A 57,671-nucleotide genomic window follows, 5' to 3' on the forward strand; every position below is an offset into this window, starting at 1 on the left:
GCGGCGGCCCCGCGCGTGCCGCGATCCGATGAAAGGCGCATGCCCGCGCTACGCAGCACTTCGAGCGCCGCGCTCGCACCGCCCGCCGCACGCGGGGTGGTGGGTTCGGCTCTGGATGCACGAGCCGCTGCGGGCGCCGCTTCCTCGATGGCTTGCCGGGCCGCTTCGGGCAGGGGCTTGTTGGCGACCGGTGCCGTTTCGGGCAGAGGGGTGTTTGTAACTGGCGCGGCTTCAGGCACAGGTTGGTTCGCGACTGGCGTCGATTCGGGCACGGGCTTGTTCGCGACTTGCACCGCTTCGGAATCAGGCTTGCTGGCGACCGGTACCGCTTCGAGTACGGGCTTGTTCGCGGCCGCCGCCTCGTGCGCAGGCTTGTTCGCAACTGGCACCGGTTCGAGCGAAGGCGTGTTAGCGACTTGCACCGCTTCGGGCGCAGGCTTGCTCGCGACTTGCACCGCTTCGGGCACGGGCTTGTTCGCGACCGGCGCCGCTTCAGGCGCAGGCTTGTTCGCGACTTGCACCGCTTCGGGCACGGGCTTGTTGGCGACCTGCACCGCTTCAGGCGCAGGCTTGTTCGCGACCAGCATCGCTTCAGGCACGGGCTTGTTCGCGACCGACGCCGCTTCACGTGCTTCGACAGCTGCCAGTTGGTCCGTAGGTGTATCGGCCGACGCGGCCGCCTCCGGCCGCTCACGCTCTCTGACAGGCGCAAGCGCCGCGGGCGCCACAGCCTTCGTCTCGACGGACCCCGTAGCCTTCAAAACCGGCGCCGGGCTGACCGCGCGCTCGGCCATCGCGCCGGCCAGCGCCGCGCCGCGAACCGGCCTGGCGGGCGCGGGCGCGCTCACCGCGACACCGCCGCCGCCGGGGCCTCCGGCGGGCTCGAACGCGAGCATGCGCAGCAGCGTCATCGTGAAGCCGGCGTATTCGTCCGGCGCGAGACCGAGTTCGCCGCGGCCTACGGTCGCAATCTGATAGAAGAGCTGCACCTGTTCGGCGGACAGCATCTCGGCGAAGCGGCGGATGTCGGCGGCTTCCGGCCATTCGTCCAGCACCGAGGACGGCGCGAACTGCGCCCACGCAACGCGATGCAGCAGGCTCGCGAGATCCTGCAGCGCGGTGGAGAAAGACAAGCTGCGCAGCGCCATTTCGTCGGCGATGTCGAGCACGAGCGCGCCATCACCAGCGGCGAGCGCGTCGAGCAGACGGATCAAATAGCTCTGATCCAGTGCGCCAAGCATGCCGCGCACGGCTTCCTCGGTGACCTGGTTGGCCGAATAGGCGATGGCCTGATCGGTCAGCGAGAGCGCATCGCGCATGCTGCCGTCCGCCGCGCGTGACAACAGCCGCAGTGCCTGCTGCTCGAAGGCGATGCCCTCTTCCTTGAGGATGTTCTCCAGATGTCCGACGATATGCCCGGCCGGCATCTGCTTCAGGTTGAACTGAAGACAGCGCGACAGCACGGTGACCGGAATCTTCTGCGGATCGGTGGTGGCGAGAATGAACTTGACGTGCGAAGGCGGCTCCTCCAGCGTCTTCAACATGGCGTTGAAGGCGTGATTGGTGAGCATGTGCACTTCGTCGATCATGTAGACCTTGAAGCGGGCATCGACGGGAGCGTACACGGCGCGTTCCAGCAGCGCCGCCATTTCATCGACGCCGCGATTGCTCGCTGCATCCATTTCCACATAGTCGACGAAGCGCCCTTCGTCGATTTCCCGGCACGCACGGCACACGCCGCACGGCTTCGAGGTCACACCGGTTTCGCAGTTGAGCGCCTTCGCGAAGATACGCGAGAGCGTCGTCTTGCCGACGCCGCGCGTGCCCGTGAAGAGATAGGCGTGATGCAGGCGGCCGCCGTCGAGCGCGTGCGTGAGCGCACGAACGACGTGCTCCTGGCCGACGAGCGACTCGAACGATTTCGGCCGCCATTTGCGTGCGAGAACTTGATAGGTCATGCGCGAAATTGTATCAGCAACGACCTGGCGCAACGCCCGTTCCGACAGGCCGCACACGGGCGCGAGCATGCTGTTTGCGGACGCGACGAAGCCGCTTCAGCAAGACCGAAAAAACGTGAGGGGGAGTACAACGAGAAACGAGAAGAAGATAAAGCGGAAGGTGACGAGCCTGACCCTCGGCACTGGTGGAAAGCGGCTGTGGCTGCTTCGTTCCCGACCTGACCAGGTTGACCACGCCACCATGCGAGGAGGCCCGTCACGACGAATTGTATCATGCAACGGCGAGCGCCCGGAAGGCTTGACGCGAAACGCGTGCATCGACTCAATGTTTCAATATGCCTCTTGTACTCGCCGATTTCACCCTCAGATCATCGCTATCGGCACCCGGCAACGGATAGCAAAGTAGGCTAAGATGATGAGTGAATCATCCACAGGCGGCACGCAATGGTGCATCGCGGCCCTCTGATGGAACATTTGCCGCCGTTCGCCCGCTGTTTCGGCGCACGGCGAGCCGGTTAAGTCGCGCTCAGCGGCGACGTGGTCTCCTTAAGTTTTGATCTATCGTGGCGAGCATTCAAACGCGGGCCTCGAATCAATAGAGGTATTCAGACAATGAGCGAATCAATCAAGCACATCAGCGACGCTTCTTTCGAACAGGATGTCGTCAAGTCCGATAAACCTGTCCTGCTCGATTTCTGGGCCGAGTGGTGCGGTCCGTGCAAGATGATTGCCCCGATCCTCGACGAAGTCGCAAAGGATTACGGCGATCGCCTGCAGATCGCGAAGATCAATGTGGACGAACATCAATCGACGCCCGTCAAGTTCGGCGTGCGCGGCATTCCCACGCTGATCCTGTTCAAGAACGGCGCAGTCGCCGCGCAGAAGGTCGGCGCATTGTCGAAGTCGCAACTCACCGCGTTCCTCGACAGCAACCTGTAACAGCGTCACCGGCGGGCGCGGCCCAACGTCAGCGCCCTCCATGCCACCTGCGCCTTTACCCGCGCGCATTCGTGGTGCAGCCGATGTTGTCGCACGACAACATCGGCCGACAAGCCCCGCCCAACGCCCACCCGAGGCTCAAGCGGCGTGTGCTATGCTAGAATCACAAGAGTTCAAGAAGTATTAAGTCTCGAGCGGTTCCGCTCACCTCTTCTCCCAAATCTTTTCGTCGCACCTCTTCTCCCTGGCGGGAAATCCGTATGCATTTATCCGAGCTCAAGTCTCAGCACGTATCGGCACTGATCGAGATGGCCAATGGCCTCGAGATCGAAAATGCGAACCGCCTGCGCAAGCAGGAATTGATGTTCGCAATTCTTAAAAAGCGCGCCAAGGGCGGCGACACGATTTTCGGCGACGGCACGCTCGAAGTGCTGCCCGACGGCTTCGGCTTCCTGCGTTCGCCCGAGACTTCGTATCTTGCGAGCACGGACGATATCTATATCAGCCCGTCGCAAATCCGCCGTTTCAATCTGCACACCGGCGACACCATCGAAGGGGAAGTGCGCACGCCGAAGGACGGCGAGCGGTATTTCGCGCTGGTGAAGGTCGACAAAGTCAACGGGCAGCCGCCCGAGGCCTCGAAACATAAGATCATGTTCGAGAACCTCACGCCGCTGCACCCGAACAAGCCGCTACCGCTCGAACGCGAAATGCGCGGCGAGGAAAACGTCACGGGCCGGATCATCGACATGATCTCGCCGATCGGCAAGGGCCAGCGCGGCCTGCTGGTCGCATCGCCGAAGTCGGGCAAGACCGTGATGCTCCAGCACATCGCGCACGCCATCAAGCAGAACCATCCGGACATCGTGCTGTTCGTGCTGCTCATCGACGAACGTCCTGAAGAAGTCACGGAAATGCAGCGCTCGGTGAAGGGCGAAGTGATCGCCTCCACCTTCGACGAACCCGCCGCGCGTCACGTGCAGGTCGCCGAAATGGTCATCGAGAAGGCCAAGCGCCTGGTCGAGATGAAGCACGACGTCGTGATCCTGCTCGACTCCATCACGCGTCTCGCGCGCGCCTACAACACCGTCGTGCCGGCTTCGGGCAAAGTGCTGACGGGCGGTGTCGACGCCAACGCGCTGCAACGTCCGAAGCGCTTCTTCGGCGCGGCGCGCAACATCGAGGAAGGCGGTTCGCTGACCATCATCGGCACGGCGCTGATCGAAACCGGCAGCCGCATGGACGACGTCATCTACGAAGAGTTCAAGGGCACCGGCAACATGGAAGTGCACCTCGAGCGCCGCCTCGCGGAAAAGCGCGTCTATCCGTCGATCAACCTGAACAAGTCCGGCACGCGTCGCGAAGAATTGCTCATCAAGCCGGACCTGCTGCAAAAGGTCTGGGTGCTGCGCAAGTTCATTCACGACATGGACGAAGTCGAAGCCATGGAATTCCTGCTCGACAAGATCCGCCAGACGAAGAACAACGCCGAATTCTTCGACATGATGCGTCGCGGCGGCAGCTGATCCAGCTGCTTCTGCCCACATCCAAAACCGCCTGCCCGCCAGGCGGTTTTTTTACGCCCCGCGCCGGCCGGCCTCCGTACAATCCGGTCTGTCGAAGCCAACCGCTCATCCGATGGCCAACCTCTTTTCCCGCTGGTTCGGCGCGCAACGCCGGGCGCGCACGCTGCGCAAATATGCGATCGACGACACCCTGTGGCAACGCACGCTCGACGCCTATCCGTGCTTCGGCCATCTGGATAATGCGGATCTCGGCCGCCTGCGTGAAACCGCGAGCCTGTTCATTGCGCAGAAGGAATTCTCCACCGCGCACGATCTCGACCTCACCGACGCGATGGTCGTCTCCATCGCCGCGCAGGCCTGCCTGCCGGTGTTGAATCTCGACCTCGACCTGTATCGCGGCTGGGTGGGCGTGATCGTCTATCCGGGCGAGTTCGTCATCCGCAAGACGGTGGAGGACGAGGACGGCGTGGTGCACGAGGTCGAGCACGATGCAAGCGGCGAGGCCTGGGAAGGCGGTCCGGTCGTGCTGTCGTGGGAAGACGCGCAGATGGCCGATGGCGCGGACGCCTACAACGTGGTGATCCACGAGTTCGCGCACAAGCTCGACATGGTGACGGGTGAAGCCGACGGCCATCCGCCGCTGTTCCGCCGCTGGCATGCGCCGCTCGACACCACCGCCTTCGCCGACATCTTCGACAATGCCTACGACCAGTTCTGCGCGCGCGTGGACGCGGTGCCCGAGCGGCGCTGGAGCCGTTTCGAGCGCGACTCGCTGATCGACCCGTACGCGGCGGACCATCCCTCCGAATTCTTCGCGGTATGCAGCGAGGCGCTGTTCGTCACGCCGCGGCCCTTCGAGGCTGAGTATCCGGAGCTGTACCGGCTGCTGGCGCGCTATTACCGGCAGGATCCGGCGGGCACGGGCGCGCTGGACTCCGCCGGCGCCTGACGAAAAACCTCGCAAAGAAGTGTCAACCGACTGATTTTCTGGCATAATCGCCGTTTTTCGACCCTAGGCAAGTGACTCGCGCCGGACGTTTCAGAGAAGCGTCACAGAGAAGCGTCAGACAAGCGCAGCGGGTTGGCTACCGCCAGATACCAGGAAAGACCATGAAAGAAGGCATTCACCCGAATTACCGCGAAGTCCTGTTCATCGACATGTCGAACGACTTCAAGTTTGTGACCCGCTCGACCATCCAGACGCGCGAAACCGCCGAATTCGAAGGCAAGAGCTACCCGCTCGCGAAGATCGAAGTGTCGTCGGAATCGCATCCGTTCTACACCGGCCAGCAGAAGATCATGGACACGGCCGGCCGCGTCGAGAAGTTCAACAACAAGTTCGCGCGCTTCTCCACCAAGAAGTAAGTCGGGCTTCACGGACTCAGCAAAAAGGGCAGCTCTCGCTGCCCTTTTTTTTGTCGCCGGATGCTTTGTGTTCCGGCTCGCATCGGCCCCGCGCGCGGCATCGTCCTTGCTCGCACCGTGACAATTGCATCACCCCGTTACGGCAAATTCCATCGACGCGCCGGTAATGCCGCCGCGCGACTACAATGCCGGTTGCTCAAGCCCCGCCGCGTCCGCTTTGCCCGCCGCGCCTGCGGCCGAAGCCCGCGCCGCCACCGGGACCGTTTTCCATACAGCCTATCGCATGCGATCCGTCGTTCGTCTGACTGCCTCCGCCACCAGCGCCCTGCCGCGCTGGCTGTTGCTTGCCATCTGCATCGTCTATGCGTCGTTCGGCCTGTTCGGGCGCGATCCGTGGAAGAACGAGGACGCGGCAGGCTTCGGCGTGATGTGGACGATGGCCAACGGCGACGCCCGCGACTGGCTGCTGCCGAATCTCGTCGGCAAGGCGCCCACCGCCGATGGCCCGCTGATGTACTGGCTCGGCGCATCCGCCATCCGTCTGCTGAGCCCGTGGGTCGATGCAAGCAACGCCTCGCGCGTGGTCACCGGCCTGCTTTTCTGTCTCGCCTGCGCCTTCGTGTGGTATTCGGCCTATCTGCTCGGCCGCCGCGACGAAGCCCAGCCGTTCAAATACGCATTCGGCGGCGAACCCGAGCCGCGCGATTACGGCCGCACGCTCGCCGACGGCGCCCTTCTGATCCTGCTCGCCTGCTTCGGTCTCGCCGAGCGCGGCCACGAGACCACCGCGCAACTCGCGCAGTTCGCCGGCACCGCGATGCTGCTCTACGGCCTCGTGCGCAGCCTTGACAAGCCCATCCACGGCGGCCTCGTGTGGGGCGCGGCGCTGGGCGTCGTGGCGCTGTCGAGTTCGCCGGTGCTGGTGTTCGCGCTGCTGCTCTGCACGCTCGCGATGACGATTATCGTCAAGCAAGTGCGCGCCCGCCCGCTGATCGTCTACGGCCTGCCGGTTGCGGTGCTGCTGATCGCCGCCTGGGTGCTCCCGGCCCTGCATTTCTATCCCGACGACGGCGAATGGTGGCTGCGCCAGTGGTGGCGCAACAGCTTCTCCTTCTTCTCCGGCACGCCTGGCTCGATCTTCGGCTACGCCGTCAAGAACCTGCCGCTCTTCACCTGGCCGGCCTGGCCGCTCGCGCTGTGGGCCTTCGTCAGCTGGGGCGGCATGCGCCGCTCGCCGCACGTGGGCGTGCCGCTGTCGATCATCGGGCCATTGCTTGTGCTGGTCGTGTTGCAGGCGCATGAAACCAATCGCCTCTTCATGCTGCTGCTGCCGCCGCTCTCAGTGCTCGCCACCTTCGCGCTGCCTACGCTCAAGCGCGGCGCGATCAATGCCATCGACTGGTTCGCGATGTTGAGCTTCACCATCATCGGCACGCTGGTGTGGCTCGTGTGGACCGCCGGCATTTTCGGCTTCCCGGCGTCGATGGCGCGCAATCTCGCGCGTCTCGTGCCCGGCTTCCATCCCGAGTTCAAGCTCCTTTCATTCGCCTGCGCCGTGGCGGTGACCGTCTGCTGGTTTCTGCTGGCCCGCTGGCGTCTCGCGCGGCATCCGAAGGTGCTGTGGCGCAGCGTCGTGCTGTCCAGTGCAGGCACCACGCTGATGTGGGTGCTGCTCATGACGCTGTGGTTGCCTGTGGTCAACTACAGCCGCACGTATCGCGATGTCGCGGAGCAGATCGCGGACCACTTGCCGCCGGATTACACCTGCATTTCGCCGGTGCGGCTCGGCGACGCGCAGATTGCGACCTTCGCCTATTTCGGCGGCATGCACTTCGCGTTTGACGAGGATTGCGACGTGATCCTGCGCCAGGACCGGGCGGATTACGGCGAACCGTCGTCGCTTTCGGCATTCGAGTGGAAGCTGGTGTGGGAGGGCCGGCGCGTCGCGGACCGGGACGAGCGCTTCCGCCTGTACGTGCGCATCGAGCGTCCGACGCCGCCGCCCGCGAAGCCGCTGCGTCCGAGAAGCCTGCGCCGGAAGCAATAACGCGATGCCGCCGATGCCCCCGGCCAGCACGACCGGCATGCTGAGCGACGTGCGCAAGATCGCCGCGCTGGCCTGGCCGGTGCTGATCGGCCAGCTTGCGATCATTGCGTTCGGCGTGATCGACACCGCGATGGTCGGCCGCTTCTCCGCCACCGATCTCGCCGCGCTCGGCCTCGGCGGTTCGATCTATATCTCGGTGTATATCGGCCTGACGGGCATCCTGGTGGCGTTGCAGCCGATCGCCGGCCAGCTCTTCGGCGCGGGCCGCGAGAGCGAGATCGGCGAGGAGACGCGTCAGGCGCTGTGGCTTGCCGTCGCGCTCGCGGTCATCGGCTTCGTGTTGCTCTATCATCCCGAACCGCTGCTGTCGCTTGCGAAGACGCCGCCCGCGCTGCACGACCGCACGGTCGACTATCTGCGCATTCTGTCGTTCGGCCTGCCCGCGAGCCTCGCGTTCCGCGTCTACAGCTCGCTCACCAACGCCGTCGGCAAGCCGCGCCTCGTGATGTTCCTGCAAGTCGGCGGGCTGCTGCTCAAGTTTCCGCTCAATAACTGGTTCATCTTCGGCGGCGCCGGTGTGCCGGCGCTCGGCGGTCCCGGCTGTGCGCTCGCGAGCACGCTCATCAACTGGGCGCTGGCGATCGTCGGCATGACGGTGCTGGTGCGCTTCGAGTTCTTCCGCCCGTTCGGCATCTTTTCGCAGTTCTGCTGGCCGGTCTGGCGGCGTCAGCTCGCGCTGCTGCGCCTGGGCATTCCGATGGGTTTCTCCTATCTCATCGAGGTGACCTCGTACACCTTCATGGCGCTGTTCATCTCGCGCTTCGGCACGACCACCCTCGCCGGCCATCAGATCGCGGGCAATCTCGGCGCGGTGCTGTACATGACGCCGCTGTCGATCGGCATTGCGTCCTCGACGCTCGTGTCGCAGGCGCTCGGCGCCGGCCGCTACGACGACGCGCGATCGATCTCGCGCCACGGCATCGGCGTGGCGTGCGTGCTGGCGCTGGTCTATGGCGTGATTCTCGTCGCGGCGCGCCCGCTGATCATCGCCGCCTATACGCCGGATACGCACGTCATCGCGGCCGCCATGCCGCTCGTGCTGATCATCTTCTTCTATCACCTGTGCGACGCGCTCCAGGTCACGACCGCGTTCGTCCTGCGCGCCTACAAGGTGACGCTGGTGCCCACTCTGATCTATGCGGTCGCGCTGTGGGGCATCGGGCTCGGCGGCGGTTATCTGCTGGGCTTCGATATCGGCGGCGGCGTGCCGGAAGGGTTGCAGGGCGCGCGCGGCTTCTGGATCGCCAACTCGGTGAGCCTGGGCGTCGCGGGCATCGGACTGTTTCTCTACTGGCGGCGCGTCAGCCTGCGGCGCGTGGCGCGCGTCGATGCGGACTGACGCAGCCAGGTCGTCGAAAACGAACCCGCAAACGATGGGTAGAAAGAATGACGTAAGCGTCCAGTAGAATCTCGCGTCGAGAGCATCTCGGAGCGAGTGGATGAGCCGCATAACAACGTCACAAAAAAAGTGGATTCTGGCTGCAACCGGGTTGATCGCCGCGCTCGGTTTCGGTGCGTCGATGCATCGGGCCGATGCCGCGCGCATCGCGAGCGTGTCGCCGCAGGGCAAGGTCGCGCAGGTGCGCCAGGTCGTCGCGAAGTTCGACGAGCCGATGATCGCCTTCGGCAACGCAGCAGCCGCAGCACCCGGCAAGCTGGTGTGCAGCGGCGCGGCCACGGCGGGCTCGGGCCGCTGGATCGACGCCCGGACCTGGGCTTTCGACTTCGAGAACGACCTGCCGCCCGGCGTGCGCTGCTCGCTCGATCTCGCGGATAACCTCAAGTCCGTCGCGGGCAACGCGCTGTCCGGTCCGCGCCACTTCGCCTTCCAGACTGGCGGTCCGTTCGTCACCCGCGTTCTGCCGGGATATGGCGATATCGAAGAAAACCAGGCTTTCGTGCTGCGCCTGAACGGCCCGGCCACGCCGGCTTCGGTGCGCGAACACGTGTGGTGTGAATCCAGTGCGCTCGGCAACCGCATTCCGGTGCGCCTGCTCGACGACGCCACCCGCGCCGCCCTCCTAAAGCATTTTCGGCTGGAAAAGGAAGCCGGCAACGTGCTGACGCTCGCCTGCCAGCAAACCCTGCCCTCGGCGGCCAAGATGCAGCTGGTCTACGGCGCGGGCGTCACCGGTCCGAGCGGCATGGCCAACGAGGTCGAGAAACGCTTCGACTTCACCGTGCGCGAGCCCTTCACCGCGAGCTTCTCGTGCGAGCGCGAAAACGCAAAGGCGCCCTGCACGCCGCTGCGTCCGCTGCGCCTGAACTTCAGCGCGCCGATCACGCGTGCGGACGCGCAGAAGTTCGTGCTGCGCGGGCCGAAGGAAAGCGCTGCGCCTCATTTCGACGACAGTGACAAGGATGCGGAAGTGAGTGCCGTCGAGTTCGCGGCGCCGCTGCCGGAGCACGCCGATCTCACCATCGACGCCCCCGCGAATCTCAAGGACGTCAGCGGCCGAACGCTCGCCAATGCCGACCTGTTCCCGCTCAAGACCGCCACCGCGCCGATGCCGCCGCTCGCCAAGTTCTCGTCGGGCGCGTTCGGCATCATCGAGCGCTTCGCGGAGCCCGGCATGCCCGCGATGCTGCCGGTCACGCTGCGGCACGTCGAGGCGGACCTGCACGTGCAGGGCTTGAATTCCGGCACCGCGCAGATCACGAAGCTCAAGCTCGACGCCGACGGCGACATCCGCCAATGGATGCGCGCCGTCGATCAGTTCGACGGCATCTCCATGTCGCGTTCGATGATCCAGGAGCGCATGCCGGAGATGCTTCGCAACGGCATCCGCCCGGTCGTGATTCCGAACAGCGACGGCACGGTGTCGAAGGATCCGCAGATCGACGTCCGTTCGCTGTCGATGCTCGCCGGACGCGCGGGCGTCGAGACGCTGACGCTGCCCGCCGCCGATCCCAAGGCGCTGCGGCCCTTCGAAGTGGTCGGCATTCCGCTCGCCAAGCCGGGTTTCTATGTCGTCGAACTGCATTCGCCGGCGCTGGGCGCGTCGCTGCTCGGCAAGCCGCAGCCGATGTACGTGCGTACCTCGGTGCTCGTCACCAATCTCGGCGTGCATTTCAAGCAGGGCCGCGAGAACAGTGTCGTGTGGGTCACGTCGCTGGATCACGGCAAGCCCGTCGCCAACGCCGACGTGCGCGTGACCGACTGCAACGGCGACGAGATCGCCACCGCAAAAACCGACGCGCAAGGTATCGCGACAATCGGCAAGACGCTGGCCGCCGTGCGCGAATGCAACGAGCACAGTCTCGCGTGGAGCGGTTTCTTTGTTTCGGCGCGGGTGAACGATCCGGTCACCGGGCCGGACATGGCGTTCGTGCTGTCCGACTGGAATCGCGGCATCGAGTCGTGGCGCTTCAACGTGCCGACCGACATGAGCACGACGCGCAGCGTGCGCGCGCATACCGTGTTCGACCGGACCCTGCTGCGCGCCGGCGAGACGGTGTCGATGAAGCATCTGTTGCGCGTCGAAACGCTGAACGGTTTCGGGTTTGCGCCCGCCAATCCGGGCCGCGTGACGATCCGGCACACCGGCAGCGGCCAGACCTGGCACATGCCGCTCACCTGGGCGGCCGACCACAGCGCCGACTCCACCTTCACGGTGCCGGTCGCGGCCAAGCTTGGCGAATACACGGTGACGCTGGACAACGGCGCCGCCGCTTCCCTCGCGAAAGACGATGATGACGCCGACGACAGCGGCGTCACCCAGTCGTATGAATCGGGCAGCTTCCGGGTGGAGGAATTCCGTCTGCCGGTCTTCAAAGGCTCGATCACCGCCGGCGACAGCGCGTCGCCCGGTCTCGTCGCCGCGCAGGACGCGCCGGTCGCGGTGCGGCTCGAATACGTGCAGGGCGGACCGGCATCGAACCTGCCGGTGCAGGTGTCGGCGCTGGTGCGCGACGTCGCACCGCCGTTCGCCGCGCAATACGACGCGTACAGCTTCGCGCCGTGGCGCAAGCCGTCGGGCGACGGCGCCAGCGCGCCCGCCGAGGACGAAGACAGCGAGCAGCAAGCCGACGCCACGACAAAACTCATCGCCGACAAGCTGCGCGTGACGCTCGATCGCGACGGCGCCGGCAAGCTCACGATCAAACCGCTGCCCGCGGTGGAAGCGCCGAAGCGCCTCGCGCTCGAAGCGAGCTTCGCCGATCCGAACGGCGAGATCCAGACCATCAGCGGCGGCACGACGCTGTGGCCCGCCGCGGTGGCGGTCGGCGTGAAGGCGGGCCATTGGGTATCGGTGGGCGGCAAGCTGCCAGTGCAGGCGCTGGCGCTCGATCTGCAAGGCAAGCCGCGCGCGGGCGTCGCCGTGGAAATCAAGGCGGTGGCGCGCATCATGTCGAGCTCGCGCAAGCGCATGGTCGGCGGCTTCTATGCGTACGACAACCACACCGAAACCAAGGACCTCGGCGCGCTGTGCAGCGGCAAGAGCGACGATCACGGCATCGTCTCGTGCGACGTCGCGATCAAGGAGGCCGGCAATGTCGATCTGATCGCGATCGCCAAAGACAGCGACGGCCGCGCGGCCAACGCCAGCACCTCCGTGTGGGTCACGCGCGAGGACGAGCTGTGGTTCGGCGGCGAGAACACGGACCGCATCGACGTCCTGCCCGAGAAAACCACCTACGAGCCCGGTGAAACAGCGCGCTTCCAGGTGCGCATGCCGTTCCGCTCGGCCACGGCGCTCGTCGCGGTGGAGCGCGAGGGCATCGTCGAGACGCGGGTGGTCGAACTCAATGGCCGCGATCCCACCGTCGAACTGAAGGTCGAGGATTCGTGGGGGCCGAACGTTTACGTATCGGTGCTCGCGATTCGCGGACGCATCCGCGACGTGCCGTGGTACTCCTTCTTCACTTGGGGATGGAAAGCGCCGCTCGACTGGGCCCGCGCCTTCTGGTACGAAGGCCGCCAGTATCAGGCGCCGACGCCGCTCGTCGATCTGTCGAAGCCCGCGTTCCGCTATGGGCTCGCGTCGATCAAGGTCGGCACGGCGTCACACCGGCTCGCGGTCAGCGTGACACCGGACGCGAAGTCCTACACGGTGCGCGGCAAGGCGCACGTGCAGGTCAAGGTGACGCTGCCCGACGGCAAGCCCGCGCCCGCCGGCACGCAGATCGCCGTCGCGGCGGTCGACGAGGCGCTGCTGGAACTGATGCCCAATCAAAGCTGGGACGTGCTCGACGCGATGCTCCAGCAACGCGCATACGGCGTCGAAACGGCAACGGCGCAGATGGAGATCATCGGGCGGCGTCACTTCGGACGCAAGGCGGTGCCGGCGGGCGGCGGCGGCGGTCATGCCGCCACGCGCGAGCTGTTCGACACGCTGTTGCTGTGGAATCCGCGCGTCACGCTCGATGCGCAAGGCGAAGCCAAAGTCGATGTGCCGCTGAACGATGCGCTGACGCGCTTTCGCATCGTCGCGGTCGCGGCGGTCGGCGCGGGGCGCTTCGGCACCGGCAGTGCGTCGATCCAGAGCACGCAGGACCTGCAACTGATCTCGGGATTGCCGCCGCTGATTCGCGTCGGCGACGCGTTCCGCGCGCAGTTCACGCTGCGCAACACGACGCCGCGCGCGATGCGAGTCGTCGTCACGCCGCACGCCGGGACGCTGGCGCTCGACGCGCGCACCGTGGAACTCGGCGCGAACGCGTCGCAGGACGTGGCGTGGGACGTCACGATGCCCGACGTGCCGGGCGTCGCGTCATCCGCGAGTCTCGCGTGGGAGGTCAGCGCGGCGGAACAGGCCGGCCCGAAGGCAAGCGACGCCGTGAAGATCACGCAACGCGTCGTTCCGGCGATTCCCGTCACCGTGCAGCAGGCAACCCTCGCGCAAGTGGACGGCTCGCTCACGCTGCCGGTCGCGCCACCCGCCGATGCCAGCCTCTCGGGCGACGGCGCGGTGCGCGGCGGCATCGCGGTGTCCTTGCAGCCGAAGCTCGCCGACGGCCTGCCGGGCGTGCGCCGCTGGTTCGAGCGCTATCCGTACAACTGCCTGGAGCAGCAGACCTCGCGCGCGCTCGGTCTGCTGGACGCGACGCAATGGCAGGCGGTGCTCGCGAAGATGCCGACCTACCTGGATCGCGACGGCCTCGCGAACTACTTTCCTCCCGCCGACGACGAACGTCCGACCGGCAGTCCCGCGCTCACCGCGTACCTGCTGGCCGTGTCGGACGAAGCGGCGCGGCTGGACAGCCGCTTCGCGCTGCCCGCCGACCTGCGCGGACAGATGGCGGCGGGCCTGGCGAATTTCGTCGAAGGCAAGATCACGCGCAAGTTCTGGGCGCCGCGCAACGATCTCGACTTCGAGAAACTCGCGGCCATCGAAGCGCTGTCGCGCTACGGACTCGCGCAGCCGCGCATGCTCGGTTCCATCACGATTGCGCCGGATCAATGGCCGACCTCCGCCGTGCTCGATTACTACGCGATTTTGTCGCGCGTCGACGGCATCCCCGAACGTGAAGCGAAGCGCGCGCAAGCCGAACAGATCATTCGCGCGCGTCTCACGTATCAGGGCACCCGCGTCGGCTTTTCGACCGAGCGCGACGACGATCTCTGGTGGCTCATGACCGGCACCGAAACCAATGCCGCGCACACGGCGCTACTCTTCGCCGACGCGCCGGGCTGGAAGGAGGAGATGCCGCGCATCGTCGCGGGGCTGCTCGCGCTGCAGAAGAACGGCGCATGGCAGACCACTACGTCGAACCTGTGGGGCACGCTGGCCGTGAGCCGCTTCTCGCAGTTGTTCGAGAGCACGCCGGTCACCGGACACACGTCGATCAAGCTGGGCGCGGCTACGCAGGACATCGCGTGGAATGGTGCGCCGCCGGCCGCGTCGTCGGTTAAGCTCGCCAAGCGGCGCAGCGTGCTGCTGCAGTGGACCACCGGCTCGCTCGCGCTGACGCAGGACGGCACCGGCAATCCCTGGGCGACCATCGAAAGCCTGGCGGCGGTCGCGCTGAAAGCCCCCTTCGCGGCGGGCTACCGCATCTCGAAGACGCTGACGCCCGTGGATCCTTCCGTGAAAGGCAAGCTCTCGCGCGGGGACATCGTGCGAGTGCATCTCGACATCGACGCGCAAAGCGACATGACCTGGGTCGTCGTCAACGATCCGATCCCCGCCGGCGCGACGATTCTCGGCTCCGGCCTCGGCCGCGATTCGGCGGCGGCGACTTCGGGCGAAAAAACAGCGGGCGGCGGTGCGTGGCCGACGTTCGTCGAGCGCGGCTTCGAGGGCTATCGCGCGTATTACGACTATCTGCCGAAAGGCAAGATCCAGGTCGAATACACGATGCGGCTGAACAATCCCGGCACCTTCGGCCTGCCGCCGACGCGCGTCGAAGCGCTCTACGCGCCGTCGGCGTTCGGCGCGCTGCCGAATGCGCCTATGGTGGTCGAGCCGCTCAGCGCGAAGTGACGACATGAGACGCGCCGCGCTCCTCTGTGTCTTCGCGCTACTGAGCGCGGCGGCCCATGCGTCGCCGCGCTTCGATGAAGTACGCGCGGCATGGCGCAGTTCCGACTGGGTCCTGCTCGCCCGCGACGGCACGCCGCTACAACGCACGCGCATCGACACGCGCGCGCGGCGCGGCGACTGGGTCGCGCTCGCGGATGTGTCGCCGGCCTTGCGCGAGGCGATCGTCGTATCGGAGGACAAGCGCTTTTACGAACACGCCGGCGTCGACTGGCACGGCGCGGCGGCGGCCGCCTGGGGCAATCTCTGGAATACGCGCACGCGTGGCGCATCGACGGTGACGATGCAGCTCACCGGTCTCATCGACGACAACGGCAAGCCGGCCGGTCGGCGCTCGATCGGTGAGAAGGCCGAGCAGACCATCGGCGCGCTGTGGCTCGAACGCAGCTGGCGCAAGGACCAGATTCTCGAGGCCTATCTCAACCTCGTGCCGTTTCGGGGCGAGCTTGTCGGCTTGTCGGCTTTGTCGCAGACGCTGTTCGGCAAGGCGCCCTCGGGACTCGACGAGCGCGAGGCCGCCCTCGCCGCCGCGCTGATCCGCGCGCCCAATGCGTCCTACACGAAGGTCGCGGCGCGCACCTGCGTGATCCTGCGCGACATGCAGGCGCTGCACGGCGCAGGCAAGACCGCTTCCGCCGATCCGTGCGTCAATCTGCCGGCCTATGTGCAATTGGCGCTGAGCCGCACGGCATCCGCGCCCGCGTTCGCCCAGGGCGACGATGCCCTGGCGCCGCATCTCGCGCGGCGCATTGCGGGCGAAACGCATCCGGCGGCGGGCACGCGCGTGCGCTCGACGCTCGATGCGCGCCTGCAGCGCTTTACCCGCGACACGCTTCAGCGCACGCTCGCCGAACTGAATGCGCGCGCCCATCCGCGCAACGTGCACGACGCGGCGGCGGTCGTGATCGACAACCAGTCGGGCGACGTGCTGGCGTGGGTCGGTTCGGCGGGCGCGCTCTCGAACGCACCCGAGGTCGATGCGGCGCTCGCCGCGCGTCAGGCCGGTTCGACGCTGAAGCCGTTTCTCTACGCGCAGGCGATCGACGAAAAGCGCGTCACCGCCGCGACGCTGCTCGACGATGCCCCGCTCGATCTCGCCACCGGCGGCGGCCTGTATATCCCGCAGAACTACGATCACGATTTCAAGGGCTGGGTGAGCGTGCGCACGGCGCTCGGATCGTCGCTGAACGTGCCGGCCGTGCGCACGCTCGTGATGGTGACGCCGCATCGCTTCGCGAAGACGCTGGTCGCGCTCGGTCTGCCGCTCACGCAGGCCGGCGACTACTACGGCTTCAGTCTCGCGCTCGGCAGCGCGGACGTGACGCTGGCGTCGCTCGCCAACGCGTATCGCACGCTGGCGAACGGCGGCGTCGCGCGGCCCTTCTTCGATCTCGCCGACCACGCGCCCGCGCCTGCCGGCACGCGCGTGTTCAGCGCGGAGGCGAGCTACATCGTCACCGACATCCTCTTCGACAACAACGCGCGCACCCGCACCTTCGGCTTCGACAGCGTGCTCGCGACACGAAGCTTCAGCGCGGTGAAGACCGGCACGAGCAAGGACATGCGCGACAACTGGACGGTGGGCTTCACGTCGCGCTACACCGTGGGCGTGTGGGTCGGCAATGCCGACGGCCAGCCGATGTGGGACGTGTCGGGCGTGACCGGCGCGGCGCCAATATGGAACGGGATCGTCAACTATCTGAACCGGCGTTCCGCGAGCGATGCGCCGCCGACGCCGGCCGGCGTGGTGCGGACCACGGTCAGCTATCAGAACGACGTCGAGCCCAGGCGCGACGAATGGTTCGTGCGCGGGACGCAGATGAGCAGCATCGGACTCTCGGCCGGCGCGCTACAGGGCGTGGAAGTCACGGGCGGCCGTCTCGATGCGCAGGCGGCCCGCATCGGCGCGCCGACCAACGGCACCATTTTCGCGCTCGATCCGGACATTCCCCCTGCGCGCCAGCGCGTCTGGTTCGAACGAAGCGCAAGCGGCGCGCGGCTCGCGTGGCGTCTCGACGGCAAGCCGTATGGCCAGGCCGCCCGCGCGCCCTGGCTGCCGTGGCCCGGGCGGCACGTGCTGGAACTCGTGGATGCGCATGGACAGGCGGTCGACACGGTCGCCTTCGAAGTGCGCGGCGCGTTTGCACGGACACAGGAGCCGCCGCGTCATCCGTCGGGCGTTCCGCCGCGTTAAGAAAAATGCGGGAGTGCGGCAGGGCGATGCGCCGTGCGAACCGTCATCGTTCGGGACGGATTTTTGCCGCCGGGGTTTTTGCCCTATTCTTAACGGCATCGTCTTCTACGGCCCGGACCTATCGATTCGTCATCTGTTTCTCTCAAGCCTGGAGTGCCGTCATGCTGAAAAAGCTGCTGATGTTGTGCTTTGCGTTCATGCTGTCCATCGGGGCGGCCTTCGCCGCGGTCGACGTCAATACCGCCGATCAGGCCGCGCTGGAATCGGTGAAGGGACTCGGGCCGGTGAAATCGAAGGCGATCGTCGACGAACGCGCGAAGAACGGCCCCTTCAAGGACGCCGACGATCTCGCGACGCGCGTCAAGGGGCTCGGCACCAAGTCGGTTGCCAATCTGGAGCAGAATGGCCTGACGATCGGCGGCTCGTCACTCCCGCCGTCCGGCAAGACCGCCAAACCGATGACAAACCAGGGCGGCAGCGCGGCTCCCAACTCCACGGTGAAATCCTCGACGGCGGCTACTGCAGCGACCTCGCCCGCCGCCACGACCGCGCAGACGCCGGCCGCCGCGCCGGCATCGGGCACGAAGGCCACGAAGAAGTCGAAGAAGGACAGCGCAGCCATGGCAGCGGCGGCTTCGGGCCCGGCCATGGCGGCAAGCGAAGCAAAACCCGCCAAAGCCAAACGCAGCAAGAAAGACAAGGCCGCAAGCGCCGCGGCTGCAAGTCAGTAAGGTGGTGCCGGGAACCTTGGCGGAGGCATACTGCCTTTGTTGATGAAACCCGGATGATCGTCGTCACGCGGCCCGGCAGCATGAGGGCCGCTGCCCGCGCCGCCGCGGACCCGTCGTTCCGGGCCACGTCGGCACGGTCGAATCCCTCCCTCAACCCTTTCAGTGAGACCGCCATGAGCCTACTCGATATCCTCGCCTCCTCCCTCGGCAATTCATCGCAACCGAACGGTCAGCCCGGCCAGCCGGGACAGACGGGACAAGCCACGCTGATCGCGGCGGCGCTCGAATTCGTCAACAGCCAGCCGGGCGGCATCATGGGCCTGATCCAGCGCTTCCAGCAGCACGGCGCGGGCGATATCGTCCAGTCATGGATCGGCACCGGCGAGAATCAGCCGATCAGCCCCGACACGCTCACCAACGTGCTCGGCCACGACAATGTCGGCGCGCTGGCGCAGAAGGCCGGCGTCTCCGGCGACCAGCTTTCGGGCATGCTGGCGGCCGTGCTGCCCCATGTCGTCGATCGCGCGACGCCGAACGGCGAAGTACCGCCGGAAGGCAAGCTCGACCTGACCGGCGTGCTCGGCTCGCTTGGCGGACTGGCGGGCTTGTTCGGCAAGAGCGAAGAGCCGAAGCAAGGCTGATAGCGCGCCTCTTTCGCGCCTTCAGCGCGCGGACAGTCTGCGCGTCATGTCCGCGATGATCGTATGGCGGATCACGCGCAGACAAGTCAGCTCGCCGCCGAGCGTTGCGGTCAGCCCTTGGCCGTTCGGCCAGCAGGGCCGCGTTCTCCCACTCGACGCGCCCGTATAGCTCAGCGGCGCGCTTGCTATCGACCGCACGGATTTGAAGCGCAAATAAAAAAGGCAACGAATCGCTTCGTTGCCTTTCTTCGATTTGCAGGAACCGTCCCACAAGACGGTTCTGCATGGCGTCAATGAACCACGCGGTCGAACACGAACTTGCCTTCGCGCACGTCCACCGGAATCACATCCTTCGGCCCGAAACGCCCGGAGAGAATCAGCTTGGCGACCGGATTCTCGATCTCCTGCTGGATGGCGCGCTTCAACGGCCGCGCGCCGAACAGCGGGTCGTAGCCCACCTTGCCGATCTGCTCGAGCGCCACATCGGACACTTCCAGCTGCATGTCCAGCTTCGCGAGACGCTCCTGCAAGCGCTGCAACTGAATCTTCGCGATCGATTCGATGTTGCTGCGATCAAGCGCATGGAACACGACGACATCATCGATCCGGTTCAGGAATTCCGGCCGGAAGTGCAGCTTCACTTCTTCCCAGACAGCGTCCTTCACCCTTTCCTGCGGCTCGCCGACCATGCCCTGGATAACCTGTGAACCGAGGTTCGAGGTCATCACGATCACCGTGTTCTTGAAGTCGACGGTGCGGCCCTGGCCATCGGTCATGCGGCCGTCGTCGAGCACCTGGAGCAGCACGTTGAAGACATCCGGATGCGCCTTCTCGATTTCATCGAGCAGGATCACGCTGTACGGCTTGCGACGCACGGCTTCGGTCAGATAACCGCCTTCCTCGTAGCCGACGTATCCAGGCGGCGCGCCAATCAGCCGCGCGACGCTGTGCTTCTCCATGAACTCGCTCATGTCGATGCGGATCAGATGGTCCTCCGAATCGAACAGGAACGCCGCGAGCGCCTTGCACAGTTCGGTCTTGCCGACGCCCGTCGGCCCGAGGAACAGGAACGACCCATACGGCCGGTTCGGATCCGAGAGCCCCGCGCGCGACCGGCGAATGGCGTCCGCCACCGCGCCGATGGCCTCGTCCTGGCCGATCACGCGTTCATGCAGCTTGGCCTCGATCTGCAACAGCTTCTCGCGCTCGCCCTGCATCATGCGCGCGACCGGAATGCCGGTGGAACGCGACACGACTTCCGCGATTTCCTCCGCGCCCACCTGCGTGCGCAACAGACGCGGACGGGTCGGATTGTTCTGCTCCTGCGACTCGGCCTGCGTCACCTGCTTGAGCCGTGCCTCGAGTTCCGGCAGCTTGCCGTACTGCAACTCGGCGACCTTCTCCAGCTTGCCTTCGCGCTGCAGACGGGTGATGTCGGCACGCACCTTCTCGATCTCTTCCTTCAGTTGCGCGCTGCCCTGCACCGCGGCCTTTTCCGCCGTCCAGATTTCCTCGAGATCGGAATACTCGCGGTTGAGCCGCTCGATCTCTTCCTCGATCAGTTGCAGACGCTTCTGCGAGGCTTCGTCCTTCTCCTTCTTTACCGCTTCGCGCTCGATCTTCAGCTGGATGAGACGGCGGTCGAGCTTGTCCATCTCTTCGGGCTTCGAATCAATTTCCATCTTGATGCGGGACGCGGCCTCGTCGATCAGGTCGATGGCCTTGTCTGGCAGGAAGCGGTCCGTGATATAGCGGTGCGACAGTTCCGCCGCCGCGACGATGGCCGGGTCGGTGATTTCCACGCCGTGATGCAGTTCGTACTTCTCTTGCAAGCCACGCAGGATGGCGATGGTCGCCTCGACCGACGGTTCGTCGACGAGCACCTTCTGGAAACGACGCTCCAGCGCCGCGTCCTTCTCGATGTACTTGCGGTATTCGTCCAGCGTGGTGGCGCCGATGCAATGCAGCTCGCCGCGCGACAAGGCCGGCTTCAGCATGTTGCCCGCGTCCATCGCGCCTTCGGCCTTGCCGGCGCCGACCATGGTGTGGATTTCGTCGATGAAGACGATGGTCTGCCCTTCGTCCTTCGCGATGTCGTTGAGCACGGACTTGAGGCGCTCCTCGAACTCGCCGCGATACTTCGCGCCGGCGAGCAGCGCCGCCATGTCGAGCGACAGCACGCGCTTGCCCTTGAGCGTCTCCGGCACTTCGCCGTTGACGATGCGCTGCGCCAGCCCTTCCACGATGGCCGTCTTGCCGACACCCGGCTCGCCGATCAGCACCGGATTGTTCTTGGTGCGGCGCTGGAGGATCTGGATGGAGCGGCGGATTTCGTCGTCGCGGCCGATGACCGGATCCAGCTTGCCTGCACGCGCCCGTTCGGTGAGGTCGACCGTGTACTTCTTGAGCGCCTCGCGCTGGCTCTCGGCGTCCTGGCTGTCGACCTGCGCGCCGCCGCGCACCGCGTTGATCGCGGCCTCCAGCGCCCGGCGCGTCAGGCCGTGCTGTTTCGCGATGCGGCCCGCTTCGCCACGGTCGTCCGCGACGGCGATCAGGAACATCTCGCTCGCGATATACGTGTCGTTGAGTTTCTGCGCTTCCTTGTCGGCGGTGTTGAGCAGGCCGGCCAGGTCGCGGCTGACTTGTACGTTGCCGTCGGTGCCCTGCACCTGCGGAAGACGGCTGATGGCGTCATTGAGCGCGGTTTGCAGCGCCTGCACCTGCACGCCCGCGTGCGACAGCAGCGAACGCGCGGAACCGTCCTGCTGCGCGAGCAAGGCCGACAGCAGGTGGACCGGCTCGATGTACTGGTTGTCGTGCCCGACCGCCAGGCTTTGCGCGTCCGAGAGCGCTTCCTGGAATTTGGTGGTGAGTTTGTCGATTCTCATTGGGTTGAAGCTCCGATTCTGAATACTTCCAAAATGAGGCGCTTCGGGCCGGTTTCAAGCACGAAATCGCTCGCTGGCGGCGTTTTTTTGTTTTTTTACGATCGACGGCAGGCCCGGGTCGCAATGAGAGAAGACCGCGGCGTTCAGGTTTCGTTCAGCGAAGAATCGCGGATCGGGATGAACTGCCCCGCCGGCAACGGCGCCAGATTCGGAATGTTCAGCAGCCGCGCGAGTTCGTTGGCCGGGCTGGCGAGTTCGCCGATCGTGTGTTTGTCCAGTTCGGCGAGGAAGGCATCGCGCGCGGCGGCGAGCACGCCCCGCAGACGGCATTGCGACTCGATCACGCAGCCCTTCTGGCCTTCATCCGCTGCGCCGAAGCAGCCGACGATCGCGAAGTCACTTTCGGTCTTGCGCACGATCTCGCCCACCGTCAGCGCGCCCGAATGCTCGGCCAGCCGCAGCCCGCCGTTGCGGCCCCGTACCGTTTCCACCCAGCCGAGTTCGCCCAGTTGCTGGACGATCTTCATCAGGTGGTTTTTCGAGACACCGTAGGCGTCGGAGATTTCCTGGATCGTCGAGAGACCTGCGGGACGAACGGACAGATACAGCAGGACTCGCAATGCATAATCGGTGTAATCGGTCAGTCGCATGGTCGCGAAGGGTGGCGCCTGGGGCGCATCGGTTATTCAGGGCCGCGCCTGGCCGGAAGTCCGCACGAGGACAAGGGACGATGCCTTGCCGCATGGTTTCGGGGCTTAACATCGGCGCGCGGCGCCCAGACACACGTGGCGAGCCTGACGAGAGTGACCGTAAAAGCACGCCAAACCGACGATCCGGCATGCAATTCGGACACTTCGGGCCGCACGAAGCCGTCTGAGAACGAAAGTGCCATTCTGCTTCATCTTGAAATAGTTCGTCAGAAAATTCTATTTTGCGATCCAATGACCGCACCGTCGCACGATGGAACCGCTGCCCACACCACCCATGACCGACTCCCCGACTCCCGCCCAGGCCGCCCCGCGTGAACGCGAGCCCAGCGCAGACAACGTGCGCGCGCTCGTGGAGGCGTTTTATCGCCGCGTCGACGACGATCCGCTGCTCGGCCCGATCTTCTCGCACGCGCTCGAAGGCCGCTGGGACGAGCATCTCGACAAGATGACGAGTTTCTGGTCGAGCCTCGTGCTGGGCACGAAGGACTATCGCGGGAATGTGCAGGAGGCGCACCGGCCGCTCGACGGGATCGAGCCGCGTCACTTTGCGCGCTGGCTGTCGCTATTTCTGAATACGGTCGAGGCGCGCTACGAACCCGGCGCCGCCGTGCAGTTCATGGAACCGGCGCTGCGCATTGCGCAGAGTCTGCAGTTGAGCAAGTTCGGCTGGGACTATCAGGTTCCGGCCGAGCAGCAGGATCTGCTCGCGGCACTCAAGCGGCGACGCAGCGGCGACCAGCCCGAACCGCGCTTCCCCGAGCGCCCCGGCGCCGAGGCGTTTCCGGCCCGCTTCGGCGGCAAGCCCGTGGACCCGTCCTGACGCCGCGCTCCGCTCAAGTCTGCCAACGGGTGAGCGCGCGGTCGTCGGACTCGCGCGCATCGACCCAGCGCTCGCCCGCCTCGGTCTTTTCTTTCTTCCAGAACGGCGCCTGGGTCTTCAGATAATCCATCACGAACGCGCACGATTCGAACGCGTCCGCCCGATGCATCGCGGTGGTCGCGACCAACACGATCTGATCGAGCGGCTTCAGCTTCCCCACGCGATGCACGATCAGCACGTCCGAACCCCGCCAGCGCTCACGCGCCTGAGCTGCGATGGCTTCCAGCGCTTTCTCCGTCATGCCGGGATAGTGTTCGAGCTCCATGGTTTCGACCGCACTGCCTTCGTTCAGGTCGCGCACCGTGCCGACGAAGCAGGCGACCGCGCCCACCTTGGGATTGTCGGCACGCAGGGCGGCGACTTCGGCGCTGATGTCGAAATCGGCTTCCTGCACGCGGATTCGCGCGGTTGTCGGCGCGGTTGTCGTCATGTCAGCCGCCCGTGACCGGAGGAAAGAACGCGACCTCGCAGCCTTCGGTAATGCGCTGCGACGGATCGGTCATCACGTGATTGCATGCCATGCGCAAGGCGCGGCCCTCGGCCAGCGTGTCCGCCCACGCGCCGCCGCGCAGGCGCAGCCAGGTGCGCACGTCGCCGACATTGACCACCGACTCCGGCACCGTCACGGTCTCGTTCGCGACGCCCAGCGCCTCGCGCACACTCGCAAAAAATCTCAGTTCGACTTTCATGTCCAGCCTGATCCTTACCGCATGAGTTCTGAAAACGGGATGAAGCGTACGCTCTCGCCGGCGCGGATGGCGTGGTCCGGCGGGTTGTCGATGAGGCCGTCGCCCCAGACCGTCGAGGTCAGCACAGCCGAGCTCTGATTGGGAAACAGATCGAGCCCGCCGGCCTCGTTCACGCGCGCGCGCAGAAATTCGTTGCGGCGGTCGCCCTTCTTCTGGCTGAAGTCGGCGCGCATCGAATAGACGCGCGGCGCGACTTCGGTCACGCCCGCGAGCCGCAGCAGAAACGGACGCACGAACAGCAGGAAGGTGCAGAAACTCGACACCGGATTGCCCGGCAAACCGATGAAGAACGCTTCGCCGCCGCGCGCTGCCGCCGCGCCTTCGCGCCGCACCGCACCGAAGGCGAGCGGCTTGCCCGGCTTCATGGCGATCTGCCACATCGAGATATGTCCTTCGGCCTCGACCGCGGGCTTCACATGATCCTCCTCGCCGACCGACACGCCGCCGCACGTCAGGATGAGATCGTGAGCGGCGGCCGCATGCCGCAGCGTCTCGCGCGTCGCATCGAGCCGGTCCGCGACGATGCCGAAATCGGTCACCTCGCAGCCCAGCCGGCCGAGCAGCGCGCGCAGCGTGAAGCGATTCGAGTTGTAGATCGCGCCGGGTTCGAGCGGCTCGCCGGGCATGCGCAGTTCGTCGCCGGTGAAGAAGATCGCGACGCGCACCGGCCGCACCACGTCCAGTTGCGCGCAGCCCACCGACGCGGCCAGACCGAGCGCCTGCGGCGTCAGGCGCGTGCCTGCCCGCAGGATGACCGAACCGCGCTCGATATCGGCGCCCTGCCGCGTGATCCATTCACCGGCCGTCGGCGCCTGCGTGAAGGTGGCCCCGGTTGATGTCGCCTGCACCATCTCCTGCATCACGATGGCGTCCGCGCCAGGCGGCACCGTCGCGCCGGTGAAGATGCGCGCCGCCGTGCCCACCGCGAGCGGCTCGGCGGCCTGGCCCGCCGGAATGCGCTGCGACACGTCGAGCGTCACGGGCGCGCCATCGGCCGCCTGGGCGAGATCCGCGGCGCGGACCGCGTAGCCGTCCATCGAACTGGTGTGCATCGGCGGGACGTCGAGCGGCGAGATCACATCGGCCGCGAGCACGCGATGGGCCGCGTCGAGCGTATCGATGCGTTCATGGCCGTCCACCTGGCGCGCTGCGTCGAGCAATCGGCCGAGTGCGTCGGCGGTGGCGAGCATTGGAGGTCGGGACGAAGCGGCAGGCAGGGATGACATGGAGATCGCTCCGGGCGCGCGACGCCCGCGTGATGGTCGGGCGGCCTGCGCCCGCATGAATGAATGGAAACCTGATCGGGGACACTGATTCTGGTCAACTATTGTAACGACAAGCCTGACCACCGGGCAGCCGTGAGCGCTTCTGTCCCATGCCTGCCGGGCCGATACCGCATGCGCAAGCCGCCGCGACCGACGCCTTGAACGCCCCGGTGCGGTGATACACTCGCACCACACTTTCCACCGCCATTTCCATGAAATTCTGCTCCGTCTGCGGCCACGAAGTCGGCCTCGCCATTCCGCCCGGCGACAACCGCGAGCGTTACGTCTGCGAGCACTGCGGCACGATTCACTATCAGAATCCGCGCAACGTCGTGGGCACGGTGCCGGTGTGGGACGACAAGGTGCTGCTGTGCCGCCGTGCGATCGAACCGCGTTACGGCTACTGGACGCTGCCGGCCGGCTTCATGGAGATGGAAGAGACGACGAGTGAAGGCGCGTCGCGCGAAACGCTGGAGGAAGCGGGTGCGCGCGTCGAGATCCAGAGCCTGTTCTCGCTGCTCAACGTGCCGCACGTACATCAGGTGCATCTGTTCTATCTCGCGCGCCTGCTCGACCTGGACCTGGACCCCGGCGAGGAAAGCCTGGAAGTGAAACTGTTCGCGGAGAGCGAGATTCCCTGGGACGAGATCGCCTTTCCGACCGTCGGCCAGACGCTGCGTTTCTTCTTCGCTGACCGCGCCGCGGGCAATTTCACGCTGCATACCGGCGACATCTTCCGCACGCTGCGCGACGGCTGATTCCCGTTTCGTCGTCGTAGCAACCTCGCTTCCTCCCGCCGCTTCCTTTCGAGAACATGGTTCCCTGGCTCGTTGACGACGATCCCTTTCCGCCGGTCGAACGTGCGCTCGGCGCGTCGAGCGGCGCGCCGGGGCTGCTTGCCGCGAGCGCGGACCTGCTGCCGTCGCGGCTCGTCGACGCCTATGGACGCGGCATCTTCCCGTGGTATTCGGATGGCCAGCCGGTGCTGTGGTGGAGTCCCGATCCGCGCATGGTGCTGTATCCCGCGGAGTTCAAGGTGTCGGACTCGCTGCGCAAGACGCTCAAGCGCGTGCTGCGCGATCCGCTCTGGGAAGTGCGCGTGGACCACGATTTCGCCGCGGTGATGCGCGCCTGCGCCGACACCCCTCGCGACGGCCAGCGCGGCACCTGGATCACCGCCGATATCGTGGACGCCTACACGACATTGCACCGCGCGGGCAATGCGCACAGCATCGAAACCTGGCATGACGGCGTGCGCGTGGGCGGGCTTTACGGGGTGTCGTTCGGGCGCATGTTCTTCGGCGAATCGATGTTTGCGCACCGTACCGATGCATCGAAAATCGCGCTTGCGGCACTCGTCGGACACTTGCGCCGCCACCAGATTGTGATGATAGACTGCCAGCAGAACACGTCTCATCTGGCGTCGCTGGGGGGCCGTGAGATTGCCCGCCGTGCGTTCGTCACGCATCTGAGGCGCGCGGCGGCGGAACCGGCCATCGGCTGGCGCTTCGACAAATCCGTCTTGCTCGACGTGCTGGCACGCTGAATGCCTCCAGTGTGATGATCCGGTCATGCGCCGGGTTTCTCGTTGAGAATTCATCGAAACGCAATCCCGAAACGCCGTCACCGCTCGCGCACTCGCTGCGCGCAACGGCTGACCAAAGACGAGACGACGCCTGCGAGAGCCGCTAACGTGACACATCCGAACGAGCTGCCGCTGTCACCGCTTTCCGCGCTGCAATTTTATGCAACAGCGCCTTACCCGTGCAGTTACCTGGACGGGCGCGTCGCACGTTCGCAAGTCGCCACGCCCAGCCATCTCATCAACTCGGATGTCTACACCGAACTCGTCAAGGCCGGCTTCCGGCGCTCCGGCGTGTTCACCTATCGCCCCTATTGCGATGGCTGCCGCGCCTGCGTGCCGGTGCGCGTGCCGGTCGCGCGCTTCGTGCCGAACCGCGCGCAAAAACGCGTGTGGAAGCTGCACGGCAACCTGATCGCGAGCGTCGCGCCGCTGCATTACGACGAGGAACATTACGCGCTCTACATGCGCTATCAATCGGCGCGGCATGCGGGCGGCGGCATGGACCGCGACAGCCGCGACCAGTACGAGCAGTTCCTGCTGCAAAGCCGGATCAACTCACGCCTCGTTGAATTTCGCGAGCCCGCGCATCCGGGTCACCCCGACGAACCCGGCGAGCTGCGCATGATCAGCATGATCGACATCCTGGGCGACGGGCTCTCCTCCGTGTACACGTTCTTCGAGCCGGACCAGCCGAAGACCAGCTACGGCACCTTCAACATCCTGTGGCAGATCGAGCAGGCGCGCAGCCTCGACCTGCCGCACGTCTATCTCGGCTACTGGATCCGCGAAAGCGAGAAGATGGCCTACAAGGCCAATTTCCGTCCGCTCGAAGGCTTGATCGACGGCGCCTGGAGCCTGCTTGACCCGCTCAACACGCAGTCTGCCGGCACCTTGCCGATGCCCGGACGCATCCACGTTCCGGGACAGCCGCGGTAGCCATGGCGGCAACCGGTCCAGACAGGCGTGGCGAAGTCGCTGAGACAAACCATTGAAGAAAAAGTCGCTGAGCCACGCCGCAGAAACAGGCGGCTGAAATGAACGCCGGAATAAGCCGCTAAAATAGCGGCCTCAAACAATAATTCGCCCTCGCCGGCGTTCCTTTCGTGTTCAGTTCCCTTTATCCGCTCGCGCGTTCGCATCTTTTCAAGATGGACGCGGAAGACGCACATCACCTGACGCTGCGCATGCTGGGCGCGGCCGGCCGCACCGGCCTCGCCAGCGTACTCGCCACCCGTGGCGCCGATTCGCCCCGCACCGTCATGGGCATCACGTTCCGCAATCCGGTCGGCCTCGCGGCCGGCCTCGACAAGGACGGCGCCTGCATCGACGGCCTCGCCGCGCTGGGCTTCGGCTTTATCGAAGTGGGCACCGTGACGCCGCGCGCGCAGCCCGGCAATCCGCGTCCACGCATCTTCCGCCTGCCGGAAGCCGGCGCGCTCATCAACCGGATGGGCTTCAACAACGGCGGCGTCGACCAGTTCGTCGCCAACGTGCAGGCCGCGCGCTATCGCGGCGTGCTGGGCCTCAACATCGGCAAGAACGCCGATACGCCCATCGAGCGCGCCGCCGACGACTATCTCTATTGCCTCGAACGCGTGTATCCGTTCGCGAGCTACGTGACCATCAACATTTCCTCGCCGAACACGAAGAACCTGCGCCAGCTGCAAGCCGCGGGCGAACTCGATGCCCTGCTCGGCGCGCTCAAGGACAAGCAGCAGCGCCTGTCCGACATGCACGGCAAGCTCGTGCCGCTCGCGCTGAAGATCGCGCCCGATCTCGACGACGAGCAGATCCAGTCGATCGCGGGCACGTTGCTGGCTCACAAGATCGACGGCGTGATCGCCACCAACACCACGCTGTCGCGCACCGCCGTCACCGGCATGCCCAATGGCGAAGAAGCCGGCGGCCTGTCCGGGCGGCCGGTGTTCGATGCGTCCAACGAAGTGATCCGCAAGCTGCGCGCGGAAGTCGGCACGGACGTGCCGATCATCGGCGTCGGCGGGATTTTCTCGGGCGCCGATGCGCGCGCGAAACTCGCGGCCGGCGCGTCGCTCGTGCAGGTCTATACCGGGCTCATCTATCGCGGCCCGGCGCTCGTCAAGGAATGCGTCGAAGCCCTCGCCTGAGGAATATAGAAATGAACAAACGATCTGACACGGCGATTGCATTTTCACTATGATCGCCGCACTTGTCGTTGCATGAAGGGAGGGGCTCGACGCCCTCGCCCCGGCCACCAGAGGAGAACAACACAATGAAACTGTCCACGCTCAAGAAACTCGTTGCCGCCAGCCTGATCGGTGCGGCGTTCACCGCCGTCACCAGCGCCGCGCACGCGGACGACCTGCTCGATCAGGTCAAGCAGCGCGGCACGCTGCGCATCGGCCTGGAAGGCACCTTCCCGCCGTTCAACTCGAAAGCGACCAACGGCGAACTGGTCGGCTTCGACGTCGATATCGCGAAGGCGGTCGCCGCCAAACTTGGCGTCAAGCCGGAATTCGTCACGACCGAATGGAGCGGCATCATCGCCGGGCTGCAGGCGGGCAAGTTCGACGTGATCGTGAACCAGGTCGGCATCACCGATGCGCGCAAGCAGACGCTCGATTTCTCGCCGGCCTACACGTATTCCAACGCGCAGCTGATCCAGCGCAACGACGACAAGCGCGAGTTCAAGTCGCTCGATGAACTGAAGGGCAAGAAGGTCGGCGTCGGTCTCGGCACGAACTACATGGACATGGCGAAGTCGGTGCCGGGCATTGACGTGAAGACGTATCCGGGCGCGCCCGAGTATCTGCGCGACCTCGCCGCCGGCCGTCTGGACGCCGCGCTGAACGACCGCCTGATGCTCGCCTACCTGCTGAAGAACTCGCAGTTGCCGCTGCGCACCGGCGCGAATGTCGGTCCGGGCAATCCGTCGGGCATTCCGTTCAAGAAGGGCAACCCGAAGTTCGCCAAGGCGATCGACGACGCCATGACCCAGCTCGAAGCCGACGGCACCTTCACGAAGATCTCGGACAAGTGGTTCGGCATCGACGTGACGAAGCCGGCGAAGTAAGCCGCGCGAGCCGCGTTTCCAGAAGCTTCGTAAGGGCGGCATCGGCGACGGTGCCGCCCTTGCCTTTTGCCGCGACGGTTTAAGATGAGCGCTTCGTGCGCGCCGCCAAGCCTGGTTGCGCTCGAATGCCTGGCCAGTCGCCCCTGAGTTGCACCGAATCCCTCAACGCATTCCCGTTCATGTCCACGACTTCCCTGCTCGTCCAATCGGCGCCCGCGCTGGCGCAAGGCGCGGTACTGACGATCAAGTTCGCGCTCTATTCGATGTTCTTCGGCCTCATCGCGGCCATCGTGCTGGCGTTGATGGGCATCAGCACGAACCGCACGCTGGTCGCGCTCGGGCGATGCTACGTGAGCGTCATGCGCGGCACGCCGCTGCTCGTGCAGATCTTCGTGATCTACTACGGCCTGCCGAGCCTCGGCATCTCGCTCGAACCGACGCCCGCGGGCGTGATCGCGCTGTCGGCGAACGTCGCCGCTTATTTGTCGGAAAGCATGCGCGGCGCGATTCTCGGCATCAACAGCGGCCAGTGGCTGGCTGCCTACAGCCTCGGCTTGTCGCGCACGCAGACGCTGCGGTATGTGATCGGGCCGCAGGCGCTGCGCATCGCGGTGCCGAGCCTGTCGAACAGTCTCATCAGCCTCATCAAGGACACGTCGCTGGTCTCGGTCATCACGGTGACCGAACTCCTGCGCAGCGCCCAGGAAGTGATCGCGGCGACCTATCAGCCGCTGCCGCTTTACCTCGCGGCGGCCTTCGTCTACTGGGTGCTGTGCAGCGTGCTCGAATTCGTGCAGCGACGCTTCGAGCGGCGTCTCGCGCTGCCCGGGCGCCATTGAACGCGCACGCCGCCAGACCTAGTCGGTTTCGAAAGGAAAGCGCAGGTTCAGGTCGCGTCGCGCGGCGTCGATGATGGCAATCATGCGCATCGACGTCGCGTGCGACATGATTGGGCTTTCGATTTTGCCCACACGCAGCAGCTCGCAGAAATGGGCGGTTTCGTAATTGAGACCGCCGCCGCTGAAGGGTTCGTCCAGTTCGACCTTGCGGCCATCCGTATAGGCGATGGTCGCGCGCACCGGATTCCACCAGTTCTCGTGGATCGTCACGGTGCCGCGCGTGCCGGCGATCAGCGCATCGCCGCGACCTTGCAGATCCAGGCCGCAGAACAGCTGCGCGATACCACGCTCGTGGCGTACGTTCAGGCTCGCGAAAACATCGACACCCGTGTCCCCCAGCCGGCCGATGGTCTGCACATCGAGCGCCTCGCCGAGCCAGTCGACAGCGAGAAACGCCTCATAGACGCCGATATCGAGCAGCGCACCACCGCCTGCCTCCAGCGAGAACGACGGATGATCCAACGGCACGTTCGCGATCGAGCAACCCGCGCGCACCAGTCCGATCTCGCCGATGCCGTCGGCCTGCAAGTGCGCACGCAGGCGCTGGTAGAGCGGATAGAACGGCGGCTTCATCGCTTCCATGAACAGCACTTTCGCCGCGCGCGCCGCGTCGATCATCTGCTGCAGCACACGTGCATTCACGGCGGCGGGCTTCTCGCACAGCACCGGCTTGCCGGCTGCGAAAGCGCGCAACGCGTAGTGCGGATGGCTGTCCTGCAGCGTCGCGATGTAGAGCGCGTCGATGTTGTCGAGCAGCGCGTCGAAGCTGGCGCAGGCCTGCGCGCCAAAACGGCTGGCAAGCGCGTGCGCCGGCTCCTCGCGGCGCGACCAGACGCCCGCGAGGCGTGCGCCCGGCACGTGCGCGAGACTGTCGGCGAAGCGCTGCGCGATGCGCCCCGCGCCGACGATGCCCCAGCGCACTTCGCTCGCGCCGCTGTCGATATTGATCTCCGGCAAAACTCCCTCCTTGTGCAATGTTTGTCGTGCGATGCATTGTGCCTGATTGCATGACATGACGATTTCACGAACAGTGCAGACGACAAAAAGCCGGGACATGTCCCGGCTTTCTGCTTAATCAGCATGACGCAACCGCGCTGCTCAGGCTCTCAGGCCATCACGCTTTCACGCCTTCACGCCGCGCCAGCCGACGCATTCACATTCGGCGTGGCAGGCGCGGGCTGGCTGTTGACGCGCTCCAGCGAGAACGCGCGGCCCACTTCCTCGGCCGCCAGGTCTACCAGCGCGCGCGTCGCGGCCTCGGCGGCGCCCGGGTCTTTCGACTCGATCGCCTCGACCACGCTGCGCTGCGCGGCCAGCGTCGCTTCGCGCACGGACTCGATGCCGTCGACAATCGGGTTCACCGTCACGAGCGCGCCGCGCACGATGGCCGTCATCTGGCGGAAGAACTGGTTGCCGCTGGCGGCCACGATACGCGTGTGCAGCACCTCGTCGGCCGCCTGATATTCCGGCTCGCCGACCTGCAGGCGTGACAGCGCGTCGAAGGCGTCGCGGATGCCCGCGATCTCGTCGGGCGTCGCGCGCGCCGCCGCCAGGGCCGCCGCGCGAGGCTCGATCAACATCCGGAATTCGATTACATCGCGCAGAAAGGTTTGATCCGGCTTGGCGCGAAAGCGCCAGCTGACCACGTCCTCGTCGATCAGGCGCCAGTCGCTCATCGGACGGATGCGCGTGCCCGTCTTGGGCCGCACATCCAGCATATGCCGCGCCAGCAGCATCGAGAGCGCCTCTCGCATGACGGTGCGGCTGACGTCGAACTCTTTCGAGAGAATGTCTTGCGGCGGCAATATCGCGCCGTATTTCTGCTCGACGATCCCGGAGACGAGTCCGTCCATCACCTTTGCCACCAGCGATCGCTCTTTGTTTTCATCCATCTCGCTTCTCCCCTTCTCGCCTGATCCGTAGCCGTGTGTGTGGGCGCATCACTACTTTCGCTTTCCCCGGACTGCGAAAGGCATGACAAACGACGCACAGTCAATTCGTCATGCTTGATACGTTGCGTCTTCGTTGCTTCGAATGCCAGTTAGGAAATTCCTGACAGGGTAATCCCTTTGGCTTCGACGTCGATGTTGGTGTGTCGTTCTTACCGCTTCACGTTGCCGTGGCACGTGTCCGTGCTGCGCTTGCGCCGCGCGCGCGCCGTCATTCGTCAGGGAAACTGAAGAATGACGGCGTCGCAGCGCGGCGCAGGCGGGTCCATCTGCCGGCCCGGATAACGGTCGGACCGGTCATGCACTCATTTGAGCAAGCATCTCGTAGGCTTTCTGTGCGAACGCGAACGCTCCTTCGACGGCATGCGCCTTTTGTATGATCCGCCCGCTTGCGCGAACCGGCTGCTCACGACGTGTTTTACGCCGCTTTTGCCGATTCGCCGCGTTTGTGCTCATACCGCGCCGTCGGGTGCGCGGGCGCGGCGCGGGTCCATCCCGCTCTGGCGGCGGCGCAGCGAATCACGCTCGGCGAGCGTCTGCTGATAGATCGCCATGTATTCGCCGCTCACCCGTTCCACCGAAAGCTGTTGCAGGTTGTTCCTCGCGCGCGCCGCGTACTGGCCGCGCGCCTGGCCGTCGATGAGCAGCCAGTGCAGCTTTGCCGCCGCCTGCGCGGGTTCGCCGGGCGGCACCAGCACGCCCGCCGCGCCGCCGTCGAGCATTTCCGGAATGCCGCCCACGCGCGTCGCGACGATCGCGCAGCCGGCCTCGCGCGCCTCGGCGATCACCAGCGGCGACGGATCCTGATGCGACAGCAGCGCGAACACGTCGGCGCTGGCGAGATACGGCCGGGCATCGGCGACGAAGCCCGTGAAATGCACCGCTTCCGCGATACCGAGCTCGGCCGCGAGCGCTTCCATGGAGCCGCGATCGGGGCCGTCGCCGACGAGGTAAAGATGCGGTTCCGGCAGGAATTCCGCTTCGCCGGCGGCCTGCTTATGCACGTGCGCAAATGCCTGCAGCAGATCCGCGATGCCCTTGCGCCGATACATCCCGGCCACGCACACGATGTTCGGATGGCGCAGGCGCACCGGCCGGGCGGCGGGCCGCAAGACGAGGCGCGGCGCGCCGACCGCGCCGTTGAGGACAATCGACAGGCGTCCGGCGCCGATGCCGCGCGCCTCGAGATCGTCCGCCACCGCCTGGCTCACAGCGACCATGCGATCGCCGGCACGGACCAGCGCGGCGCTCTTCTGCAACTCGTGATGCACCGTGGTGACGAGCGCGAAGCGCCGCCGCATGCTGCCGAAGCGCGAGATGAGCGCGCCGGTCATCATGTGCGCGTGCACGATATCCGGGTCGAAGCGGTCGATGAGACGATTGAAACCCGCGATCATCGACGGCACGCGCCAGGGCTGGCGCGACTGCTGCAGGGGAATGTGCGTGATGCCGTGGCGCCGCAACAGCGGCTCGAATCCGCCTCCCGACGAGGCCACCACGACCTCCTGGCCCATGCGCGCCTGCACACAGGCAAGGTCGACCATCATGTTGACGGTGCCGTTGCCGATCGTCTGCGCATGGTTGGCGAGATGGACTATTCGCATGAAAGTGCCGTTTGCACGCGCGCCGGCTTGCGCCGGCGGCGTTGATCTTATTGTGGTCGAGGCGTGTTTCGGGGCAGCGCGTGCCGCCCTGTGTCGTTGTTCTTGCCTCGATGCCCGACAGGCTTGCGCCCGTGATGCCGCCGGTGTCGGCCGTGCTGTCCAGTTGCCCGGCTGCCGTTGTCGAATCCTGCTGTCGGACCGTTCAGTGCGGGCGCCGCGCGCGGCGCCCGCATGCAACGCGAATGCGCCTACAGCAGCTCGAAGGTGCTCGCATAGTCGGCGGGGCCTGCGAACTGCACGCGGGACGGGCTGGCCGTTTCGCGCGACTGCCGGCTCTTGCGCGTGAGACCGATGAACGGCATGCCGTGTTCGAGGAACGGCCCCTCGGTCTTGCGGAAGCCGAATGCTTCATAGAAGCCGCGCAGACTCACCGGCGCGGTCAGGCGCACGCCACGGCCCGGCCAGCGTTCTGCGGCCACGGCCAGCACGCGCTCGATCAGCGCATGCGCGGTGCCGTCGCCGCGCCGCAGCGGGCTCGTCAAAATCTTGTCGACGACGACTTCGGGATCTTCCGCATCACCTTCGTGAATGCGCGCATAGGCGAGCACCGGCATCGAGCGGCTCATGTCTTCTGCCGCGAACACATGCGTGCCGGTTTCATCACGTCCATCCGGATCGAGATGCACGTGCGACTGTTCGACGACGAACACCGCACTGCGCGCGCGCAGAATCAGATAAAGCTCACGCGCAGTGAGTTGTTCGAAATCCAGCGTTTTCCAGTTCATTCATTATCTCCAGGCGAGACCGGGATTAACCGGCGTTGCGACGATTCAACCTTACGTGCCGGCCCCTCGTGGCACAGTGCGCCATCGCACCGACCCGAAACGCCGCGCCGCTTCAAATAGGGCCGACCACACGCAAAAGGCGTCCGGGGAAACAAGACGCCAGCACGACGAACACAGCGCCACGCGACTGTCCTCCATCGGTCAGCCGCGTGCGCGCGCACGTCGATAGCACTCGCGTCATCCGGCACCTTCATGGGAAAATCAAAATGCATACCGCCATCGAACGCGACAAAGACGCACAACCACAAGCCCGCCCGCTTTGCGCGCCCGCGGTATCGGACGCCGGTTTTTCCGGTCCGAGGTAACGGCATGAGCGCGTTCCATACGAGCGGTGTGACGGGTTCGAACGCGGGACGTTCCCGCGTCGTGTCACTCGACCCTCTGCGCCTGCGTGCACGGCGTCATCATGCGCATGCGCTGCATCGCGGCGAGCGCATCTGGCGCGAAGGCGTGGCGCCTGTGGACCTGTGGATCGAACTGCTGCACGGCAACGGCCTCGAACCGCGCGCGGCGCTCGCATTCAGCGTCGCTCAGGACTTCGAAGACGACCAGTTCACGCTCGGCAAACTTCCTCCCGACGACATCGAGAAGCTCTATGGCCTGCAGGTGCAGGAACTCGCGGTATTCGACTCGCTCGAAGAACGCGCGCTCGTGCAGACGCGCCGCGCCAACATCGTCCTGCTCGAGACCGACGCCTTCTTTCTGCCCGATACCCGTGCCGATGGCTATCATCGCGAGCATGCCCGCACGACCATCGGCATCGATGTGATCGACCCCGGCGCGCGCCGCCTGGGCTACTTTCATCACACCGGATATCACCTGCTCGACGGCGCCGACTATGACGGCATCCTGCGGCCCGCTACGGCATCCGAAGCGCTGTTTCCGCACGTCGAGTTCGTCAAGCACGTGAGAGATGCACTGACGGGCACGCCGCTCGCGGAGACCTCGGCCGACCTGCTGTGCGCGCATCTGATGCGCCGCCCGCCGCATAACCCGATTTCGCGCTGGCGCGAGGCTTTTCCCGTACATGTTCAAACGATGCTCGAACGCGGCGAAGCGTATGCGCGGCACTATGCGTTCAACGTGATGCAGCAGCTCGGCGCGAACTTCGAATTGCTTGCGCACTACCTGCAATGGATGCGCGAGCAAGGCTTCGACATACCGCTATCCGCGCATGCGGGCGCACGCAAGATCGCAAGCGAGACCATGGTGTTGCAGTGCCGTCTTGCACGCGCGCTGTCGCGTGGCAGCGAAGACCTCTGCGAGGCTTCGTTCGACATCATCGAGGAAGCCTACGCACGCGTCGTTCCTCCCCTCGCGGATATCGTCTGTTGATCATTCAATAGGTCAGCCACGTCCAGTTGATTCGCGTTTTGAAGCACTCGCTTTAAAACACGTTCGAGCCCATGTTTCAAGGGCTTTTTCAATCGCTTACCTGGTGCGGCCAAGGCTCGACAACATGACATCGTGATGTCGATCAGGCATCTTTCGCGCTTGCCGAATCACCCGGCGCCGGCATTGTCCTCGATGAAACATTTCGGCGCGTCCGCGCATTGCGCGTTCATGCTCGCCGCATGTCTTCGGTCCGACAATCGCACAGCAAACGTTTTACGATCGCCAGGGCGTCGCGTGGGCGCTTCATGCCTTCGTGCAAGCCGTGTGTGGGTCGTCGTTCAACCACGAAGGCATCGGAAGCGCGCCCCTTTCCGGCTACGCCTTGCGCGCTCTTTCATGACGTGCGACGCACGCAACGTTTCCGCACTCCATGCTCTTCGGTAGCCGCTTTCCTTGTACCCGCGCGAAGCCTTGCCCATCAACGACTCCGCAGGAATCAACAGGTGCCTTTCGTACAAGGTGTTCGCTGTCCCACCCAAGCCATGGAACACGGATGAATCAATTTTCTTTAACCCTACGAAAGAAGGAGTGATGTTGACGCCATGTCGGGTGACGAGGCTTGTTCCGTGGTCGTCCGACCCATTTTCCCCTGCGTCGGGAGGGATTGTCCTGATGAAACGAATCGGGGCGCACACGTATTCCTAAGACCACCCATGTTCAATACTGAAACAAAAACGGTGCGCTGCAGTGCATCAAGAAATTGTCTCGTGCAATGAGGCCCCGCCAGCATTGCGATTGCCCAGACTGGCACGGTCCTCGCTAATAAGCTCCCGCGATCCGAAGGACAGGCACAACACGACAAGAACACTGCCGACGGATGGCTACGGGGCTGGCGTGGGGCGTTTTCGATCAGGGCCGCACGAGCGATCGATTCAGAAAACGGTCACGCCAGTAAATAAAAATGTGAAGCGCAACGCGCGAAGTTACGAGAGAACCAATCATGCTGACCCTCCAGTCCGACCTGCACGGCAATCACCTGCTTGGCGCACTTCCGGCCCACGAATGGCAGGCACTGACTCCGCACCTCGAACTCGTCCAGTTGCGCACCGAACAATTGCTGTGCGACTCTGGCCAACGCATCCACCACGTCTATTTCCCGACCACGGCGATCATCTCGCTGCTCCACACGATGGAGGACGGTGGCTCGGTCGAGATCGCCGCGGTGGGCCGCGAGGGCATGACGGGCGTGCCGGTGCTGACCGGCGGCGAAACCATGCCCACGCGCGTGCAGGTGCAGTGTCCCGGTTTCGCGTATCGGATGAGCGCGCAGGCGCTGCGCGACCAGTTCGGTCGTTCCGACTTCCTGCGCCGCCTGATGCTGCTCTACATGCAGGCGCTGCTGACCCAGGTTGCGCAGACGGCTGCCTGCAACCGTCATCACTCGCTCAACAAGCAGCTGTGCCGCTGGCTGCTGATCGAGATCGACCGCACCGCGTCGAACGAACTCCAGGTGACGCAGCAACTGATCGCCGACATGCTGGGCGTGCGCCGCGAAGGTGTGACGGAAGCCGCCGGCAAACTCCATGACGCGGGCCTGATCCATCACAGCCGCGGCTGCATCAAGGTGGTCGATCGCGAAGGCCTCGAGGCCCGCGCCTGCGAGTGCTATGGCCTCGTGAAGCGTGAATTCGACCGTCTGCTCCCGCGTCTCCGTGCAACCGAGGCAGCATCGGCCTCCAGCGTTTAATGGTTCAATGATGCAAGCAAAAAATCAAAACATGTTTGCGTGGTCGGCACGCTGTCTGGATGTTTCGCTGATCGTGGCCGGCGGCCTGATTGCGCATTCGATGCGCTTCGCCACGCTCGATATCAGCGACATCGAACGGCTGCTGACCGCTTTCAACTGCGTTCTCGCGCTGTTGCTGTTCCCCGCCTTCGGCGTGTACGACACCTGGCGCGGCAAGCCCCTGCCGGTCATGCTGGCGCGCGTCACGCTCGCCTGGATGGCCGTGGTGGCCGCGGCCCTGCTGCTGGCGTTCACGCTACACCGGATGGATTCGGTATCGCGGCTGTGGTTCGCGTATTCGACGGTCATTACCGGCGCATTGATCATCGGCATCAAGTGCGCGGTGTACAGCAGCCTGCGTGCGATGCGCGGACGCGGCCTCAATCAGCGCAGTGTCGCCATTGTCGGCGCGCAGGGCTTTGCCCGTACGTTGCTCGCGCATCTGAGCAGCACGCCGGAACAGGGCTTCACGCCGGTCTGCCTGCTCGACACCACCGGCGACGAAGAACTGCACGCCACCGGCGTCAGGCATGCGCCGACGAGCGCAATCGGCACGGGCGGCTCGCGCCTGCCGGTGCTGAACGACTTCGACGAACTCGTCGCCAAGGTGCGCGCCGAGGAAATCAACGAAGTGTGGCTTGCGCTGCCGCTCTCGCAGGAACATACGATCTATCGCTTCGTGCACGCGTTGCGCCATGACTTCGTGAACCTGCGGCTGATTCCCGACACGCGCAGCATCTCGCTCTTCAATCATTCGATGACGGATGTCGCGGGCCTGGCGACCATCAACCTGACGACCTCGCCGGTCAACACGCTGCGCATGTGGCCGAAGCTCCTGTTCGACCGGCTGTTCGCGGCGACCGCCCTGCTGGCGCTCTCGCCCTTGCTGGTGGGGATTGCCATTGCGGTGAAATCGACCTCGAAGGGACCCGTGTTCTTCACGCAGAAACGCAAGGGCGCGGACGGACGGCCCTTCCCGATCTACAAGTTCCGCTCGATGGCGGTGCACAAGGAAACCACCGGTCATGTGACGCAGGCGACGCGCAACGATCCGCGCGTGACCAAGGTCGGCGCGTTCCTGCGGCGCACGAGTCTCGACGAACTGCCGCAGTTCCTCAACGTGCTGTTCGGACATATGTCCGTGGTGGGTCCGCGTCCGCATGCGCTCGAACATGACGACCTGTACAAGGATCTCGTCTATGGCTACATGTTCCGCTATCGCATCAAGCCGGGCATCACGGGCTGGGCGCAGGTGAACGGCTATCGCGGCGCGACCGAGAAGGTGGAGAAGATGCAGAGCCGGGTGAAGTTCGACCTGTTCTATATCCACAACTGGTCGTTCTGGTTCGACGTGAAGATTGTCGCGATGACGATGTTCAAGGGCTTCATCGGACGCAACGCGTTCTGATCCGGTCTCTCCAGAAGAAAGAAGGCCCGGCGCTGCGAAGCGTCGGGCCTTTGTCTTTGGGCTGCGTGGCGGAGGTTACACGTAGTCGATGCGCTCGACACCCGACTCGGCGCCGAGCAGGCAGAGATTCGCGCCGCGCGCCGCGAACAGGCCGACCGTCACAACGCCCGGCCACGCGTTGATGCTGGCTTCGAGCGCGCGGGGATCGTCGATCGACAAGCCTTTCACGTCGATGATCTCGTTGCCGTTGTCGGTGATGAACGGTGCGCCGTCCTTCGTGACGCGCAGCACCGGCACGCCGCCCAGCGCCGCGAGCCGGCGGCCGATCGCGGTGCGCGCCATCGGCACGACTTCGACCGGCAGCGGGAACGTGCCCATGACGGGCACGCGCTTGCTGGCGTCGGCGATGCACACGAACACGTCCGCGACCGATGCGACGATCTTCTCGCGCGTGAGCGCCCCGCCGCCGCCCTTGATCATGGCGCCGCTGGCGTCGATTTCATCGGCGCCGTCCACGTACACCGGCAGCGACTCGATCTCGTTCAGGTCGAACACCTTGAAGCCGTGGCCTTCGAGCCGCGCCGTGGTGGCGAGCGAGCTCGATACCGCGCCGCGGTAGCGTGCTTTCGAGCGAGCGAGCGCGTCGATGAAGCAGTTGGCCGTGGAGCCGGTGCCGACACCGATGATCGCGCCTTCGGGCACGTTCGCGTTCACGTAGTCGGCGGCGGCCTGGCCGACCTGTTGCTTGAGTTCGTCTTGAGTCATGGGGAGGTGCTGCGCGAGAGGGGAAATTCGAATTTTATCGGAGTGCGCGCGGGACGCGTGCCGATCATGTCCAGGCGCGCAGGAAGCCGAGCGGATCGTGGCTGTGCGCCACCGACGCGATGAACGCGAACACCACGATCGCCAGCACGCCGTAGACGGCGCGGGCGCCCTTGGTGCGGCCGCGCTTCAGCGCCAGCGTGCCGAGCACGACGTAGACGATGAGCCCCGCGATTTTCGCGCCGAGCCAGACGGCGTTCGCGGAGAAGCCGATGATCGCGACCAGGCCGATTGCGCTCAGCAGCAGAAGCGTATCGATGATGTGCGGAAGGACTTTGGCGGGGCGCGTGTGGAGCAGGCGCGAGTTGCTGAGCATCCAGATCCAGCGCAGCACGAATCCGGCAATCGCGAGGCCTGCGCAGGTCATGTGGAGTGTGCGCAGCGTGAGGAAGGTGTCGCCCATGGCGGATAGCGGGTTAGGGGTTGAAGTACTTGTCGAGCAGGGCCTGGGCGATGGCGTCGCTTTCCGCGTCGGCGTTGCCCGCGTAGTCGGACGGCCGGAAATGCATCTGGAACGCGCTGAAGACGCGGCGCGTCCTGTCGTCGAGCACGCCGTCGGTGGCGACGTCGTAACCGTAGCGCTTCAGCTTGTCCTGCAGCGCCTGCACGTCGGACGGCGCTTTGGGATCGCGGCCGGCGAGATGGGCGGCGACGACGTCGGCATCGGGCCATGCGCCCACGCCGGCATCGTACAGCGTGCGCCAGGGAAAAAGCGGTCCCGGATCGATCTTGCGCTGCGGCGCGATGTCGCTATGGCCGACGACGCGGGTCGGGGGAATGTGATACCGCGCGACGATGTCGCGGGCGAGCTTGACGAGGGCGTCGGCTTGCGCGGGCGGATAGGGTTGCCACTTGCCGTCGCTTAAGGGGCCGATGGGCCCGAGGTTCACGTTCTCGATGCCGATCGAGGACGCGTTCAGTTCGGTCGCGCCTTGCCATGAACTGACGCCCGCATGCCAGGCGCGCTTGTCTTCCGGAACCAGCTGGTAGACCACCGGCTCGCCATGCTCGATGCGCGGCGCATCGGGCACGACGTAATGGACGCTCACCTGGTCGCCCGTGAGTACCGCGAGCGAGCCGGCTTCGTCGATCTCGGTGTAGTGCATCACGAGGAAGCGGATGCGGGAGTCGGCGTTCTTGGCGGGGTGGGTCAGGTCGGCGATGTAGGTGCCGCGGTCTAGGTGGGTGGGGGTGCAGGCCGACAGCGCCAGGACACAACCCAGCGCAAGACCGGAAGAGCGCAGAAGCATCCCCACGTTACTTCTTCACCCCCCTCTGCCTAACCGCCTCGAACAAACACACCCCGCTCGCCACCGACACATTCAGACTCTCGACCGTCCCCGCCATCGGGATATTCATGATCTCGTCGCAGGTCTCGCGCGTGAGCCGGCGCATCCCCTCGCCTTCCGCGCCCACCACGATCGCCACCGGACCGTCCAGCTTCGTCTCATACAGCGACGCCGTCGCCTCGCCCGCCGTGCCGATCACCCACACGCCCGCGTCCTTCAGCTCGCGCAGCGCCCGCGCCAGATTCGTCACCGTGATGTACGGCACGCTCTCGGCCGCGCCGCTCGCCACCTTCGCGGCCGTCGCGTTCAAGCCCGCCGACCGGTCACGCGGCGCGATCACCGCATGGGCGCCCGCCGCATCCGCGACGCGCAGGCACGCGCCGAGATTATGCGGATCGGTGACACCATCCAGCACCAGCAGCAAGGGCGTGCCCGATATGCCATCGAGCAGTTCGGCCAGGTTCTGCGCGAGCGGCAGGTCATTCGCGCGCGCCACCACGCCCTGATGCTGGATGTTGCCCGCCAGACCCCAGAGCCGCGATTCATCCGCCGCAATCAGCCGCACACCGGCTTCCTTCGCGGACCGCAGAAAGTCCTGCATGCGCCGATCCTTGCGCGTCGGGTCGTACAGCACCTCCTCGATCGACGATGCATCCGCTCGCAAACGCGCGGTGACTGCGTGAAATCCGTAGAGAACCTTGAGACGTGACATGACTGATTCGAACCTTCGCTGAAAACTTGAAAAGCACGACGCGGCCCGATACACGAAGCATCGGACCGCGCGGAATGTGTCGCGGCGCAGACTGCGCGCCGCCCGCTGAGCGCGTTAGCGCCTCATCGCTTCTTGCGTGCCGGCCGGCCCTGCGACGCCGACTTCGACGCCGCACCACGCTTCTTTGCCGCACCGCCGCGCGAACCGGCCGGCAGCGTCGCGCCCTTGTTCGTGCCGCCGCGGGTACGCGTGCCGGGCACGGCGTCGTCGTTGGCCATCGGGTCCAACGGTCGCACACGCGCGCCCGACCCACCGCCGCCCGCCGCTTCGCCCACGGCCGCCGCAGCACGCGCCGGCGGCTTGACCGGCACGTCGCGCACCAGACGGAAGTCGATCTTGCGCGCATCGAGATCGACACGGCTCACCTGCACGCGCACGCGATCCGACATGCGATAGCGAATGCCCGTGCGCTCGCCGCGCAGTTCGTTCTTGATCTCGTCGTACTGGAAGTAGTCGGACCCGAGCTCGGTGACATGCACGAGCCCTTCGATGAACAGCGAATCCAGCTGCACGAAAATGCCGAACGACGTCACGCCGTTCACCATGCCGCCATATTCCTCGCCGAGCTTGTCGCGCATGAAATAGCACTTGAGCCAGGCTTCGACGTCGCGCGAGGCTTCATCGGCGCGACGCTCGTTCGACGAGCAATGCAGCCCCAGCTCTTCCCAGATCGCGACGCTGTTGCGCGCACGTCCGCGCGCCGTGTCATCGGCTTTCTGCATTTCGCGCGCGGCCTTCGTGAGGCCCGTGCTCAGGAACACCTCGTGGCCGATCTCCGGCAAATACTTCTTGCCCTGCAGGATGGCGTAGATGGCGCGGTGCGTGAGCAGGTCGGGATAGCGTCGAATCGGGCTCGTGAAGTGCGCATACGCCTCATACGCGAGACCGAAGTGACCGATGTTGTCCGGGCTGTACACCGCCTGCTGCATCGAGCGCAGGACCATCGACTGGAGCATCTGCGCGTCGGGCCGGTCGCGGATCTGCGCGATCAGCGCGGCGTAGTCGCTCGCGTGCGGCTTGGCGCCGCCGGTCAGCGTCAGTCCGACGCCGCGCAGGAAGGTGCGCAGGTTCTCGAGCTTCTCTTCGGTCGGCCCCGCATGCACGCGGTACAGGCCCGGATGCTTGTTGCGCTTCAGAAAATCCGCCGCGCAGACGTTCGCCGCCAGCATGCATTCCTCGATCAGCCGGTGCGCGTCATTGCGATGACGCGGCACGATCTGCTCGATCTTGCCCTGCGAATTCACGACGATGTACGTCTCGGTCGTATCGAAGTCGATCGCGCCGCGTTTCTGCCGCGCCGCGTGCAGCGACTTGTAGACGCCATGCAGGTTCTGCAGTTGCGGCAGGATATCCGCGCGCTTCGTGGCTTCCGGACCCTTCGTGTTGGTGAGCACCGCCGCGACTTCGGTGTAGGTAAGCCGCGCCGCCGAATGCATCACGCCCGGATAGAACTGGTAGGCCTTGATCTCGCCGCGCGCGGTGATGACCATGTCGCACACGAGCACGCAGCGATCGACCTGCGGATTCAGCGAACACAAGCCGTTCGAGAGCTTCTCCGGCAGCATCGGAATCACGCGGCGCGGAAAATACACCGACGTGCTGCGGTCGAGCGCATCGATGTCCAGCGCCTCGTTCGGATGCACGTAATGCGAGACATCGGCGATCGCCACCAGCAGGCGGAAACCCTGGCCGCGTCCGACTGTGACCGGTTCGCAATACACGGCGTCGTCGAAGTCGCGCGCGTCCTCGCCGTCGATCGTGACGAGCGGCACGTCGCGCAAATCCACCCGATGGCGGATGTCCACCGGCCGCACTTCGTCCGGCAGCTTGGCGGCCAGCGCGAGCGCGGCGTCGCTGAACTCGTGCGGCACGCCATACTTGCGCACGGCGATTTCGATCTCCATGCCGGGGTCGTCGATATCGCCGATCACCTCGACCACACGCCCCAGCGGTTGCGAATGCCGGCTCGGGAAATCCGTCAGGTCGACAGACACCACCTGACCGACCTTCGCCTTCTTCGCGTTCTGCGTGATGAGAATGTCATGGCCGATGCGCTTGTCTTCGGGCACGAGAATCAGCGCGCCGTTCTCGTTGATGAGCCGCCCGATGATGCGCTTGTTGGCCCGGTCCGTGACCTCGACGATATGCCCTTCCGGCCGCCCGCGACGGTCATAGCCGACGATGCGCGCCAGCACGCGGTCGTTGTGCATGACCTTCTGCATTTCGCCGTTGGGCAGGAAGAGGTCGTCCTGGCCGTCGTCGCGAATCAGGAAGCCGAAGCCGTCGCGATGGCCCTGCACGCGGCCTGCGACGAAGTTCGATGGATGAGTGAGTTGGTAGTGGCCGCGCTTGTCGAGGCGGATTTGTCCGTCTCGTTCCATGGCCGCCAGGCGCTTGAAAAATCCTTCACGCTCCTGGCGTTTGATCGACAGCGCCTCGGCGATGTCGTTCGCGGCATGCGGAGTCTCGCTCGTGCGCAGCACGCCGAGAATCTCTTCGCGGCTGGGAATCGGATACGGATATTTGCTCAAGGGCTTGATCGTGTTGTTCTCGTTGGGCTGGAAAGTCGGCCGTCGTGTGTTGCCGTTCGCGCCTGCATTGTTCGCTTGCTTGTTCGCCTGCACGTTCGCCTGCAGCGTTCGTCTGATTCTAACACCCGTCATTCAGACGCCACGGGCCTCGCCGCCCGGCCCACGGCGCCCGGCAAGGCTGCGGACGTCGATGGTGGAAACGCTTGACAGACTCGTTACGGTCGATATAATTGCGTTCTCTGCTGTTGAGCAACTCGCCAAAAACGGTTTGCATTAACAGATTTTAAGCAGAGCACACCCTTGCCCAGGTGGCGGAATTGGTAGACGCACTAGGTTCAGGTCCTAGCGGTGGCAACACCGTGGAGGTTCGAGTCCTCTCTTGGGCACCAGATGTTTGAAAAAGCCACCTTCGGGTGGCTTTTTCTTTTTATGCAGGGATCGTGTTCATGGTCGACTTCGGATGGGTTTCAAGCCATCTCGAGTCATCAGACTTTTCGATTGACACGGTTTCGGTTCCCGCTAAAATAGCGGGCTCGCTGTACCCCTTGGCCCAGGTGGCGGAATTGGTAGACGCACTAGGTTCAGGTCCTAGCGGTGGCAACACCGTGGAGGTTCGAGTCCTCTCCTGGGCACCAAGGTCCTCTTTCGCGAGACGCTGATCGTAGGCAACACGAAGCGCATCGCACGCAAAAACCCCACGCATTGACGTGGGGTTTTTTCGTTTCCGGTTCTGTTTTTTGCGACTCAAATTTGAGCGCGTCATGTCGAACCACTCAGGCACCTGCCTGACTTCCTTCGCGTTGATCCATCACGACGAGGCATGCTCCCCCTACGCGCCGCGTCGACTGAACTTCGAGCCGTGCGTGCTACCTCCTTATCCTTGTTTCAGTCGGAATTTAATTAACGACTAAGCATCGTGAAAACGGTCATGGAACGGTTCCATTTTTCAATTCAATTCACCGGATTATCTACGGCCTCTGATTTAGAAGACTTCGTCGATTGACACTCAAAACCGCTTTTATCAGAATCCGGCTTCAGAATGATGACCGAAACAAATCACTAAGAAAAAGCCTTTGCCGATCGACGTGTTCTAGACGCATGGAACGTAATTCGTTCGTCAGAATCATTGCATGACGTTCGGATTAATAAATCCGTCGTTCGTAATCGGCGAACGATATAAAAAGTAAATAGGTGCGCCAGCCAATAATTGACGACGCACCTAATCAATAAATAAAACAGGAGACGTGGAATGGCGCTCCGCCATTTTAGGAACCGGTTCGCCTTGGTCGCCGCTGTCGCCACCATGGCTGCGTGCAGCGACGGGAATGTCAGCGACCCCGCTGCCATCAAGGTGCCGCAGTGTTCGGGCGCCGCTTGCGGACCACAGGGGCAGCCAGTTTCCGCACCGGCGAGCAGCGCACCGCTCTGCCCGGCCGATCAGGCCATATCCGCCAGCACGTATCTCGGCGGGGCGGGTAGCGGCGAGGTGGTGAGTCTCCATATCGACGCAACAGCGATGACCTACACGCTGAAATGGCTGGAGTCGCCGGTGCCGCTGGCTGCCGGTACTTTGGCGCCGACCCGAAAGGGCGTGACGATTTCCGGCAACGTGACCCATCCACCCGCCGGTTCGCTTCCGACCGCTCAGCAGACCCGCTGTGCGTTCGTGCTGATGCCCGGCAGCAGCACTTCCGGCTACTCCACTTCCGCTGACTTCAATCAAGCCAATCCACCGACGATCCTGCTGGGCTTCGGCGTTGCGGGCGGCGGCATTCCCGGCGCGACGATCGAATTCGACGGCTATTCGACCATCACGACGGTCGCGCAAGATCCGGGCGTCCAACAGTTTCTGGGTATTTTGACAAATGCGAACGATCTGCAAACCGTCAACGCATTTCTGAATAATGTGATCACACCACCCTTCAGTCTGGCGGGAATCGCCTGGTCGTTGATCCGGGGAGGTTTTGGTCTGGCTGGCATTACTCCGGATCAACTGAGTATGGTGCAGCAGGTTCTGATCGCGCTGCAAACGCCGGCTATACAGCAAACCCTGGTCGCGTTGCAAGGTGCCCTGAATGCAAATGGCCAAGGCCTCAACTCGCTATTCAGCACCTTGAAAATCCCTTCGATGATCGGCGCGGTTCCGAACCGCCACGTGGATTTTTATCCGTTCCTCGGTTTCTCGAACGTTTCGAATAATCCTGCAAATCTTCAGGGAACATACAACGGTCTGCTTTATCACATCATTCCGTCCGGCGACTATGCAACCAGCGGCACACTCACCCACGAGTCCTTCGACAAAGACGGACAGTGCACGAGCACCAATGCCGCCAATCCGAATTACACGTCGAGCGCCACCGGCTGTCTGACCACCGGCGGCGCCTGGGCTGCCAACCCGGCCGGGTATTTCGACAGCGCGGCGGCGCCTCAGATCGGCACGCAATTCAGTGCGCTCTTCAGCCCGTCCCAGATCCAGTCCGTCGTCGCGACGATCAACGGCATCGCCGGCGCCTTGAGCAATCAAGCGCTCCTCGGCACTGCGGGACTCGTGGACCCGGCCATCGTGCCCGTCCTGCAGCAGACGGCCCAGGCCCTCGGCGGCACGATTCCCTTGCTTTCCGCGATGACGCTGCCCAAGGCCGGCCTGATTGCATCGGCCCATATGGTTCTGGGCCAGTTGAACGGCGCAACCATTCCGGTGATCGTGCGAACCGGCCTCACGATTCCCGGCACCGCGCCTTTCTTCACCAACGCGCAGGTCGACGACGAATCCGGCATTGCCGTCCTGAGCCACGCCACCGCGCTTGCGAGCGGCGCGATCGACGGCAACTACGCCGGGGCCGACTCCAACTTCAAGTACACAGGAACGGTCATCAACGGCGCCACCGGATCGTTCATCGACCCGACAACCCAGCAGCCTGAAACCGCCTTCACGCTCGACTATGGACAGTCGACGCCCGGCCTCATTCACCTCGCGGAGAGCGGCAATGCGCCGTACCAGGGCGACCTGATTGCGGCAGGCGGCCTGTACGCGGCCTTGATTCAAGGGTCGGCGAACGGCGGCCTCGCGTCGTCTTCGTCCGGAATCGGCATGGGCAGCGCCATCACATCGGCTACGGCCACGCCCTACTTCGGCGTAGGCGCGCTGTCCGGCACAGCCGCCCAGCCAGGCAATCCATAAGAAAACAAGCGCTTTCAAACGGAAGTGCGCGGAGGAGATCCATGAAAAACACCATCAGTTCGACGATGGCGGGGGCCGCGCTTTTGCTCTCGGCGTGCGGCGGGGCGACCGATAACACGACGCCGCTGGTGCAAGCGGCGCTGTGTCCGTCGTCGCTCGACTACAAGACAGTCTTCACCGGCGGGGCCGGCGACGGCGAACTGGTCAAGATCCAGCTCGACACAACCCGGCTCACCTGGCAGGTCACCTATGTGGCGTCGCCGGTCCCGCAAAAGCCGGGCACCGTGGTGCCGACGCGCGCAGGCACGTTCGATAGCGGCACGCTCACCCCGGAAACGCAGCTCGCGACGCAGAGTCTCAACCGCTGCGCGTACCGGCTGAACGGCGCGAGCCTCGACCCTGCACGGCCGGCGCGCGTCTTCATCGGCGACGGCGTGGTCGGCGGCACCATTCCAGGCAAGGAGTTCACGTACGCGGGCAGCGGCGGCCAGGGCGCCATCCCGGACACGACCTTTTCCTACTTTCCGTTCATCGGGTTTTCGACGCTCGATACGAATCTTGCCGACCTCGCCGGCACCTATAACCAGATCGGCTACGCGCAGGTGCCCACGCAGCACTTCGCGCCGACGACCATCAACGCCAGCGTAACGATCAATCCGGACGGCAGCTGGTCGCGCTGCGACACGACGGGCCTCTACGCCGGCACATGCAGACAGCCGGGCACGAACCTGACGGCATCCCCGAACGGCAGCGGCGCGTTCGAGACCGATCACTACCAGGGGCAGGTCCCGCCGACGCTGGCGCCGGTGGCACAGGCGAAGGGCTACCTGATCGTCGGCACGGTGCGAGGCCAGCGGGTGCCGATCATGATCCGCACCGGTGCGGCGAACCCGGGCACGCAGCCTGACGCGAACGGCGTCCCGCCCCTCACCGCCGACGACGAATCGGGCATTGCCATCCTCGCGCCACAAACGAAACTGGCGCCGGGCTCCCAGAACGGCGAGTACATCGGCGCCGACAGCCGGCTCGACTACCGCGCGACCGCGCTCGCCGACACACGGGCCACGCTGTTCGACCCGTTCAACGCGTCCCAGGCCTCGCTTTCGACCGTCCTGACGCTCGACTACGCGCAAACGCTGCCGGGCGCGATCGGCTCCACGCACGCGGATGCGGCCAGTGCAACGCCCACCGGCACGTTTCTTTTCACAGGAGGCGTGTTCGGCTTCCTCGACATGTCCGCCCCCGCGTCGCCCTATTTCCTGATCGGCGCGTTCGTCCAGTGAACGGAACCCGGAGCCTCCGATGAAACGAATCTTCCATGCCGTGGCGTGTGCGGCGTTTCTGATGCCCTGCATCGCGTCGGCACAAAGCGCGGGCAGCAACGTCGTGTCGCTGGGATGGCTGCATGCGTTTCCACAAGACAGCAGCAGCTCGCTGAGCACGTACGTCGCACCCACGCCCATGACCGGCGCACTGGGCCTGCCGCCGTCGTTCAATTCGCCGGGCACGGGGTTGAGCGTCGGGCAGGCAGACACGCTCGGCATCACCTTCTCCCACTTTCTGACGGATCAGTTTGCCGTCACCGCATTGGCCGGCGTGCCGCCGAAGTTCCAGGTGTACGGCAGCGGCACGATTGCGCCGCCCGGCCCGGCAGGCACGCTGGGCACTCAAAACATCGGCCTCGGGGCCGTCAACCCCGTCGTGAAGTCCGCGCGCCTGTGGAGCCCGGCTGTCATCCTGCAGTATTACTTCGGACAGCCGACTTCCCGATTCCGGCCCTTCCTCGGCGTCGGCGCCTCGTACAACTGGTTCAGCGACGTCCAGCTCGGCAACAACTTCATCGCGCAGACGCGGAACACGCTGGGTCAGGTGCTGGCAGCGGGCGCAGGAAAGCCCGGTCCGACGCAGGTATCGGCCGATGCGTCGTCGTCATGGCAGCCGGTGTTCAACGCGGGCTTCCTGTTCGACATCACGGAACACTGGGGACTGCTTGCATCGCTGACCTATATGCCGTTGAAAACCACCACCTCGGTGACGATCAAGGCTGCCGACGGCACGGCACTCGCCGTGTCCAAGTCCGACTTGAAGGCGGATCCCCTGATCACGTTTCTCGCCGTGTCCTACAAATTCTGAACAATCGGGAAATCGCGATGGCAAGCCGACTTCACTTCTTTCGCCAGAACGGGCTGCTGGCATTGGCGTTATTGCTGCTGGTCGGGTGCGGCAGCGGGTCCGGGTCGGACGGCTCGTCTTCGAGACCCCCGACCGATAACGGAGCCACGGTAAGCGATGCCGGCGCAACCGCGTCCGTTCCGTCTCAGCCCGTCATCAAGGTGCTGTCCGGTCGCGCGGATCTGGTGAGCGGCGGCGACAGCCTGATCGAACTGGACCTGCCGCAAGGCACGGACGCGCGCAACCTCTATGTCTCGCTGAACGGCATTGACGAGCGCCGTGCGTTTGCTTACGACGCCTCCGGCACCTACATCGGGCTCGTGACCGGCTTGTCGCCGGGATCCAATACGTTATCGGTATCGGGACCGGGTTTGACGACCGCGCAGGAGACCCTCGTCGACCATCCCCCGGGTGGGCCGGTGTTCTCCGGGCCTCAGATTCAGCCGTGGCCCTGCCAGCCGGGAGCGACCGACGCCCAGTGCAACCAGGCGCCCATGTACAGCTGGCTGTATCTGTCGACCGATTCGTCATTGCAAGGGCTGCAACCCTACAACCCGGTCAAGCCGCCCCAGAATGTCGCCACCGTCACGACCGAGCAGGGCGTGAGGGTGCCGTTCATCGTGCGGCTGGAAACAGGCTATCAGGACCGCAGCCAGTATCAGATCGCGACGCTCTACCAACCGGCGCTGGCGTGGAGCGCGGTCAGCCCCCAGCCGCAATTCAATCGCAAGCTCTATATCACGCACGGCAGTCTGTGCGGGGTCTCCTTCGGTGAGTCCGCCAATCCATCAGTCATCACGGATGGTTCTTCCGCCGCCAATGACAGTGTGCTTTATGCGCTGAGTAAAGGATTCGCCGTGCTGGGCACCGCACTGGCCAATAGTGCCGTCGATTGCGATGTCGCCATTCAGGCTGAATCGCTTGTCATGGCCAAGGAATATTTCATCAAGCACTACGGCCGCTTGCGCTACACCATCGGAATCGGGTCGTCCGGCGGCTCGCTGGCCGAGCAATGGGTTCAAAATGCCTATCCCGGCGTGTATCAGGCGTTGCTGGCGTCCGCCGCCTTCCCCGATGCCTGGGGATCCGCTGCGCAGATTGCGGATAACCACCTGTTGCTGAGCTATTTCGGCCAGAACGACGTCAGTGCCAGCGGAATCGCCTGGAGCCAGCAGGCCCAGCAGGCCGTCTACGGCGATTCGGGCAGCCCATGGGGCGCGCGGGACATCGCAGAGGCAGCGGCCGCACTGAGCGTTGATGCGCCGACAGCGCTTGTTTCGTCGCTGGCCGGTTTGGCAGGAGGCAGCCTGATGCCTGCGAACGTCGATCAGAATATCTTCTTGACGGATTTTGCGTTTTTCTCGGCAGTCTATCCGAATGGCGCCTCTGCTTCGCCAACCGCCATCGGTTCATGCCCGAGAATCAACAACCCTGCCGTCATCTTTAACGCGGTAACCAACCCAGGCGGCATTCGATGCAGCGTCACCGATTGGGCCGTCAACATCTTCGGCCCGCGTGTGCAAAGCGTCTGGTCGGCAAACGAACACGCGCTGGGTCACGGTTTCGCGGGCCGTCCGTACGACAACGTCAGGGTGCAGTACGGATTGAGCGCGCTTCAGAACGGTGCGATATCGCCGGCGCAGTTTCTCGATCTCAACCAGAACATCGGCGGCCTGGACATCAATGCCGCTCCCACTGAATCGCGCGTGATAGCGGACGAGCCGGCGCTTCAGAACGCCTATCGGGCAGGCATGATCAACGAAGCCAATCACCTGAACGCCACGCCGATCGTGGATTGCCTCGGCCCGAACCCGGCTGGGCACGACACCTCGCGCACGTTCGCGCTTCGCGCTCGCCTGGATCACGCGTTCGGGAATCACGCCAATCATGTGATATTCGGTGGGCCAACCTTCATGCTGGGTCACGCGACCTGCTTTCTTAAAGCGTTCAAGACGCTGGACACCTGGCTGAACAACATCGAGACCGACGCCAGCGCGGCATCGCTTGCGCAGAAAGTGTCGGTGGACAAGCCCGCGAACGCCGTGGATAGCTGCTTCAATTCAAGCGGCAACCTTCAGCCCGGGCTATGCAGCAACAGCGTCATACCGGTCTATCAGACACCGCGCATCGTGGCGGGGGAGTCCGTTGCGGTGGATGTCAACAAGTGCGAGCGCAAGCCGCTGAACCGGTCGGACAATTACGGTTCAACGCCATTCAGCGATCAGCAGTGGGCTCAAATGCAGGCGATCTTCCCTTCTGGAATCTGTGATTTTTCTCAGCCCGGCGTCGATCAGACCGGAGCCGTTCCCTGGATGACCTACCAGAACCTGGACGGATCGGTGATGTACGGCGGCCAGGCGATGCCTTCCGCTTCCAAAAACTGGAGCGGCGGCTGGGCCAGCCCGGCATTCGCGCTGTCTTTGTATTGATGAAAGATTCAGCCAGTATGAAAACCAGCGTCGCATTCAGCGACTTGTCACGAACTTGCATATCTCAAACTGTTTTCTTTCATTATCGATTCAGACAATCACCAAAATAAACAAAATTGAATTACGCGCGTATTGATTGATTCAGATTCATTGGCAGCCCCGCTCGAACATGAGCAGTTAAATCAAGCGTGCGCGTGCTGGGAGCCTTAGACTCGCCGGTGCGCGCGGCCGCTGAGCCGACGCGCCCTGCGGGCGGCGCATTTATTGCTGAGTCGCTCTCAGTTAATTCGCCTATTCGAATCAAACAATTCCAACGGAGCACGTGGCAATGAACTGGACGCGCGAACAGAGAAACGTAACGATCGCCGCTTATTTAGGCTGGACACTCGACGCCTTCGATTTCTTCCTGATGGTTTTCGTATTGAAGGACATCGCCGCCGAATTCAATACGAAAATCCCCGACGTGGCATTCGCCATTACGTTGACGCTGGCCATGCGCCCGATAGGCGCGCTGATATTCGGACGACTGGCCGACAAGTTCGGCCGCCGCCCGACGCTGATGATCAACATCGCGATCTATTCGATGCTGGAGCTGCTCTCCGGCCTCTCGCCCAACCTGGCAACACTGCTGGTCCTGCGCGCGCTGTTCGGCATCGCGATGGGCGGCGAATGGGGCGTCGGCTCCGCGCTCACCATGGAAACTGTGCCGCCTTCGGCGCGCGGCTTCGTGTCCGGCCTGCTGCAAGCGGGCTATCCCAGCGGCTATTTGCTCGCGTCGATCGTCTTCGGCGTGCTGTATCAGTTCGTCGGCTGGCGCGGCATGTTCTTCGTCGGCGTGATTCCCGCCCTGCTCGTGCTCTACATCCGCGCGCACGTTCCCGAATCCCCTGCCTGGCGCGCGATGGAAAAGCGCCCGCGACCGAGCCTCCTCGCCACGCTCAAGCAGAACTGGACGCTGTCGCTCTACGCGATCGTGCTGATGACCGCGTTCAACTTCTTCTCGCACGGTACGCAGGATCTCTATCCGACCTTCCTGCGCGAACAGCATCACTTCGATCCGCACACGGTGTCGGTCATCACGATCGTGCTCAACCTTGGCGCGATCGTTGGCGGGCTGTTCTTCGGGTCGCTGTCCGAGAAGATCGGGCGACGTCTGACCATCTTCATCGCCGCGCTGATCGCGCTGCCGGTGCTGTACCTCTGGGCGTTCTCGACGACGCCGGTCATGCTCGCCATCGGCGCGTTCCTCATGCAGATCTCCGTGCAGGGCGCGTGGGGCGTCATTCCCGTGCACCTGAACGAAATCTCCCCCGACGAGATCCGCGCGACCTTCCCCGGACTCGTCTATCAACTCGGCAATCTGCTGGCCGCCGTCAATGCGACGATGCAGGCCGAGATCGCCACGTCCCACGGCAACAACTACGGCATGGCCATGGCGATTGTCGCGGGCGTGGTTGCGGTGGTGATCGCGGGGCTCATCTTTTTCAGCCGCGAACGCAGGGGCATCGACATGACGCGTTCGGCGGAGAACGCGGGCGCCGGCGGCTAGGCGGACGTTCATCACAACGGCTGGAGCCTGGAGCCGCATGTACGGTCTCGCAACATGCAAGACCGTACATGCGCGCGAACCTCGCCCGCTTCGCGGCGCCGCTATGCCTTGATCTCGCCCTTGAGCGCGAGCGTCCGCAGGCTCTGGAACGCGCCGGCGTCGTGCGGATAGGCGGCGTACGCTTCCCGCTCGCGACGCAGGCGGTTCAGGATACGCTCGGGCACGCCGAGTTCCTGGCAGATCGCGGCCGCCGGGATCGCCTGCTCCAGACAGACGAGTCCGATGAACCTCCCGACCGACGTCAGGCGTCCGCCGGGATCCCGGTACAACGAGAAACCGCCGCCGCACCCGACGGCCTGGATCGTCGCGATCAGCGACTCGTCCAGTGGCACCCGCACGTAACGGCACGCGCCGTTCGTCCCGCAAAAAATATAGAGCACGTAACCCTGCATGCAGGCCCAGTCGGGAAACGTGGCTTCAACCGGAACGGCGCCTATGTTTAGCCTCTCCAAGTGATCCAGATTTTTCGAGTTCAACTATGCTCCTCCAACCACGTGCACGTGCAGGTGGTCGCAACTAGAAGCACTCCGAGTTGTGACTGGCTGTGGTGAACTCCGGCAAGATGAACCCACAGCGCCCTTTTGATCCCCGCTCCGCGCGGGGATCGATATCGACCGGCAGCACAACGGCCGTCTACGTCATGCGCAGGACCGAAGCCCGACCATTCTTCCCTGCCCGGTCCCAACTCGAAACGCGAAATTTCCCCATTCTGGTTATTTCGGAGTTATCTGAATTCAAGGGTGGACTTCTTCCCTGAATGCCTCTGCTTGACGGCTGTTTTCTACGCCGCTCGTCTGTTTAGAGGCACACATCAAGACGGTCGGCACGTGACGTGCTCTTCCATGGGACATGGACAGCCTCGCACCTGAGGCTTCGGGTCCCGGAGGCCGTGATGCTGGCTTTGTACGTGGTCGTCTTCCTGCTGCTTGCCGGCGTGCTGGCGTTCAATCGGGCACCGGCGCCCGCGTGGCTCGCGGCACTTGCGCTGTGGGTCGGCGCAGGCCCATTGACCGGCGTGACGGGACCAACAACGGCAGGTCTGTTCAGCATCGTCTTCGTGCTTCCCGCGCTGCTACTGGCAATCCGGCCGTTGCGCCGCGCGCTGCTCAGCCGGCGCGTGTTCGCCCTGTTCCGGCGCATCCTGCCGGAGATGTCCTCGACCGAACGCGACGCCATCGAGGCCGGTACGGTCTGGTGGGACGCCGAGCTGTTCTCCGGACGCCCGCATTGGGATGCGTTGCTCGCGCACGGCGCGCCGACGCTGACGCCGGAGGAACGCAGCTTCATCGACAACGAATGCGCGCATCTGTGCGAACTCGCCAACGACTGGGACACCACTGCGGTCTGGCAGGATCTGTCTCCGCAGGCATGGCGTTACGTGAAGGAGCAAGGCTTCCTCGGCATGATCATTCCGAAGCGCTATGGCGGAAAGGCCTTCTCGGCGTATGCGCATTCGCAGGTCATCATGAAGTTGTCGACGCATTCATCAGCGGCCGCCGTCTCCGTGATGGTCCCGAACTCGCTCGGCCCGGCCGAGCTCCTGCTGCACTACGGCACCGAGGAACAGAAAAATCACTACCTGCCGCGGCTCGCGCGCGGCGACGAGATTCCCTGCTTCGCGCTGACGAGTCCCTATGCCGGCTCCGATGCAGCCGCGATCCCCGATGTCGGCATCGTGTGCCGCGGGCTGCACGAGGGACGTGAGACGCTCGGTTTTCGCGTCACCTGGAACAAGCGCTACATCACGCTCGGCCCGATCGCCACCGTGCTCGGCCTCGCGTTCCGCGCGCTCGACCCGGAGCATCTGCTCGGCCCCGACGACGCGCCCGGCATCACCTGCGCGTTGATCCCGACGCGTCATCCGGGCGTGCATATCGGCCGGCGCCACTGGCCGTTGAACGCGGTCTTCCAGAACGGCCCGAACTGGGGCACCGACGTCTTCATCCCGCTCGACTGGGTCATCGGCGGACGCGCGCAAGTGGGCCGGGGCTGGCGCATGCTGATGGAGTGCCTCGCCGCAGGCCGGGCGATCTCGTTGCCGTCGTCGAATGTCGGCATGGCCAAGCTCGCGGTGCGCGGCACCGGCGCGTACGCCGCGGCGCGGCGCCAGTTCCGCACGCCGGTCGGACGCTTCGAGGGCATTCAGGAAGCGCTCGGCCGCATGGGCGGCAATCTCTACGTGATGGACGCGGCGCGCCGGCTCTCGGCGCAGGCGGTGGATCTCGGCGAGAAGCCGTCGGTCATCTCCGCGATCGCGAAATATCACATCACCGAACGCGCCCGCAAGGTCATCAACGACGGCATGGACGTCGTCGCGGGCAAAGGCATCTGCATGGGGCCATCGAACTTCCTGGCCCGCGCCTACCAGCAGATGCCGATCTCGATCACCGTCGAAGGCGCGAACATCCTGACGCGCTGCCTGATCATCTTCGGCCAGGGCGCAATCCGCTGCCATCCCTACGTGCTCAAGGAAATGGCCGCGGCGCGCGACGCCGATCATGCACGCGCGCTGCGCGCCTTCGACGACGCCTTCTTCGGTCACGCGAGCTTCCTGGCGTCCAATGCGCTGCGCAGTCTCGTGTACGCATTCGGCGGCGGCGCGCTGATGCGCCGGCCGGCGCGTGCCGATGCGCGTCTCGCGCCGTACTATCGCGTGGCGACCCGGCTGTCGACGGCCTTCGCGCTGTGTGCCGATGTCTCCATGCTCGTGCTGGGCGGCGAACTGAAGCGGCGCGAGCGTCTGTCCGCGCGGCTGGGCGACATTCTCTCCCAGCTGTATCTCGTCTCCGCGACGCTCAAGCGTTTCGAGGACGAGGGCCGCCCGGAAAGCGACTTGCCGCTGGTGCGCTGGGGCGTGGAAGACGCGCTGCATCAGGCGTGCATGGCGTTCGACGGCCTGCTTGCCAACTACCCCAGGCGCAGCGCGGCCGGGTTGCTGCGCGCGCTCGCCTTTCCGTTCGGCCTGC

General features: G+C 64.8%; 42 protein-coding genes, 2 tRNA genes and 1 other RNA gene (2 of these 45 only partly in view). 28 read left to right on the plus strand and 17 right to left on the minus strand.

Annotated elements, in window-relative coordinates; all coding sequences use genetic code 11:
- Together dnaX and ffs are read right to left on the minus strand one after the other, a co-directional pair.
- Nucleotides 1-1,958, minus strand: partial view of a DNA polymerase III subunit gamma/tau gene (gene dnaX / locus QCE88_RS10150; protein ID WP_309901491.1) — the 5' portion only. Its footprint begins 766 nt before the window's first position; 1,958 of the gene's 2,724 nt are visible here — the first part of the coding sequence; the start codon lies at nt 1,956-1,958; its stop codon lies beyond the left edge, outside the window.
- A 159-nt stretch (nt 1,959-2,117) separates the two neighbouring features.
- An RNA gene (ffs, locus tag QCE88_RS10155) (signal recognition particle sRNA small type) lies at nt 2,118-2,216 on the minus strand.
- A gap of 354 nt (nt 2,217-2,570) precedes the next feature.
- Here ffs and trxA point away from each other — a divergent pair.
- The 10 genes from trxA to QCE88_RS10205 all read left to right on the plus strand — a co-directional run bounded on the left by trxA (nt 2,571) and on the right by QCE88_RS10205 (nt 18,945).
- The gene (gene trxA / locus QCE88_RS10160) at nt 2,571-2,897 is read left to right on the plus strand and encodes a thioredoxin TrxA (protein WP_008349330.1); all 327 of its coding nucleotides are present in this window, start codon (nt 2,571-2,573) and stop codon (nt 2,895-2,897) included.
- Nucleotides 2,898-3,157: 260 nt separating this feature from the next.
- Nucleotides 3,158-4,423: a transcription termination factor Rho gene (gene rho / locus QCE88_RS10165; RefSeq protein WP_309808516.1), complete on the plus strand. Its 1,266-nt coding sequence runs from the start codon at nt 3,158-3,160 to the stop codon at nt 4,421-4,423.
- Between the two features lie 112 nt (nt 4,424-4,535).
- Complete coding sequence (locus tag QCE88_RS10170; RefSeq protein WP_309901494.1) at nt 4,536-5,372, plus strand: zinc-dependent peptidase; 837 nt, start codon at nt 4,536-4,538, stop codon at nt 5,370-5,372.
- Between the two features lie 161 nt (nt 5,373-5,533).
- The gene (locus QCE88_RS10175; RefSeq protein WP_309901496.1) at nt 5,534-5,788 is read left to right on the plus strand and encodes a type B 50S ribosomal protein L31; all 255 of its coding nucleotides are present in this window, start codon (nt 5,534-5,536) and stop codon (nt 5,786-5,788) included.
- 283 nt (nt 5,789-6,071) lie between these two features.
- Nucleotides 6,072-7,835, plus strand: a complete 1,764-nt coding sequence (locus QCE88_RS10180) for a glycosyltransferase family 39 protein (RefSeq protein WP_309901498.1) — start codon at nt 6,072-6,074, stop codon at nt 7,833-7,835.
- Between the two features lie 37 nt (nt 7,836-7,872).
- Entirely contained in the window at nt 7,873-9,234 is a 1,362-nt protein-coding gene (locus tag QCE88_RS10185; protein ID WP_309903499.1) for an MATE family efflux transporter, read from the plus strand.
- A gap of 100 nt (nt 9,235-9,334) precedes the next feature.
- Nucleotides 9,335-15,322, plus strand: a complete 5,988-nt coding sequence (locus tag QCE88_RS10190) for an MG2 domain-containing protein (RefSeq protein ID WP_309901500.1) — start codon at nt 9,335-9,337, stop codon at nt 15,320-15,322.
- Between the two features lie 4 nt (nt 15,323-15,326).
- Nucleotides 15,327-17,573 carry a penicillin-binding protein 1C gene (gene pbpC, locus QCE88_RS10195; RefSeq protein WP_309901502.1) on the plus strand — a complete coding sequence of 749 codons (2,247 nt, stop codon included), beginning with the start codon at nt 15,327-15,329 and terminating at the stop codon, nt 17,571-17,573.
- Nucleotides 17,574-17,734: 161 nt separating this feature from the next.
- A complete protein-coding gene (locus QCE88_RS10200) occupies nt 17,735-18,304 on the plus strand; it encodes a helix-hairpin-helix domain-containing protein (protein ID WP_309903502.1) in 570 nt (189 codons plus the stop codon).
- A 173-nt stretch (nt 18,305-18,477) separates the two neighbouring features.
- Entirely contained in the window at nt 18,478-18,945 is a 468-nt protein-coding gene (locus QCE88_RS10205; RefSeq protein ID WP_309901504.1) for a YidB family protein, read from the plus strand.
- A gap of 290 nt (nt 18,946-19,235) precedes the next feature.
- Here the strand turns inward: QCE88_RS10205 and clpB are convergent, their stop codons facing one another.
- Nucleotides 19,236-21,833: an ATP-dependent chaperone ClpB gene (clpB, locus tag QCE88_RS10210; protein WP_309901506.1), complete on the minus strand. Its 2,598-nt coding sequence runs from the start codon at nt 21,831-21,833 to the stop codon at nt 19,236-19,238.
- A gap of 143 nt (nt 21,834-21,976) precedes the next feature.
- The gene (locus QCE88_RS10215) at nt 21,977-22,483 is read right to left on the minus strand and encodes an Rrf2 family transcriptional regulator (RefSeq protein WP_309901508.1); all 507 of its coding nucleotides are present in this window, start codon (nt 22,481-22,483) and stop codon (nt 21,977-21,979) included.
- Nucleotides 22,484-22,817: 334 nt separating this feature from the next.
- Between QCE88_RS10215 and QCE88_RS10220 the strand changes: the two genes are divergently transcribed.
- Nucleotides 22,818-23,363: a group III truncated hemoglobin gene (locus QCE88_RS10220; RefSeq protein WP_309901510.1), complete on the plus strand. Its 546-nt coding sequence runs from the start codon at nt 22,818-22,820 to the stop codon at nt 23,361-23,363.
- 13 nt (nt 23,364-23,376) lie between these two features.
- On the opposite strand, the gene moaE is transcribed toward QCE88_RS10220, so the two are convergent.
- Genes moaE through glp form a run of 3 tightly spaced genes read right to left on the minus strand, consistent with a single transcriptional unit; the run spans nt 23,377 to nt 25,362 of the window.
- Entirely contained in the window at nt 23,377-23,853 is a 477-nt protein-coding gene (gene moaE / locus QCE88_RS10225; RefSeq protein ID WP_309901512.1) for a molybdopterin synthase catalytic subunit MoaE, read from the minus strand.
- A 1-nt stretch (nt 23,854) separates the two neighbouring features.
- Nucleotides 23,855-24,112 (minus strand): molybdopterin converting factor subunit 1, encoded by a 258-nt coding sequence (moaD, locus tag QCE88_RS10230; protein WP_309808528.1) that lies wholly within the window; start codon nt 24,110-24,112, stop codon nt 23,855-23,857.
- Nucleotides 24,113-24,126: 14 nt separating this feature from the next.
- Nucleotides 24,127-25,362 (minus strand): gephyrin-like molybdotransferase Glp, encoded by a 1,236-nt coding sequence (gene glp, locus QCE88_RS10235; protein WP_309903504.1) that lies wholly within the window; start codon nt 25,360-25,362, stop codon nt 24,127-24,129.
- Nucleotides 25,363-25,649: 287 nt separating this feature from the next.
- On the opposite strand from glp, the gene QCE88_RS10240 reads away from it, so the two are divergent.
- From QCE88_RS10240 to QCE88_RS10265, 6 genes are all read left to right on the plus strand, one after another.
- Nucleotides 25,650-26,195: an NUDIX hydrolase gene (locus QCE88_RS10240; protein ID WP_309808529.1), complete on the plus strand. Its 546-nt coding sequence runs from the start codon at nt 25,650-25,652 to the stop codon at nt 26,193-26,195.
- Between the two features lie 56 nt (nt 26,196-26,251).
- On the plus strand, nt 26,252-26,983 hold the full coding sequence (gene aat, locus QCE88_RS10245) for a leucyl/phenylalanyl-tRNA--protein transferase (protein WP_309901514.1): 732 nt from the start codon (nt 26,252-26,254) through the stop codon (nt 26,981-26,983).
- 147 nt (nt 26,984-27,130) lie between these two features.
- A complete protein-coding gene (locus QCE88_RS10250) occupies nt 27,131-27,958 on the plus strand; it encodes an arginyltransferase (RefSeq protein ID WP_309901516.1) in 828 nt (275 codons plus the stop codon).
- Between the two features lie 167 nt (nt 27,959-28,125).
- The gene (locus QCE88_RS10255) at nt 28,126-29,148 is read left to right on the plus strand and encodes a quinone-dependent dihydroorotate dehydrogenase (protein ID WP_309901518.1); all 1,023 of its coding nucleotides are present in this window, start codon (nt 28,126-28,128) and stop codon (nt 29,146-29,148) included.
- A gap of 125 nt (nt 29,149-29,273) precedes the next feature.
- Entirely contained in the window at nt 29,274-30,074 is an 801-nt protein-coding gene (locus QCE88_RS10260; protein WP_309901520.1) for a cystine ABC transporter substrate-binding protein, read from the plus strand.
- 179 nt (nt 30,075-30,253) lie between these two features.
- Nucleotides 30,254-30,913, plus strand: a complete 660-nt coding sequence (locus QCE88_RS10265; protein ID WP_309901522.1) for an amino acid ABC transporter permease — start codon at nt 30,254-30,256, stop codon at nt 30,911-30,913.
- Between the two features lie 18 nt (nt 30,914-30,931).
- On the opposite strand, the gene QCE88_RS10270 is transcribed toward QCE88_RS10265, so the two are convergent.
- The 4 genes from QCE88_RS10270 to QCE88_RS10285 form a co-directional block, all read right to left on the minus strand.
- Complete coding sequence (locus QCE88_RS10270) at nt 30,932-31,930, minus strand: Gfo/Idh/MocA family oxidoreductase (protein WP_309901524.1); 999 nt, start codon at nt 31,928-31,930, stop codon at nt 30,932-30,934.
- A gap of 173 nt (nt 31,931-32,103) precedes the next feature.
- Nucleotides 32,104-32,865 (minus strand): FCD domain-containing protein, encoded by a 762-nt coding sequence (locus tag QCE88_RS10275; RefSeq protein WP_309901526.1) that lies wholly within the window; start codon nt 32,863-32,865, stop codon nt 32,104-32,106.
- Between the two features lie 509 nt (nt 32,866-33,374).
- On the minus strand, nt 33,375-34,526 hold the full coding sequence (locus tag QCE88_RS10280; RefSeq protein ID WP_309901528.1) for a glycosyltransferase family 4 protein: 1,152 nt from the start codon (nt 34,524-34,526) through the stop codon (nt 33,375-33,377).
- Between the two features lie 248 nt (nt 34,527-34,774).
- Nucleotides 34,775-35,311, minus strand: coding sequence for a GNAT family N-acetyltransferase (locus tag QCE88_RS10285; protein ID WP_309832479.1), 537 nt, complete (start codon nt 35,309-35,311; stop codon nt 34,775-34,777).
- 369 nt (nt 35,312-35,680) lie between these two features.
- On the opposite strand from QCE88_RS10285, the gene QCE88_RS10290 reads away from it, so the two are divergent.
- The 3 genes from QCE88_RS10290 to QCE88_RS10300 all read left to right on the plus strand — a co-directional run bounded on the left by QCE88_RS10290 (nt 35,681) and on the right by QCE88_RS10300 (nt 39,900).
- Nucleotides 35,681-36,706, plus strand: coding sequence for a DUF1839 family protein (locus QCE88_RS10290; RefSeq protein WP_309901530.1), 1,026 nt, complete (start codon nt 35,681-35,683; stop codon nt 36,704-36,706).
- A 1,000-nt stretch (nt 36,707-37,706) separates the two neighbouring features.
- Complete coding sequence (locus QCE88_RS10295) at nt 37,707-38,453, plus strand: Crp/Fnr family transcriptional regulator (RefSeq protein ID WP_309901532.1); 747 nt, start codon at nt 37,707-37,709, stop codon at nt 38,451-38,453.
- Nucleotides 38,454-38,484: 31 nt separating this feature from the next.
- Nucleotides 38,485-39,900, plus strand: coding sequence for an undecaprenyl-phosphate glucose phosphotransferase (locus QCE88_RS10300; protein WP_309901534.1), 1,416 nt, complete (start codon nt 38,485-38,487; stop codon nt 39,898-39,900).
- A gap of 75 nt (nt 39,901-39,975) precedes the next feature.
- Here the strand turns inward: QCE88_RS10300 and rpiA are convergent, their stop codons facing one another.
- The 5 genes from rpiA to rnr form a co-directional block, all read right to left on the minus strand.
- Nucleotides 39,976-40,665, minus strand: a complete 690-nt coding sequence (gene rpiA / locus QCE88_RS10305) for a ribose-5-phosphate isomerase RpiA (RefSeq protein WP_309901536.1) — start codon at nt 40,663-40,665, stop codon at nt 39,976-39,978.
- Between the two features lie 64 nt (nt 40,666-40,729).
- Nucleotides 40,730-41,125 carry a SirB2 family protein gene (locus tag QCE88_RS10310; RefSeq protein WP_309901538.1) on the minus strand — a complete coding sequence of 132 codons (396 nt, stop codon included), beginning with the start codon at nt 41,123-41,125 and terminating at the stop codon, nt 40,730-40,732.
- 13 nt (nt 41,126-41,138) lie between these two features.
- On the minus strand, nt 41,139-41,972 hold the full coding sequence (locus QCE88_RS10315) for an N-acetylmuramoyl-L-alanine amidase (RefSeq protein ID WP_409018109.1): 834 nt from the start codon (nt 41,970-41,972) through the stop codon (nt 41,139-41,141).
- 7 nt (nt 41,973-41,979) lie between these two features.
- On the minus strand, nt 41,980-42,723 hold the full coding sequence (gene rlmB / locus QCE88_RS10320; RefSeq protein WP_309901542.1) for a 23S rRNA (guanosine(2251)-2'-O)-methyltransferase RlmB: 744 nt from the start codon (nt 42,721-42,723) through the stop codon (nt 41,980-41,982).
- Between the two features lie 122 nt (nt 42,724-42,845).
- The gene (gene rnr / locus QCE88_RS10325) at nt 42,846-45,314 is read right to left on the minus strand and encodes a ribonuclease R (RefSeq protein WP_409018111.1); all 2,469 of its coding nucleotides are present in this window, start codon (nt 45,312-45,314) and stop codon (nt 42,846-42,848) included.
- Nucleotides 45,315-45,616: 302 nt separating this feature from the next.
- On the opposite strand from rnr, the gene QCE88_RS10330 reads away from it, so the two are divergent.
- From QCE88_RS10330 to QCE88_RS10360, 7 genes are all read left to right on the plus strand, one after another.
- Nucleotides 45,617-45,703, plus strand: a tRNA-Leu gene (locus QCE88_RS10330).
- Nucleotides 45,704-45,862: 159 nt separating this feature from the next.
- A tRNA-Leu gene (locus QCE88_RS10335) sits at nt 45,863-45,949 on the plus strand.
- A gap of 614 nt (nt 45,950-46,563) precedes the next feature.
- The gene (locus QCE88_RS10340; RefSeq protein ID WP_309901545.1) at nt 46,564-48,495 is read left to right on the plus strand and encodes a DUF2957 domain-containing protein; all 1,932 of its coding nucleotides are present in this window, start codon (nt 46,564-46,566) and stop codon (nt 48,493-48,495) included.
- 41 nt (nt 48,496-48,536) lie between these two features.
- Nucleotides 48,537-49,778, plus strand: coding sequence for a DUF2957 domain-containing protein (locus QCE88_RS10345; RefSeq protein ID WP_309901547.1), 1,242 nt, complete (start codon nt 48,537-48,539; stop codon nt 49,776-49,778).
- 19 nt (nt 49,779-49,797) lie between these two features.
- Entirely contained in the window at nt 49,798-50,628 is an 831-nt protein-coding gene (locus QCE88_RS10350) for an OmpW family outer membrane protein (RefSeq protein WP_309901549.1), read from the plus strand.
- Nucleotides 50,629-50,645: 17 nt separating this feature from the next.
- Nucleotides 50,646-53,096: a DUF6351 family protein gene (locus QCE88_RS10355; RefSeq protein WP_309901551.1), complete on the plus strand. Its 2,451-nt coding sequence runs from the start codon at nt 50,646-50,648 to the stop codon at nt 53,094-53,096.
- 328 nt (nt 53,097-53,424) lie between these two features.
- Nucleotides 53,425-54,645 carry an MFS transporter gene (locus tag QCE88_RS10360; protein WP_309901553.1) on the plus strand — a complete coding sequence of 407 codons (1,221 nt, stop codon included), beginning with the start codon at nt 53,425-53,427 and terminating at the stop codon, nt 54,643-54,645.
- Nucleotides 54,646-54,746: 101 nt separating this feature from the next.
- Here QCE88_RS10360 and QCE88_RS10365 read toward each other — a convergent pair whose 3' ends face one another.
- The gene (locus QCE88_RS10365) at nt 54,747-55,181 is read right to left on the minus strand and encodes a hypothetical protein (RefSeq protein WP_309901555.1); all 435 of its coding nucleotides are present in this window, start codon (nt 55,179-55,181) and stop codon (nt 54,747-54,749) included.
- A 416-nt stretch (nt 55,182-55,597) separates the two neighbouring features.
- Here QCE88_RS10365 and QCE88_RS10370 point away from each other — a divergent pair, with 416 nt between their 5' ends.
- Nucleotides 55,598-57,671, plus strand: the 5' portion of a protein-coding gene (locus QCE88_RS10370; RefSeq protein ID WP_309901557.1) for an acyl-CoA dehydrogenase. 431 nt of this gene lie beyond the right edge of the window; only the first 2,074 of its 2,505 coding nucleotides appear in the window; its start codon is at nt 55,598-55,600; the stop codon falls past the right edge of the window.

Origin of the sequence: Caballeronia sp. LZ035, assembly GCF_031451175.1 — a bacterium.
Taxonomy (GTDB): Bacteria; Pseudomonadota; Gammaproteobacteria; order Burkholderiales; family Burkholderiaceae; genus Caballeronia.

Excerpts from the sequence above, each read along its gene's own strand:
- trxA (WP_008349330.1), top strand. The coding sequence starts at position 2,571 with ATGAGCGAATCAATCAAGCACATCAGCGACGCTTCTTTCGAACAGGAT.
- rho (WP_309808516.1), top strand. The coding sequence starts at position 3,158 with ATGCATTTATCCGAGCTCAAGTCTCAGCACGTATCGGCACTGATCGAG.
- QCE88_RS10170 (WP_309901494.1), top strand. The coding sequence starts at position 4,536 with ATGGCCAACCTCTTTTCCCGCTGGTTCGGCGCGCAACGCCGGGCGCGC.
- QCE88_RS10175 (WP_309901496.1), top strand. The coding sequence starts at position 5,534 with ATGAAAGAAGGCATTCACCCGAATTACCGCGAAGTCCTGTTCATCGAC.
- QCE88_RS10180 (WP_309901498.1), top strand. The coding sequence starts at position 6,072 with ATGCGATCCGTCGTTCGTCTGACTGCCTCCGCCACCAGCGCCCTGCCG.
- QCE88_RS10185 (WP_309903499.1), top strand. The coding sequence starts at position 7,873 with ATGCTGAGCGACGTGCGCAAGATCGCCGCGCTGGCCTGGCCGGTGCTG.
- QCE88_RS10190 (WP_309901500.1), top strand. The coding sequence starts at position 9,335 with ATGAGCCGCATAACAACGTCACAAAAAAAGTGGATTCTGGCTGCAACC.
- pbpC (WP_309901502.1), top strand. The coding sequence starts at position 15,327 with ATGAGACGCGCCGCGCTCCTCTGTGTCTTCGCGCTACTGAGCGCGGCG.
- QCE88_RS10200 (WP_309903502.1), top strand. The coding sequence starts at position 17,735 with ATGCTGAAAAAGCTGCTGATGTTGTGCTTTGCGTTCATGCTGTCCATC.
- QCE88_RS10205 (WP_309901504.1), top strand. The coding sequence starts at position 18,478 with ATGAGCCTACTCGATATCCTCGCCTCCTCCCTCGGCAATTCATCGCAA.
- clpB (WP_309901506.1), bottom strand. The coding sequence starts at position 21,833 with ATGAGAATCGACAAACTCACCACCAAATTCCAGGAAGCGCTCTCGGAC.
- QCE88_RS10215 (WP_309901508.1), bottom strand. The coding sequence starts at position 22,483 with ATGCGACTGACCGATTACACCGATTATGCATTGCGAGTCCTGCTGTAT.
- QCE88_RS10220 (WP_309901510.1), top strand. The coding sequence starts at position 22,818 with ATGACCGACTCCCCGACTCCCGCCCAGGCCGCCCCGCGTGAACGCGAG.
- moaE (WP_309901512.1), bottom strand. The coding sequence starts at position 23,853 with ATGACGACAACCGCGCCGACAACCGCGCGAATCCGCGTGCAGGAAGCC.
- moaD (WP_309808528.1), bottom strand. The coding sequence starts at position 24,112 with ATGAAAGTCGAACTGAGATTTTTTGCGAGTGTGCGCGAGGCGCTGGGC.
- glp (WP_309903504.1), bottom strand. The coding sequence starts at position 25,362 with ATGCTCGCCACCGCCGACGCACTCGGCCGATTGCTCGACGCAGCGCGC.
- QCE88_RS10240 (WP_309808529.1), top strand. The coding sequence starts at position 25,650 with ATGAAATTCTGCTCCGTCTGCGGCCACGAAGTCGGCCTCGCCATTCCG.
- aat (WP_309901514.1), top strand. The coding sequence starts at position 26,252 with ATGGTTCCCTGGCTCGTTGACGACGATCCCTTTCCGCCGGTCGAACGT.
- QCE88_RS10260 (WP_309901520.1), top strand. The coding sequence starts at position 29,274 with ATGAAACTGTCCACGCTCAAGAAACTCGTTGCCGCCAGCCTGATCGGT.
- QCE88_RS10265 (WP_309901522.1), top strand. The coding sequence starts at position 30,254 with ATGTCCACGACTTCCCTGCTCGTCCAATCGGCGCCCGCGCTGGCGCAA.
- QCE88_RS10275 (WP_309901526.1), bottom strand. The coding sequence starts at position 32,865 with ATGGATGAAAACAAAGAGCGATCGCTGGTGGCAAAGGTGATGGACGGA.
- QCE88_RS10280 (WP_309901528.1), bottom strand. The coding sequence starts at position 34,526 with ATGCGAATAGTCCATCTCGCCAACCATGCGCAGACGATCGGCAACGGC.
- QCE88_RS10285 (WP_309832479.1), bottom strand. The coding sequence starts at position 35,311 with ATGAACTGGAAAACGCTGGATTTCGAACAACTCACTGCGCGTGAGCTT.
- QCE88_RS10290 (WP_309901530.1), top strand. The coding sequence starts at position 35,681 with ATGAGCGCGTTCCATACGAGCGGTGTGACGGGTTCGAACGCGGGACGT.
- QCE88_RS10295 (WP_309901532.1), top strand. The coding sequence starts at position 37,707 with ATGCTGACCCTCCAGTCCGACCTGCACGGCAATCACCTGCTTGGCGCA.
- QCE88_RS10300 (WP_309901534.1), top strand. The coding sequence starts at position 38,485 with ATGTTTGCGTGGTCGGCACGCTGTCTGGATGTTTCGCTGATCGTGGCC.
- rpiA (WP_309901536.1), bottom strand. The coding sequence starts at position 40,665 with ATGACTCAAGACGAACTCAAGCAACAGGTCGGCCAGGCCGCCGCCGAC.
- QCE88_RS10310 (WP_309901538.1), bottom strand. The coding sequence starts at position 41,125 with ATGGGCGACACCTTCCTCACGCTGCGCACACTCCACATGACCTGCGCA.
- QCE88_RS10315 (WP_409018109.1), bottom strand. The coding sequence starts at position 41,972 with ATGCTTCTGCGCTCTTCCGGTCTTGCGCTGGGTTGTGTCCTGGCGCTG.
- rlmB (WP_309901542.1), bottom strand. The coding sequence starts at position 42,723 with ATGTCACGTCTCAAGGTTCTCTACGGATTTCACGCAGTCACCGCGCGT.
- QCE88_RS10340 (WP_309901545.1), top strand. The coding sequence starts at position 46,564 with ATGGCGCTCCGCCATTTTAGGAACCGGTTCGCCTTGGTCGCCGCTGTC.
- QCE88_RS10345 (WP_309901547.1), top strand. The coding sequence starts at position 48,537 with ATGAAAAACACCATCAGTTCGACGATGGCGGGGGCCGCGCTTTTGCTC.
- QCE88_RS10350 (WP_309901549.1), top strand. The coding sequence starts at position 49,798 with ATGAAACGAATCTTCCATGCCGTGGCGTGTGCGGCGTTTCTGATGCCC.
- QCE88_RS10355 (WP_309901551.1), top strand. The coding sequence starts at position 50,646 with ATGGCAAGCCGACTTCACTTCTTTCGCCAGAACGGGCTGCTGGCATTG.
- QCE88_RS10360 (WP_309901553.1), top strand. The coding sequence starts at position 53,425 with ATGAACTGGACGCGCGAACAGAGAAACGTAACGATCGCCGCTTATTTA.